The sequence below is a fragment of the Nesterenkonia aerolata genome, assembly GCF_031470965.1.
GTDB lineage: Bacteria > Actinomycetota > Actinomycetes > Actinomycetales > Micrococcaceae > Nesterenkonia > Nesterenkonia aerolata.
The window spans coordinates 230,685-288,355 of record NZ_JAVKGR010000002.1; the positions used below are offsets into that span (position 1 = coordinate 230,685).

A 57,671-nucleotide genomic window follows, 5' to 3' on the forward strand; every position below is an offset into this window, starting at 1 on the left:
GAGCGAGACGTGAGCACTGCACAGAGCAGCCGGACCACGCGGATCGAGATGCCCCGGTTGGGGTCGCTGTACCGCCGTGCGGCACTGACCGCAGCGGCGGCCCCGCTGCGGCGCAGCGGGGCGGTGTCGGCGCTGCCGGACCGCCGAGTGGTGGCCCGTCACCCGGGGGCCGCGCCGGCCGAGGTAGAGGCCTACCGTCGGCTCTTCGGCGGAGAGCCCTTCGACGGGGTCCATCGCCGAGCGCTGCCTTCGGTCTATGTCCATATCATGGGGTTCCCCGTACAGATGGGGCTGCTGGGCTCTGACGACTTTCCGCTTCCGCTGATGGGAATGGTCCACCTGAGCAATGTGGTGGATCATCACCGGCCGATCCAGATCGGCCAGGCGGTGCAGATCCGTGTGGCGGCGCAGCAGCTGCGTCCGCACCGACGGGGCGCGCAGTTCGATGTGGTGACCGAGGTCTTGGACGCCTCAGCAGATCCGGATTCGGAGGCCGCTGAGGTGCTCTGGCGGGGTGTGTCGACGTATATGTCACGCGCTGTGACGCTGCACGGCGCTGCGGCGGCACAGGAGGAGGCGGAACAGGACGAGGTGGCACAGGATGAGGTAACAAGTCAGGACGCGGCAGCCATCCCTTCGACCTCCGGCTTCGTCGCACCGGTGAAGACCGGCCTGTGGACACTCGGAGCCGATGCTGGCCGACAGTACGCCCGGGTCTCCGGGGACTACAACCCGATCCACCTCTCCGGCCTCACGGCCAAGGCTCTGGGGATGCCCAGCGCCATCGTCCACGGGATGTACTCGGCCGGGCGCATGCTCGAAGGCCGCGAACCCCAGCAGGCGGGGCACCGGTGGAGCATCAGCTTCGCCGCCCCGGTCAAGCTGCCCTCGAAGGTGGCGTTCTCAGCCCAGCACACCGGAGACGGCGTCACCGAGTTCGCCGGATGGTCCCCGAAATCCGCTAAGCCGCACTTCCTGGGGAGGCTCAGCCTCGGCGCTGACCGCTGACCCGTAGGATAGTGGCCATGGCGGCACACCGACAGCGGCAGACAGCTCAGCGAGGGCGCAGCAAGGCAGCGGTCGGAGAGGACTTCCGGACCGTCGAACCTGCCGCGCTGATGCTGCTCAAAGGCCCTGAGGACTATGTGGCAGCGCGGGCTATGGACAGGATCCGCGGCAGCCTGAGGGAGTCTGCTCCGGAGTTGGAATACACCCGGCTCGACGCCTCTCAGGCCGCCGCAGGGGAGCTGGGCACTCTGGCCTCGCCGTCGCTGTTCGGCGAGGACCGGCTGATCCTCGTCGAAGATCTGGCCCAGAGCACCGACGCCCTGATCTCCGATGCCCTGGCCCTCCTGGCAGAGCCCTCGGACGGGGCGACTGTGGTCTTCCGGCACACCGGGGGTAACCGTGGCAAGAAGCTGCTGGACGCGCTGAACTCCCAGGCCGTGGTCATCGACTGCTCGGCGGTGAAGAGCGATGCCGAGAAGATGGATTTCCTGCGCCGGGAGCTGCAGGCCTCGGGGCGTCAGATGCGCCCGGATGCGGCTCGTGCGCTGATCGCCGCCGCCGGGGGCACGCTCTCAGATCTCGGCTCAGCCCTGCGCCAGCTGCTGCGCGACGTCGCCGGAGAGATCACCGAAGAGCATGTCGACACCTACCACGGCGGCCGAGTGGAGGCCACGGCCTTCAAAGTCGCCGACGCCGCCTTCGATGGGCGCCGCGATGCCGCGACCCGGCTCTACCGGCACGCCGTGGCCACCGGGGTCTCCCCGATCGCGGTGACCGCGGCCTTGGCTCGTAAGGCACGGCAGGTAGCGGCCCTGGTGGACCACCGCGGCAGCCCCGATGCCCTGGCCTCGGCACTGGGCGCCCCGCCCTGGCAGCTGCGTCAGGCGGCGGAGACCGCGCGGCGCTGGCAGCCCCAGCGTGCCGCCGCCGCGTTGGAGGCGGTGGCGCGGGCAGATGCCGAGGCAAAAGGAGCCTCCCGCACCCCGGAGTTCGCCGTCGAACGTGCGCTCTGGGTCATCGCCGGTTCCACCGGACGCTGAGGAACACCTCCGGCCTCTGGTATCGTGGAGGGTCGTGCCCGTGGAGTGAACCTGCGGGCGCACGCGGCAGAGAGCTCTCTGCACGGCGTCCGGGCCCCCTCTGGCCAGACGGCGTCCGTGCATTCGCCATGGCAACCCCACGCCTCTGAAGTCTGTCTTCTGCCGCGCTCAGGGGAAACCCTGACCAGAGAAGTGACCGAGACCCAAGGAGTCCCCGTGGCAAACATCAAGTCCCAGAAGAAGCGCATCCTCACCAACGAGAAGGCGCGCCAGCGCAACCAGGCTGTGAAGTCTCAGCTGAAGACCGCCGTGAAGAAGGTCCGCAACGCCGTGGCCGCCGGTGACAAGGACGCGGCGGTGCAGGCCAACCGTGCCGCCGCCCGCATGCTCGACAAGGCCGTCTCCAAGGGCGTCATCCACAAGAACCAGGCCGCCAACCGCAAGTCCGGTCTGGCCGCCAAGGTCAACGCCCTCTGAGGCAGCGCAACGCCCTCTGAGCCAGCGCGCCGATAAGGCCCCGCCCCGTGAGACAACGGCGCGGGGCCTTCGTGCATCGGCGCCGGAACAGCTTTTGGGCCAGAGCCGTGGAAGAATGGATCTGCCCGTGAACCCCTGAGCGAAGGACGGTCCCTGCCCGTGTCACCCCAGGCCCGCACCCCTCTGGTGCCTGCCTCCACCGATCCCGCGGCGATCCGCAACTTCTGCATCATCGCCCATATCGACCACGGGAAGTCCACACTCGCTGACCGCATGCTCCAGCTCACCGGTGTGGTGGAGCCGCGGGAGATGAAGAACCAGTACCTCGATCGCATGGACATCGAGCGGGAGCGCGGCATCACCATCAAGTCCCAGGCAGTACGGATGCCCTGGGAATACGAGGGCGCCACCTACGCCTTCCACATGATCGACACGCCCGGCCACGTGGACTTCTCCTACGAGGTCTCCCGCTCCCTGGCCGCCTGCGAGGGGGCGCTGCTCCTGGTGGATGCGGCCCAGGGCATCGAGGCCCAGACCCTGGCGAACCTCTACCTGGCCATGGAGCATGATCTGGCGATCATCCCGGTGCTCAACAAGATCGACCTGCCCGCGGCGATGCCGGACAAATACGCCGCCGAGATCGCTCATCTCATCGGCGGTGACCCGGATGACGTGCTGCGCGTCTCCGGCAAGACCGGCGAGGGCGTCGAGCAGGTCCTCGATCGGATCGTCGAGGAGATCCCGGCGCCGGAGGGCGACGCCGACGCCGCACCGCGGGCGATGATCTTCGACTCGGTCTACGACACCTACCGCGGCGTGGTGACCTTCGTCCGCGTCATGGACGGCAGGCTGGGACATCGTGAGAAGATCCGCATGATGTCCACCGGGGCCCACCACGAACTGCTCGAGATCGGGGTCTCCTCCCCGGAGCCGGAGCCCACCGCCGGGCTCGGTGTGGGTGAGGTCGGCTACCTGATCACCGGGGTGAAAGATGTGCGCCAATCGAAGGTCGGCGATACCGTCACCCTGCTGAACCGCCCTGCCACGCAGGAGATCGGCGGCTACCAGGAGCCGCGTCCGATGGTGTATTCCGGGCTCTTCCCGATCGACGGCTCGGACTTCCCCGTGCTGCGTGAGGCCCTGGAGAAGCTGCAGCTCAACGACGCCGCGCTGAGCTTCGAACCGGAGACCTCGGCTGCCTTGGGCTTCGGGTTCCGCGTGGGCTTCCTGGGACTGCTGCACCTGGAGATCACCCGGCAGCGTCTGGAGGCCGAGTACAACCTCGACCTGATCTCCACTGCGCCGAATGTGATCTACCAGGTGACTGCGGAGGACGGCGAATCCCATACCGTCACCAACCCCAGCGAGTTCCCGGAGGGCAAGCTCACCGAGATCCGCGAGCCGATCGTGGATGCCACGATCATCGTCCCGGCGGAGTTCGTCGGTGCCGTCATGGAACTGTGCCAGTCCCGCCGGGGCGACATGCAGGGCATGGACTACCTCTCCGAGGAGCGGGTCGAGATCCGCTACCGGCTGCCGCTGGCTGAGATCGTCTTCGACTTCTTCGACAATCTGAAGTCCCGGACCAAGGGCTATGCCTCGCTGAACTGGCAGGGCACCGGTGATCAGGCAGCGGATCTGGTCAAAGTCGACATCCTGCTCCAAGGCGACAAAGTCGACGCCTTCTCTGCGATCACCCACCGCGACCACGCCTACTCCTACGGGGTGAAGATGGCCGGACGGCTCAAAGAGCTCATCCCGCGTCAGCAGTTCGAGGTCCCGGTCCAGGCGGCGATCGGTTCGCGCATCATCGCCCGTGAGACCATCCGTGCCATCCGCAAGGATGTGCTCTCGAAATGCTACGGCGGTGACATCAGCCGTAAGCGCAAACTGCTCGAGAAGCAGAAGGAGGGCAAGAAGCGGATGAAGATGGTCGGCACCGTCGAAGTGCCCCAGGAAGCCTTCATCGCCGCGCTGTCCTCGGACGAACCTGCCGGTGAGAAGGGGAAGAAGTAAGCAGGTGCCCTCTGCTCTGCCGCTCGGTGACCCGGTTCCGGCTGACGGCTCACTGCCTGCCGCGGTTCGTGACCGTCTGCCTCAGCGTGCCGAGACGCCGCTGGGGCTCTACGTCCACATCCCGTTCTGCTCGGTGCGCTGTGGCTACTGCGACTTCAACACCTACACGGCCGAGGACCTGGGCCCCGGGGCCTCCCGGGCGTCCTATCCGGACACGCTGCTGGCCGAACTGCAGCTGGCCCGAGGTGTGCTTGACGAGGCGGCAGATCCCGGCCGTCGGCTCTCCACCGTGTTCTTCGGCGGAGGCACCCCGACTCTGCTGCCCGCTGAGGAGCTGAGCCGCATCCTCCGCGGCGCCCGGGAGCTCTTCGGCCTGATGCCCGATGCCGAAGTCACTACGGAGGCGAACCCGGACACGCTCGATGCCGCGGCGGCGCGATGCCTGGCAGAGGCCGGGTTCACACGGGTGAGCATCGGTATGCAGTCATCGGTGCCGCATGTGCTGGCCACTTTGGACCGCACCCATGATCCGGCGAACGTGGCTCGCGCCGTGGCGGCCTGTCGGGCAGAAGGGCTGCAGGTCAGTCTCGACGTCATCTCCGGGACGCCGGGGGAGAGCCTGGGGGACTGGCGGCAGACGCTCGAAGAGGTCGTGGCATTGGCCCCGGACCACGTCTCGGCATACTCCCTGATCATCGAGGAGGGCACCGCCCTGGCGGCGAGGATCCGCCGCGGGGAGCTGCCCGACATCGATCCCGATGACCAGGCGGAGAAGTACCTGCTGGCTGAGGAACTGCTTACCGCGGCCGGGTACCAGTGGTACGAAGTCTCCAACTGGTCCACCTCGGCGCAGACCCGCTCCCGGCACAACCTGCATTATTGGTTGGACTCGGACTGGTGGGGTGCCGGGCCCGGGGCGCACTCCCATGTGGCAGGGGTGCGTTGGTGGAACGTCAAGCATCCGGCGCCCTACGCCCAGCGGCTCCAGGCAGGCACCAGTCCCGGCCACGGCCGGGAGCTTCCGGATGAGGAGGCCACCGCGCTGGAGCATCTGATGCTGCGTCTACGCATCGCCGAGGGGCTGGATCTGCGTGACTATCAGCGCCTGCCCGGAGCGACGCCGTTCGACGAGGCACTGCCGCAGCAGCTGGTGGAGGAGGGCCTCGCCGAGGCTGAGGCGCTGCGCCACGGCCGGGTGGTCCTCACGCTGCAGGGACGGCTTCTCGCCGATGCGGTGACCCGCCGACTGGCCGGCTTCTGAGTGCTTACGGACCAGCCGCGTTCAGCTGGCCCTCCGCATTCAGTGGATCAGCCGCAGGTTCAGGCGGTACCGGTAGGGGCGGCCTTTATTGCATTCGATGCCGGCGACCAGTCCGGAGATGGCCAGGCAGATCCAGATCAGTACGGCCGTCAGCCCGAAGATCCAGCCGATGGCAGGAATCAGCGCGAGGATGTAGCTGCCCACCAGCAGCACGGTCAACGGCAGTGTGAAGTTCAGCGCCTCTTTGGACTCCTGCGCGGTGAACGGGCCGCGGTCGCGGAAGATCAGGTAGATGACCAGCGAGGGCACACAGCCCATCAGGCCGCCGAAATGCGCCAAAGTGGCCCATCGGCGGTCTTCGGCCGGGGTGAGCGGCAGTGCCTCCGAGGAGGAGCCCTGCAGATGCTCGGCGCTGTTCTGCTCGGACCGCTCACGGTGTGACCTGCGTGCCGAGGGGTCTTCGGACTGCGCCACGGATCCTCCGCTCTGGCTGCTGGGCTGACATGACACCAAGGCGGCGAACACCCCGCGAGCGCGGCCACCTGCCTCAACTGTAGCGAACCACGCGGCTTCCGGGTCCCCGCTTGGCCTTGAGCATCGGGCGTGTCGGGCGTGGACGGGCTGCTGCGGCCCGGTTTGCCTCAGGCTCAGCCCGCGGTGACGAAGTCGATGAGCTCCTCCACGCGTCCCAGCAGCGAGGCCTCCAGATCTGCGTAGCTGCGGACGCTGCCCAGGATGCGGCGCCATCCCTGGGCGATATCGGCGCGGGTGCGATGCGGCCAGCCCAGCGCCTGCAGCGTGCCGACTTTGATGTCGGTGCCGCGAGGTACCTGAGGCCAGGCCTGAAGACCGAGACGCTCAGGGCGCACCGCCTGCCAGACATCGACGTAGGGATGACCCAGGATCAGCACATTGCCCCGGGCGCCGGGGGAGCGCATGGCCGCTTCAGCGATCTGGGACTCCTTGGAGCCGGGCACCAGATGATCCAGCAGCACTCCTACGCGACGCTGCGCCGAGGGCTCGAATTCGGCCAGGGCGCCGGTGAGGTCATCGGCACCGTGGAGCGGCTCGACGACGACACCTTCCAGGCTCAGGTCCTCTCCCCAGACCTTCTCGATCAGCTCGGCATCGTGGAGGCCCTCCACCCAGATCCGTGATGCCCGTGCAGTCCGGGCGCGAGCACCGTCGACGGCCAGCGAGCCGGAGGCGGTCCGTCGTCGGGCAGTCCCAGACCGAGCAGTCCCAGACCGAGCAGTCCCAGACCGAGCAGTCCCAGACTGGGCAGTTCCAGACCGAGTGGTCCCAGCCCCGGGCGTCGGGGCGATGAGCTCCACCGGTTCGCCCTCGCAGAGGAATCCGTGGCCGAGGGGGAAGCTGCGCGTACGTCCGTGGCGATCCTCGAGCCGCACCACATGCATGCCGCCGGCGGCTTCCACGCCGAGCACGGCACCCACCCAGCCGCTGGCGGTGTCCTCGACGACGAGCCCGGTCTCAGCCGGCCGCTTCGGGATCTCCCGGTATTGGGCGCGACGTCGTTCCTCCACAGAGCTGGGGCCCCAGGAGGACCAATCGGTCGGAAATGGTGAGGAGGTCGCAGCAGGCGTCACAGTCGGTGGATCCTAACAGCACCGTGATGTCCGCTCTGGGAGAACCGCCGCCGCGGCAGCGGGGAAACTCCGGGCCAGGTGCCCCGAGGACCCGCTAAACTTGGCACTTGTGCTCGGCGAGTGCTAACCGTGTGTGGGTGTCACCCGCGCCCGGCCGCTCTCATCCGAGCCGTCATCACGTGGGCCGCCGCCCAGCAGGATCCGTCAAGCAGGACCCGTCAAGCAGGAGAGGAGCGGAACGATGTCCGAGACACGTCGGCTGCAGGTGCTGCGTGCCATCGTCGAGGACTTCGTCCAGACCCGGGAACCGGTCGGCTCCAGAGCACTGGTGGAGCGGCACAACCTGGAGGTCTCTCCGGCCACGATCCGCAATGACATGGCTCAGTTGGAGGCCGAGGGGCTGATCGCGGCCCCGCACACCTCTGCCGGCCGGATTCCCACAGATCAGGGATACCGGCTCTTCGTCGATCGGATCAGCGACGTCCGCCCGCTCAGCCGGGCCGAGCGCCGGGCGATGGACGTACTGCTGGAGAACGCCGACGATCATGATGCCATGCTGGAGCAGACGGTGCGGCTGCTGGCGATGCTGACCAACCAGGTCGCGGTGCTGCAGCACCCCCAGCAGTCCCAGGCACGGATCCGCCACCTGGAGGTGCTGCAGATGTCCGCACACCGGGCACTGGTGGTGGTGATCCTCTCCTCCGGGAAGGTGGAGCAGCGGATGATCACCCTGCCCGAGCCGGTGGACGAGGACGCCCTGCATACAGTGGGGATGCGCCTGCTGGTGTCCTTGGCCAACCGCTCGGCCTCGGCCGTGCCGCTGCCGGTTGAAGACCTCTTGGAGACGGTGAGCCCGGATATGCGCCCGGCGGCCGCCCTGGTCGTGCATTCGGTGGAGTCCATCCTGGAGTCCGGGCGCGTGGATCGCATCATCATGGCCGGCACTGCTAACCTCGCCAGGTCTGGAGGCGACTTCGGACCGGCCATCGGACCGATCCTGGAGGCCCTCGAGGAGCAGGTCGTGCTGCTGCGGCTGCTCACCGAGATGCGCGAGGACCAGCGGGGACTCGCCGTGCTCATCGGCCGAGAACATCAGGACGACTCCCTGCTGGAGACCTCCGTCGTCGCCGCGGAATACGGCCCCCGCCACGGTGGCGAGGGCGCCAAGCTCGGCGTCGTTGGCCCCACGCGCATGGACTATACGACCTCGATGTCCGCGGTGCGTGCCATGGCGCGGTACCTCTCACGGATCCTCAGCGATGACTGATCCGGCCCCCTGACCACCTGCGATATGACCCGCCGATATGATCCGCTGATATGACCCGCTTCGAAGGATGAACGTGACTGACTACTATGAGGCCCTCGGCGTCAGCCGGGAGGCATCGGCCGAAGAGATCAAGAAGGCCTACCGGAAGCAGGCGCGACGTCTGCACCCGGACGTCAACCCCTCCGAGGAGGCCGCCGAACGCTTCAAAGTCTTGGGCCAGGCCTACGAGGTGCTCTCCGATCCGGAGAAGCGCCGCAACTACGACGCCACCGGGGACCCCAACGGCCGGGCCGGCGTCGGCGGGGCAGGCTTCGGGCAGGGCGGCTTCGGCGGCTTCTCCGACATCTTCGAGACCTTCTTCGGCGGCGGAGGCTCCGGCCCCGCCTCCCGGACGCGCCGCGGTCGGGACTCGCTGATCCGGGTCAAGATCGATCTGCGCGATGCCGTCTTCGGCACCACGAAGGAGATCGAGGTCGAAACCGCGGTCACCTGCACCGTGTGCGAGGGCACCTGCTCCCGGGAAGGCTCGACGCCCGCCACCTGCGGCGACTGCCACGGGCAGGGACATATCCAGCGGCCGATGCGTTCGATCCTCGGCACGGTGCTGCAGACCGAGACCTGCGCCCGATGCTCCGGCTTCGGCACCCTCATCGAGGATCCCTGCCAGGAGTGCGACGGCCAGGGACGGGTCCGCGAACGCCGCAGCCTGAAGGTGAAGATCCCCGCCGGGGTGGACAAGGGCAACCGCATCCATTTGGCCGGTGAGGGGGAGGCCGGTCCGGCCGGAGGCCCCCAGGGTGATCTCTACGTCGAAGTCGACGTGCGCTCCGACGAGGTCTTCACCCGCCGTGGCGATGACCTCCACGCCACAGTGACCCTGCCGATGACCGCGGCCGCATTGGGCACCACGGTCAGCCTGGAGACCTTCGACGGCACTGAGGAGCTCGTCGTCGAATCCGGTACCCAGTCCGGTGAGGTGCTCTCGGTCCGGGACCGTGGCGTGACGCATCTGCGCGGCGGCGGCCGCGGGGCGCTGAAGGTCCACTTCAAGGTGGAGACGCCCTCGAAGCTCACAGACGTCGAGCGGGATTTGCTCCAGCAGCTCGCCGAGGTCCGGGGCGAGGAGCACTTACCGGCGAAGACCGAGCACCGCGGCGTGTTCTCTCGGCTGCGCGAACGCTGGGACGCGTTGTGAGCGCGCCCAAGACGAGTGAGGGACGATGACGGCCCCGCTGTTCCACTTGGCTCCTGGCAGCCTGGATCTCGCCGCCGTGGGCGTCCGCCTCACCCTCGACGGCGCTGAGGGCCATCATGCCGCCACGGTGATGCGGCTCGGGCCGGGCGAGTCCATCGACCTCAGCGACACCGGGCGGATCCGAGTGGCCGGGGTGGTGGTCGCCGCAGCCGAGGGCGGCCTGGAGATCGAAGTGCGCACTGTGCAGGAACACCCGGCACCGCACCCTGAACTCGTGCTGGTGCAGGCTCTGGCCAAGGATCGGCGCGACCTGCAGGCGGTGGAGACGGCGGTGGAGCTCGGCGTCGACCGGATCGTGCCCTGGCAGGCTGAGCGTTCTGTGGCGCGGTGGAAGCCGGGGCGCGAGGCGAAGAAGCACCAGGAGTGGGTGCACACGGTGCGGGCCGCGGCCAAACAGTCTCGCCGCACCGGCGTCCCCGCCGTGGAAGCCCTGCAGAGCACTGCACAGCTGCTGGACAGTCTCATCGAAGATGCCGCCAGCACTCGCGCTGACAGCAACGATGCTGACAGCACCGGCGCTGCTGAGACTGCCGTCCTCGTCCTGCATGAGGAAGCGGAGGCCTCGCTGTGCGAAGCCTCGCGCCAGCTGGGGCTCATCCCGGAGCCGTGGCGAGGGCCGCGCCGTGTGCTGCTGGTGGTCGGTCCCGAGGGCGGCATCAGCCCGGAGGAGAGGCAGCGCCTGACAGAGGCCGGCGCCGTCAGCGCCGTTTTGGGCCCGCATGTGCTGCGGACCTCGACCGCCGGACCGGCGGCGCTCAGCGCCCTGCAGCTGCTGCTGGGCCGCTGGGACGCAGCTCCCGGGGACCACAGCACAGAGCCCACGGCGGTAGACTGACCGACTGAGATGACTCAGCCCCCGAATCACCACACTGCTCAGTCCCAGGCCGACCGTGCCGCCCCCGCAGATCGGCCCGCCGCATCCTCCGGCGGCGCCTCGGCAGGGGCGGCTGCCGCACGCCTGGGCAGCATCGAACGTCAGCTCAGCTTCGCCGACGCCGACGCGATGTTCCGCACTCTGGGACCGCAGGACCTCGCCGTGCGCATCATCCAGGGAGTATGGCCCGCGGTCTCTCTGGGGCTCCGCGACCAGCGCATCACCCTGGCCGGGGAGGAGGCCCAGGTGCGGCAGATCGTGGAGGTCATCGATCAGCTGAAGTCCCTGGCCGCATCAGGCACCACAGTCGACGAGGGACTCGTCGAGCAGGTGGTCTCCATGGTCCGCGCCGACCGCGCCGGAGCCTCGGCGAAGATGGTCACCACGAACATCCTCAGCCACCGGGGCCGGACGATCCGGCCGAAGACGGCGAACCAGCAGGAATACGTCGAGGCGATCGACGAATCCACGGTGGTCTTCGGCATCGGCCCCGCCGGCACCGGCAAGACCTACCTGGCCATGGCCAAGGCGGTCCAGGCGCTGCAGGCCAAAGAGGTCAACCGGATCATCCTCACTCGTCCGGCCGTCGAAGCCGGCGAACGGCTCGGCTTCCTGCCGGGGAGCCTGAACGAGAAGATCGACCCATACCTGCGGCCGCTCTACGACGCCCTCTACGACATGATCGACCCGGACTCGATCCCACGGCTCATGGATTCCGGGATCATCGAGGTCGCCCCGCTGGCCTATATGCGCGGGCGCACCCTCAACGACTCCTTCATCATCCTCGACGAGGCGCAGAACACCACGGCCGAGCAGATGAAGATGTTCCTCACCCGGCTGGGCTTCAGCTCGAAGATCGTGGTCACCGGGGACATCACCCAGGTGGACCTGCCCCGGGGGACAGACTCGGGGCTGCGGAACGTGCTGAGCATCCTCGAAGGTGTGGAGGACATCACGATCTCGAGGCTCAGCAGCCAGGACGTGGTCCGCCATGCCCTGGTCAGCCGGATCGTCGATGCCTATGAGGCGCACCAGCAGTCCGGTCAGAGGCCCGGGGCGGCCGACCGAGGGCACCGCTCATGATCACTGTGACGGACGACTCCGGGTCCTCTCAGGTGACCGATGCCGTGATCGACGAGCTCGAGAGCCTGGGCAGGTTCCTCTTCCAGCGTCTTCACCTGGGGCCGGCCGTGGAGCTGGGCATCACGCTCATCGATGATGAGGCGATGGACCAGCTGCATCGTGACTGGCTGGACCTGCCAGGCACCACAGATGTGATGAGCTTCCCCCTCGACGAGCTGCGCCCCGGCACTGCCGAGGAGCCGGTGGGTGAGGGGACCTTGGGTGATGTGGTCATCAGCCCGGAGGTCGCGGCACGTCAGGCCGCTGAGGCCGGGCACAGCTTCAGTGATGAGCTGGCGCTGCTCACCGTCCACGGCATGCTGCACCTGCTCGGCCATGACCACGCCGAGACACGGGAGCGTGAGGAGATGTTCGCCCTGCAGAAGGCTCTGCTGGAAGACCACTTGGGCCGCCCGGCCCCTCAGCCGACCGAGTCGACGCGCGCCGGTTCCCCGCTGAGTCAGGACGGAGCGGGTCGATGACGCTGACTCTGCTGCTCACCGGTGCGGTGTTGTGCGGTCTGGCGGCGGCCGGACTGTCTCTGGCGGAGGCCGCGTTCATGCGGTTGGGACGCCGCGAGGCCGAGGAGATCGCCGCCGAACGCGGGTCCACCGCCGTGACCGAGATCCTGCGTGATCCCGAACCGCATACCGTCGCCCTGCAGATCTGGCGGGCGCTGTGCACAGTGGCCGCGGTGATCCTGCTGACTCTGGCCGCCGTGCTGGGCTCCGCCGACTGGGGATCGGCGGGTCCGATCTGGGCCGGCTTGCTGGCCTTCGGTGTGCTGATGCTGCTCTGTCTGTCCCTGGCGGTGGTCTCGCCCCGGCGTCTGGGCCGGGCCCACTACGTGGTCGCGGCTCGGTCGACGGCCGCAGTGGTGCGGGGGCTGCGCATGGTGCTGGGACCGCTGCCGCGCTGGCTTCCCGCTCTGGGGCGGCGGCTGGCCCCGGGCGCCTCGGGCACGGCGCACCGCTTCTTCGACGACGAGGACGAATTCCGCGAGTTCGTCTCCCGAGCCTCGGAGACTGACATCATCGAGGATACTGAGGCCGAGCTCATCCAATCGGTCTTCGACCTCTCAGCCACCCGTGTGCGGGCGGTGATGGTTCCGCGGACCGATATGGTCACCGCAGAGCGTGGCGCCACGATGTCTGATGTCATGCAGCTGTTCCTGTGCTCGGGCTACTCCCGTGTGCCGGTGGTGGGGGACTCCGTGGATGATGTCACCGGGATGGTCTACCTCAAGGATGTGGCCTTCCTGGAGCACAGCCTCTACGCGCAGCGCGCCGCAGAGCCCTATCAGGGCCGGACCCCGGAGCAGATCACTGTGGAGGAGCTGCAGCGCGACGTCCGTTTCGTCCCGGAGTCGAAATCAGTCTCGGAGCTGCTCTCCGAGCTGCAGCGGGAATCGACCCATGTGGCCGTGGTGATCGACGAGTACGGCGGCACTGCCGGGCTGGTCACCCTGGAGGACCTGATCGAGGAGATCGTCGGGGAGATCGTGGACGAATACGACACTGAGGCCGCCGACGTCGAAGTCGTCGACGATCAGCGGCGCCGGATCTCGGCGCGGATGTCGGTGGACGACTTCGCCGAGATCTTCGGTCTGCGTCTGGACGACGAGGACGAGGTCGAGACCGTCGGCGGTCTGCTCGCCAAGGCGCTGGGCCGGGTGCCGATCGCCGGCTCCGAGGTGGAGATCCAAGGTGTGGTGCTGCGTGCCGACCGGCTGGAAGGCCGCCGCAATCGGGTCAGCCATATCCTGGCCTGGGAGGCGGAGGCTCATCGGGGCGCCCGTGCCGGCACTGAGGGCGACGGTATCGAGGGCGACGGCACTGAAGGCAGCGGCGCTGAGGGCGACGGCGGCGGAGCAGACAGCGCGGAGGCAGACGACGTCGGTCACGAGACGACCAGGGAGACCACCGGCGAGGCCACAAGTGAGGCTGCCGGTCATGACGCTGAGTCGTCGCAGAGCGATCGTCGGCAGCGGGCACGGCAGAACATCGGGGAGGCGCCGGGATGACCAGCAGGCAGGACCAGACGGGCCATGGACGGTCTCAGACACACGGGCGGTCTCAAACACACGGACAGTCTCAGGCGCCGGGGGAGAACGCTCCGGGTGCTCGCGCAGCTGAGGACTCGGCAGATCTCGAGGCCCGGATGGAGGCCGCCCTGGGACCGGCCCCGCGCTTCGTCGAGCATGGGGCGGACTTCCGTGCCGGTTTCGCCAGCTTCGTGGGGCGGCCCAACGCCGGGAAGTCCACACTGACCAATGCGCTGGTCGGCCATAAGGTCGCCATCACCTCCTCAAAGCCGCAGACCACACGGCACACCATCCGAGGTATCGTCCACCGGCAGGACGCGCAGCTGGTGCTGGTGGACACCCCCGGTCTCCACCGACCCCGGACGCTGCTGGGTCAACGGCTCAATGATCTCGTCATCGACACACTCTCCGAGGTCGACGTCGTCGGGTTCTGCCTCCCGGCGGACCAGAAGATCGGTCCGGGAGACCGTTTCATCGCCGCCCAGCTGCAGAAGCTGCCGCATCAGCCCGTCATCGCGCTGGTCACCAAGACAGACACTGTGCCGAAGGACCGGCTGGCCGAGCAGCTGCTCGCCGTGGACCAGCTCGGCCGTGAGCATCTGGCCGCGGAACGCGCCCAGGCCGAGGGCTTCGCCGCCATCATCCCGGTCTCGGCGGTCTCCGGGGAGCAGGTCGACGTCGTCGCCGAGGAACTGGTCTCCATGCTCCCGGTCTCCCCGCCGCTGTATCCCGAAGGTGAGCTCACCGATGAGCCTGAGGCGGTCATGGTGGCCGAACTGGTGCGCGAGGCCGCCCTGGAGGATGTGCGCGACGAGCTGCCCCACTCGATCGCCGTCACCGTGGACGAGATGGTCCCCCGTCAGGACCGCCCGGCAGAGAAGCCGCTGCTCGATGTCCACGTCAGCATCCATGTGGAGCGGGATTCGCAGAAGGCCATCATCATCGGACGGGGTGGTTCCCGGCTGCGTGCCATCGGTACCCAGGCGCGCCAGGGGATCTCGCGTCTGCTGGGGACGCCGGTGCACCTCGATGTGCACGTGAAGGTGAGCAAGGACTGGCAGCGTGATGCCAAGAAGCTCGGGCGGCTCGGATTCTGAGCGGCAGCTAAGGCGGCCCGGATGCTGAGACACCGCCGGTGTGCACCGACGTGGACCCGGCAGTCCGTGCTAGCGTGGCGATCGTGAGCGATCACCGACGCATCCAGCGACTACACCTACTTCTCCGCCGCAGCGGGGACGTGCAGGTGCGCACACGGACGGGCTGCTGAGCCCTCTCACATCCGTCAGCGTCACATCGCCTGCCGGGCCGGCACCCGTTGCGGAGCATCCCGGGACCCCTCCGCGGGGTCTCCTGCGGCCGAAGCCCCTTCACGGACCGATCTCATGAGGATGGCGATGATGCGCAACCACCAGAAACCCTCCGCGATGCCGTACCACCGGTATCTGCCCTTCCACGATCAGATCAACGTGTCCCTGCCGGACCGCAGCTGGCCGGACCAGGTGATCACTGAGGCCCCCCGCTGGTGCGCGGTGGACCTGCGCGACGGCAACCAGGCGCTGATCGATCCGATGTCGCCGGAGCGTAAGCACCGGATGTTCGACCTGCTCGTCTCGATGGGATACAAAGAGATCGAGGTGGGCTTCCCCTCGGCTTCACAGACCGACTTCGACTTCGTCCGTCAGCTCATCGACGGCGGACGCATCCCCGAGGACGTCTCCATCCAGGTGCTCACCCAGGCGCGCGAGCACCTGATCGAACGGACCTTCGAGGCCATCGAAGGCGCTCCTCGCGCCATCGTCCATCTCTACAACTCCACCTCGATCCTGCAGCGCGAAGTCGTCTTCGGCCAGGACCAGGACGGCATCGTCGACATCGCCACCCAGGGCGCCCGGCTCTGCCTGAAGTACCAGGAGCAGATGACCTCCTCGACTCCGATCGTCTACCAGTACTCCCCGGAGTCCTTCACCGGCACTGAGCTGGAGTTCGCCGCCCGGATCTGCGACGAGGTGATCGAGGTCTTCGGCGCCACTGCGGAGCAGAAGATGATCATTAACCTGCCGGCCACTGTGGAGATGGCCACCCCCAACGTCTACGCCGATTCGGTGGAATGGATGCACCGCAACCTGCGGAACCGGGATGCGGTGATCCTGTCCCTGCATCCGCATAATGACCGCGGCACCGGAGTGGCCGCGGCGGAGCTGGGCTATATGGCAGGTGCCGACCGCATCGAAGGCTGCCTGTTCGGAAACGGCGAGCGCACCGGCAACGTGGACCTGGTGACCCTGGGCATGAACCTGTTCAGCCAGGGCATCGACCCGCAGATCGACTTCCGGGATATGGCCGAGATCCGCCGGGTCGTGGAGTACTGCAACCAGATGCCGGTGCCGGAACGCTCACCCTACGGCGGTGACCTGGTTTTCACCGCGTTCTCCGGTTCCCACCAGGACGCGATCAACAAAGGTCTGGCCCATATCGAACGTCGTGCCGAAGCCGCCGGGGAGGCCGTGGAGGACACGATGTGGGCGGTGCCGTATCTGCCGATCGACCCCAAGGACGTGGGCCGCAGCTACGAGGCCGTCATTCGGGTGAACTCGCAGTCCGGCAAGGGCGGTGTGTCCTATCTGCTCAAGACTGAGCACGGTGTGGATCTGCCCCGCCGGGCCCAGGTCGAGTTCTCCGGAGTCATCCAGCGCCGCGCCGACGACGGCGGGGGAGAGGTCTCCGGGGAGGAGATCTGGAGGATGTTCACCGACGAATACCTGCCCGCCGCCGGTGAGCCGCAGTGGGGCCGGTTCCGGCTGGGCCGTGTGGAGACGACCACCACCGCTGAGGGACGGTTCTCGATGGACCTGGACCTCCAGGTCCAGGGCGAATGGGGTCGACGCAGCAGCGAGGGCAACGGACCGGTGGACGCGCTGGTCCAGCTGCTCAGCCGTGAAGGTGTCGACGTGCGGGTGCTGGACTATTCGGAGCACGCGATGAGTCAGGGTGGTGACGCCCAGGCGGCGGCCTTCGTCGAATGTGCCATCGGCGACCGGGTGCTCTGGGGTGTCGGCATCGATCACAACACCTCCACCGCCTCGCTGAAGGCCGTGGTCTCAGCGGCCAACCGGGCGCTGCGCACCGCCGAGGACTGAGCCGGAAGACCCCTGAGGACCTGTGGCAGGATCGACGTTCGCCTCACGCAGCTACCGTGATGCTGCCCTGGTGCTGCGTACCCATGACCTGGGGGAGGCCGACCGGATCATCACCGTGCTGACCCCCGGTCATGGGCTGGTCCGTGCCGTGGCGAAAGGCGTGCGCCGGACGACGTCGAAGTTCGGCGCCACCTTGGAGCCTTTCATGGCCGCTGACGTGCAGTTCGTCCATGGCCGGAGCCTGGACATCGTCACGCAGGCGATCTCCAAGGGCAGCTACGGTGCCGCCATCGTCGCTGACTATGAGAAGTATCTCGCTGCCCATGTGATGGCGCAGGCCGCTGAGCGTCTCTCCGAGACCGACGTCGATGACTCCCGGCAGCAGTTCACTCTGCTCCATGGGGGGCTCTCAGCCCTGGCTCGCGGGATCCATCCGCCGGATGCGGTGCAGAGCTCCTATCTGCTGCGTGCGCTGGCCCGGGCGGGTTGGGCGGTGTCCTGGGACGCGTGCGTGGCCTGCGGACGTCCGGGGGAGCAGCCCGGGTTCAGCCCCGCCTTGGGCGGCCCGACCTGCGAGGACTGCCGCCCGCCCGGAGCACGGCGTCTGGATCACGGCACAGTGGTGCTGCTGCGTGCTCTGCAGGAGGGCGACTGGACCCGGACTCGCGGGGCCACGGCGGCGGAACGCCACGAGGCCTCTGCCGTGGTGCATGGCTACGCCCAGCATCAGCTGGAACGGCGTCTGGGCACCGGCTGAGCTGCTCCGGTGCTCAGTCGGCACAGGTGACCGGACGGCACAGGTGATCCGGCGGCATGGGTGACCGGATGATGCACCGCCGGGCGGCATAATGGAGGCCATGCCGTCTGTTCGCACCCATTCTGGTGATTCGACCCCGTTCGCCGGACCACCGGTCCATCCCTCTGGTGCCACACCGCCGCCGCTGCCCACGGAGCTGGTCCCGCGGCACGTGGCGGTGGTCATGGACGGCAACGGCCGGTGGGCGAATCAGCGCGGACTGCCGCGGACCGAGGGGCATAAGGCCGGCGAGGACGCGCTGATGGAGGTCATCGCCGGGGCGATCGAGGCCGGTGTCGAGCACGTCAGCGCCTACGCCTTCTCCACGGAGAACTGGAAGCGCTCCCCAGAGGAGGTCCGCTTCATCATGAGCTACTCGCGGCGGGTGCTGCGGCGTCAGCGTGACGTCCTGCACTCGTGGGGGGTGCGCATCCGGTGGAACGGTCGGCGGCCCAGGCTCTGGGGTTCGGTGATCCGCGAGCTGGAGGCGGCTGAGGAGCTGACCCGGCACAATACCCGCTGCACGCTGACCATGTGCGTGAACTACGGAGGCCGGGCGGAGATCACCGACGCGGTGCGCCAGATCGCCCAGAAGGCCGCTGACGGGCAGCTGGATCCGTCCCGGATCCGCGAGACGACGATCGCGGCGCATCTCGACGAGCCTGATCTGCCCGATGTCGACCTTTTTCTGCGTAGCTCCGGGGAGCAGCGACTCTCGAATTTTCTGCTGTGGCAGTCGGCCTACGCCGAGTTCGTCTTCCTCGATGTGCTCTGGCCCGATGTCGACCGCAGAACCCTGTGGCGCGCCCTGGAGATCTACGCGCGCAGGGACCGCCGCTATGGCGGGGCCGTGGATCAGGTGTCGCAGTGACCTTCTGAACGGTCGGTCTGGGCCTCGGGGCCGTAGGCGTGCAGCCACCGGGTGATCCGGTGGAAGGCCTCGCGGCGGATCGGTTCCGCGGAGGCGAAGATGTCGTGCATGGCCCCGGTGAGCCGCTCCACGGTGACCGTCGGGCCGAGTTTCACCGCCCGGCGGGCCAGCAGGTCGACGTCGAGCACCGAGTCGCTGTGCTGCATCTCCTCCACCCAGTTCCGGCGGTAGACGGTCTTCTCCGAGAGCAGCACCAGCAGAGGCACGGAGATGTCCAGGCCCCGATAGACCGCGCTGTGCCCGGCGAGGACGGCGCGCAGCCAGCCCGGACGCATCGGAAAGGACTCGGGCGGGCGCCACAGCGGGTGGATGCGCCAGCTGCCGTGGGAGTCCTCAGACAGCGACATCCAATACGTCGAGACCGGTGGGACGTGCAGGGCTCGTTTGGGGTCCAAGCGGTTCAGCGGTGCGAGCAGCCCGTCGACGGCGGTGCGGGCGGCCACGTCTCCGGGCAGCTCCAACCAGGGCGCGTTGAGGATCAGGGCGCTGAGCCGGTCCGGGCGGTCCGCGGCCCACAGCGCGGCGGTGAGACCTCCGGTGGAGTGTGCGTGAACGATCGGGGCGGACGTCTCGGGGTGGGCTTCGGCGATGATCTCGACGGCGGCGTCGAGCTCCTCCTGGTAGGTGCGCAGGTCATCGATATAGCCCGGAGTCTGGTGCTCTCGCAGGCTGCGCCCGTATTTCCGCAGGTCCAGCGCATAGAAGGGCCGGCCGCTCGCGGCGAAGCCCCGGGCCATGGGGAGATTGAAGAAGTAGTCCGTCCACCCGTGGATGTGCAGCACTGGAGCAGGTGGTTTGCTGGCAGCGGGCCTCTGGCGTGGTGACGGTACGTCATCGAGGCGTACCAGCGTGGCTGAGACCGGGCCTTCCTCGTCCCGGCCCAGCGGCAGGGTCCGGCGTGAACATCCGGGCAGGATATCGGGCACCCACTGGCCGACGGCAGAGTCCTCGAGCAGCTGCGGCTCCGGCGTCGACTCCATGTCCCCATCCTATGCCTGCTGCTGAGGCTCAGTTCTCCGGTCGGCCCAGGCACTCGGCCTGGGGACTGGGCCTGGGGACTGGGCACCGGATATTGGATCATAGGATGGTGGCTATGACTGTCCCGTCCGAGCACGCTCAGAGCCCCCCGAGATCGACCGAGCCGCCGCAGGAGGGCCGGATCTACCGCGGGCTGTTCCGGGGAATCTTCTCCGGGATGGATCCGGAGACAGCGCACCGGTGGGTGGTCACCGGGCTGCGTGCGGCACATCGTATGGGCGTGCTGGCACCAGTGGAACGGCTGACCCGCCCTGCCCCGGAGCTCGCCGTGGAGGCGCTCGGGCGGCGGTGGCCCTCGCCGTTCGGTCTGGCCGCCGGGTTCGACAAAGGTGCAGTGGCCGTGCTGCCGCTGGCTGCCCTGGGCTTCGGGCACATCGAGATCGGCACGGTCACCGCGTCCCCGCAGCCGGGAAACGACCGTCCCCGGCTGATCCGGCTGATCGCTGACCGCGCCCTGATCAACCGGATGGGCTTCAACAACGACGGCGCCGAGGTCGTCGCGGCGCGTCTGCAGCGGCTGCGGGCCCGCATCGATCGTCGTCGGGCCGCAGGTCAGCATGCCCCCGTGCTGGGTGTGAACATCGGCAAGACCAAAGTGACCCCGCTGGAGGAGGCCACGGAGGACTATCTGGTCTCTACCCGGGCACTGGCGCCCTGGGCGGATTATCTGGTGGTCAACGTCTCGTCCCCGAACACGCCCGGTCTGCGGCAGCTCCAGGAGATCGACTCACTGCGTCCGCTGCTGGCCGCCGTACGAGAGGCCGCACACCAGGCAGCGGGACGAGCCGTGCCGCTGCTGGTGAAGATCGCCCCGGATCTGGCCGATGAGGACGTCGACGCCGTGGCGGATCTGGCGGCGGAGCTGCCTCTGGACGGGATCATCGCGACGAATACGACGACCACCCGGCACGGGCTGAAGACCTCAGCGGCGAAGATCACCAAGGCCGGCGCCGGTGGGCTCTCCGGCCCTGTGCTCGCCGCCCGGTCCATCCAGGTGCTGCAACGGCTGCGGGCCCGGCTCCCCGAGTCCACGGCGGTGATCTCCGTGGGCGGTGTGGAGACGGCCGAGGACGTCGTCGAACGGTTGGAGCTGGGGGCCGATCTGGTCCAGGGCTATACCGGGTTCATCTATGCCGGACCGCTGTGGGTCCGCCGGATCAATCGGGGGTTGATCCGGCGCCGTCGGCGGGTCTGAGCAGCGCCGGGTCTGAGCGGTGCAGGGGCCAGACCGGGTACTCGCCGTCAGACCGGGTACTCGCCGCGGGCCACCAGCGGCTTCGGCAGCCGGAGCCGACGTATCTGCAGAGAACGCATGGCCGAGTAGAAGCGCAGTCCGCGTTCCATCTCTCCGAACTTCGCCTCGGCCCGTTTGCGGACCGACCGGCCCACGTACCAGCCCTCGACGATGACCAGCAGCACCAGCACCCAGAGGGCCTGGCTCATCACCAGGCGCGCGTCTTCGGGGAGCAGCAGAGAGGTGAAGAGGAAGACCAGCACCAGCACCAGCATCCACTCGCCCAGCCCCGTGCGGGCGTCCACCCAGTCACGGGCGAAGCGTCGTTGCGGGCCGCGGTCCCGCGGGGGCAGATAGCGGTCATCGCCGGTCTCCAGGGCGATCCGCTGCTTCTGGCGGACCTCACGGATGTGCTCGCGCTGAGCCTCGCGGGCGGCGCGTCGATCATCGGGCACCAGGGGCCGCTTCCTCGCCGCCACCTGGTCCCGCTGCTTCGGGGTCGGCCGGCCCTTCGGCGCGGGGCCCCGTGAGGGGGCCGGAGTCTGCTGGGCCGACTGTGCGGCAGATCCTTCGGCGGGCGGAGCCGTCTCGTCTGTCTTCTTCTTACGTCCAAACACGACGCCCAGTCTATCGGTGTCACCGCGGGGTTCCCGCCCGGGGCACAGCCGATTCTCCCGGCTCTGCTTCTCCCGGCTCTGCGCAGAAGCCTGCCGGGTATGGTCCGGCAGCGCAGAGGGGAATGCGGCGCACTGTGCTGATGTTGTGGTGCTTGATACCGTCAGTGGCATCGGTTCTATTGATATCGATGGATATCGGTCGCATCGACGCCGTCGACGGGAATGAGCCCGACCCGAAAGAGGTGCACAGCGCATGACTACCCCCACTCAGGACGCCGCAGCCAGTACAGAGGCTGACCAGCTGAAGTCCCACCAGGTGGAGCTGACCGAGGCCGCTTCCTCGAAGGTGGCAGCCCTGCTGGAACAGGAGGGCCGTCAGGATCTGCGTCTGCGGGTCGCAGTCCAGCCCGGCGGATGTTCCGGGCTCATCTATCAGCTCTACTTCGATGAGCGGACCCTCGACGGCGACGCCGTCCGCGGATTCGGCGGGGTCGAGGTCATCGTCGACAAGATGTCGGTACCGTACCTCGACGGGGCCACCATCGACTTCGAGGACTCGATCTCGAAGCAGGGCTTCACGATCGACAACCCGAACGCCGGAGGATCCTGCGCCTGCGGTGACTCCTTCCACTGAGCCGTTGAACGGCGCGGCTGTGCGCTGGCCGTCATACTCACGACATCTTCCAAGTTCTTTTCACTCCGTGTCCTGCGTGGTGCTGGCTTGTGCCGGCTCGTATGGGCACTGAGGACCAGGCCGCCGTGGCACCCCGGATCACCGGGCCGCCACGGCGGCCTCGTCATGCCGTCACCGTTGTGCGCACCACAGCGCAGAGGCAACGCGCAGGATGCTCAGCAGGCGCTCGGCCGTGTCACAGCCTGTGTTCGGTCGGAGCGAACGTCTACAGTTGGTAGTAATCTTGTTCCCGACACGTGCCGGAGCCCCTACCGCTCCGCCGAGGTGCTGCCGAAGCGCTGCGGTGATGGCCCGGAGGTGTCGATCACATCGCACACCAAGAAGAGGAAGGGCCGTCTGTGAGTTCGGAGAAGCGAACCGTCAGCCGGGGCCGACGCGCAGCCCGAGGGATCACGGCCGCCGCGGCGGCGGCGCTGGTCCTGACCGGCTGCTCGGAGCAGGTCCAGCGGGGCTGGCTGCCCGGAAGCCGTGAGACCACCAGCAACACTGCCGAGCTGACTGACCTGTGGGTCAACTCGTGGATCGCGGCCTTGGGCGTCGGCCTGGTGACCTGGGGCCTGATGCTCTGGTGCATGGTGGCCTACCGCCGTCGCAAGGGTGAGACCGGCTACCCCCGCCAGCTGGCCTACAACGTGCCGCTGGAGATCATGTACACGATCGTTCCGATCATCATGGTCGGTGTGCTCTTCTACTTCACCGATCAGGTGCAGCGCTCCGTGGACGAGGAGACCGAGGACGCCGATCTCGTCGTCGACGTCCGCGGCAAGCAGTGGGCCTGGGACTTCAACTACCAGTACGACGGCGAGGAGCGGTACTACGCCGGTGTCCAGGCCCATCTGACCGGTGAGGAGGGCGTCGAAGAGACCCTGCCGACCCTCTACCTGCCGGTGGACGAGTCAGTGACCTTCGAGCTGAACTCCCGCGACGTCATCCACTCCTTCTGGATCCCCGCCTTCCTGCAGAAGCGCGACATGATCCCGGGCAAGACCACCCGCATCGACCTGACTCCGCAGGAGGAGGGCACCTTCCAGGGCAAATGCGCGGAGCTCTGCGGCGAGTACCACTCCGAGATGCTCTTCAACGTAGAGGTCGTCTCCGCCGAGGAGTTCGAGGAGTACCTGCAGACTCTGCCGGAGGGTCAGCTCGGTGACGAGTACGACCGCAACCCGAACCTGTATGACGACGTGACCGCGAACGAAGGGGACTGATCGTGGCTACCCTCGAATACACCACGGATGAGAGCGCGGTCGGCCCGCGCGTGGTTCCCCGCTCGAAGGGGAGCATCGTCGTCAGCTGGCTGACGACCACCGATCACAAGGTCATCGGGTACATGTACCTGATCACCTCCTTCATCTTCTTCTGCGTCGGCGGTGTGATGGCACTGCTGATCCGTGCCGAGCTCTGGGAGCCGGGCATGCAGCTGCTGCAGACGAAGGAGCAGTACAACCAGCTGTTCACCATGCACGGCACGGTGATGCTGCTGATGTTCGCCACCCCGCTGTTCGCTGGCTTCGCCAATGTGATGATGCCGCTGCAGATCGGTTCTCCGGATGTCGCTTTCCCACGTCTGAACGCGCTGGCCTTCTGGTTCTTCCTGTTCGGCTCACTGGTGGCGATGATCGGGTTCCTCACCCCGCAGGGTGCGGCCTCCTTCGGGTGGTTCGCCTATGCGCCGCTGTCTGACACCACCTATTCGCCGGGTGTCGGCGGTGACCTGTGGGTGTTCGGCCTCGGTCTGACCGGTTTCGGAACCATCATGGGTGGTGTCAACTTCATCACCACCATCATCTGCATGCGTGCCCCGGGTATGACGATGTGGCGGATGCCGATCTTCACCTGGAACACCCTGATCACCTCGATCCTCATCCTGATGGCCTTCCCGCCGCTGGCCGCCGCACTGTTCGGCCTCGGTATGGACCGTCGTCTCGGCGGGCACATCTTCGACCCGGAGGCAGGCGGTGCCATCTTGTGGCAGCACCTGTTCTGGTTCTTCGGCCACCCTGAGGTCTACATCATCGCGCTGCCGTTCTTCGGCATCATCTCGGAGATCCTTCCGGTCTTCAGCCGCAAGCCGATCTTCGGCTATAAGGGGCTGGTCTACGCGACCATCGCCATCGCCGCACTCTCGGTGACGGTCTGGGCTCACCACATGTACGTCACCGGTGCGGTGATGCTGCCGTTCTTCGCGCTGATGACCATGCTCATCGCCGTACCCACCGGGGTGAAGTTCTTCAACTGGATCGGCACGATGTGGCGAGGCTCGATCACCTTCGAGAACCCTATGCTCTGGAGCATCGGCTTCTTGGTGACCTTCCTCTTCGGCGGCCTGACCGGTGTCATCCTGGCCTCACCGCCGCTGGACTTCCACGTCTCCGACACCTACTTCGTCGTCGCCCACTTCCACTACGTGATCTTCGGCACCGTCGTGTTCGCGATGTTCGCCGGGTTCTTCTACTGGTGGCCGAAGTGGACCGGCAAGATGCTCAACGAGCGCCTGGGCAAGATCCAGTTCTGGATGCTGTTCACCGGGTTCCACGGCACGTTCATGATCCAGCACTGGCTCGGTGTGATGGGGATGCCTCGGCGTTATGCCGACTACCTCGTCGAGGACGGCTTCACCCAGATGAACCAGTTCTCCACCGTGTTCTCGATGCTGCTGGGCGCCTCGCTGATCCCGTTCTTCTGGAACGTGTGGGTCACCCACCGCAAGGGCCGCCGTGTGCTGGTGGACGACCCCTGGGGCTTCGGCGCCTCCCTGGAGTGGGCGACGTCCTGCCCGCCGCCGCGGCACAACTTCTACTCGCTGCCGCGCATCCGCTCGGAGCGTCCTGCACTGGACCTGCACCATCCGGAGCTGGCAGAGCGTCATACCCTGCAATCGGCGGCCGGTAAGGTCTTCGGACCTGCTGACCAGAAGGACAAGGGAGGAATCTGATGAGGACCAATATTGGAGTCTTCCTGGGTGTCGGAGCCTTCCTGCTCGTCATCGCGTTTATCTACGGGTTCGTCACCGGGTTCGACGAGCTGGCCGGGTTCCCCCTGCTGCTGCTCAGCGCCGGAGTCGGCTTCATGCTCTGGTTCTACCTGCGGATGACCGCGAAGAACAGCGAAGTCATGGATTCCGACCGCAGCGACGGCGAGATCCACGAGATGGCCGGAAACTACGGGGACTTCGCCCCGTGGAGCTGGTGGCCGCTCGGGTTGGGTGCGGCCTGCGCACTGCTGGTCTTCGGTGTGGCCTATGACTGGTGGGTCGTCGGGATCGCCCTGGTGCCCACGCTCTTCTTCACCGTGGGCTGGGTCATGGAATACAACCGGAAGCGCTACGCGCACTGATCGGGGACTGCCCGCCCCTCGACGACAGCGGTCGTCGAGGGGCGGGAGACCTCAGAACGTGGGGCCGTGATGAGCTGATGCTCGTCGCGGCCCCACGTCTGTGCTCGACGCCGCGTTCAGGCCTCGGAGGAGTTAGGATCGTGGACCATGACGATCCGCCCCATCACCATCTGCGGCGAGCCCGTCCTGCATCAGCGGGCCGCCGAGGTCGAGACCATCGACGACGAGATCCGTACTCTGATCGATGACATGTTCGCCACGATGGACGCCGCACACGGTGTCGGTCTCGCCGCCCCGCAGATCGGCGTGGGACGGCGGATCTTCACCTACCAGTACGCCGATTCCGGTGAGGTGCCCTCGCGGGGCGTGATCATCAACCCGCGTCTGCGGCTGATCGCCAAGCCCGCTCAGACGGCGCCCGACGCTGAAGAGCACACAGAAGGATGCCTCTCCGTTCCGGGGCTCGGCTTCCCGCTGCACCGCAGCGATCACGTCGAGGTCATGGGCATCGGCCTCGATGGAGCACCGATCCGGTTCGAGGCTCGCGGTTGGTTTGCCCGCATCATGCAACACGAGTACGACCACCTCGATGGGTTCCTCTACGTCGACCGCCTCAACCCGCAGTGGACACGCCGTTGGCGGCGCGCCCGCCGCCGTGAAGGTTGGGGTGTACCCGGCCTGAGCTGGATGCCGGGAGAAGATCCTGACCCGTTCGGCCATGATGAGGATTCTGCCGAGGAGCCGGGCACCGTCTCCGACGCTCAGCGATGAGGCAGCGCTCAGACAGTGACGTGACGGAGTGATGAAGTGACGCTGATCCGTTCTCCGGGCCGTGCTGCGCCGAGTCTCAGCGGCGACTGAACTCCACCCAGCGGTCCAGCACCGCGGCAGCGGCCCCGGAATCCACGGAGTCCTGCGCCAGCTGTAAGTTGGCCTGGAGCCGCTGGGGCAGATCATCAGCCAGTTCCGCGCCGATGCCGCCGGCGACGGTCCTCTCGGGCTGTGTCCCATCGGGACGCGGCGCCATCGCAGCATGTGCAGCGGACCAGGCGGTGAGCCCGGCAGCAGCGTTGAGCAGTGCGGCCTCGCGCACCGGCCCGCCTCTCCCATCGAGAACGCCACGGACGATGTCGGCATTATGCGCACCGTCACCGCCGCGTAGGGAATCGACCGTCACGCGGTCCAGCCCGAAGTCCTCCGGTGCGATGACATAGTGCTGCACTTCTCCGTGCCGGACCTCCCAGATGTCGGTCTCAGCAGAGGTGGTGATCTTGTCTCTGCCGTCGCGCCCCCGGAAGACCAGTCCGTGGATGCCGCGCAGCGCCATCACCCGTGCCATCTCAGGGGCCAGGCGCTCATGAGCGCATCCCAGCGCCTGGGCGGTCACCCCGGCCGGGTTGGACAGCGGGCCGAGGAAGTTGAAGACCGTGCGCACTCCCAGGCCTCGTCGCACCGGTGCCACATGACGCATCGACGGGTGGAACTGCTGGGCGAAGAGGAAGGTGATCCCGGTCTGCTCCGCACACTGGGCTAGGCGCTGCGTGCTCATCGCCAGATCCACACCGAGCGCTTCGATGACATCGGCAGCACCGGCGGTGGTGGAGGCGCCGCGGTTGCCATGCTTGACGACCCGCGCTCCAGCCCCGGCGGCGATCAGCGAGGACATCGTCGAGATATTGACCGTGCCCAGCCCGTCACCTCCGGTGCCCACGATGTCCAGGCTGGGGGAGGAGATGCGCACTGGCACCGCATGGTCCAGCATGGAGGTGCTCAGACCCAAAAGCTCCTCGGCGGTCTCGCCTTTGGCTCGCAATGCGGTGAGGAAACCGGCGATCTCGACGTCAGTGAGCTCCCCGGACATCAGCTGGCTCATCGCCCAGGAGGCAGTGTCGGCCGAGAGGTCCTCGCCGTGCAGCAGATGCTCGAGGATCTGCGGCCAGGTGCGTGGAGGAGGTGCCGCGGCTGCCGTGCTGTCTTTCGCACCACTGTTTCTCGCAGCGCTGTCTCTCGCAGCGCCGTCTCTGTCTTCGGTGTCGTGCTGGCTCATCGAAGTCACGGCTCCAGCCTAGCGGGACGGTGCCCGGCGGGAAGAGCGGGCACCACGGGGCTGAGGGCCGTGATGTGACAGCCTCGGCCCAGCAGGCCACCAGGAGAAATCCAGGTGGTGCAGGCATAGTGGATGTCAGACGGGCCGAGATGGTGTCTCAGGGATGGTGTCTCAGGTACGTCGTGGGCCAGGTACGTCGTCTGCACTGCGTGAAGGTCCTCCAGAGCTGCCCGTTGGCACGTCATATTCGGTCTATCTACTACGTTTCGTAGAAATTTCTGCGGCCCTTCCGAGGAGTTCACAGCTGGGCGGATGCTGAGAATTACGGGGCTGCAGGGCCATCAGCTTCATCAGAGGCGGCGCCACGCCGCAGTGCGTCGTTAGCGAACACGCTGACGTTCAGGTCATAATGAGTCCGTGACGTCTGCAACCCAAGCTCCCAACGTTCCGGCTCGCGCACTGCCGAATCGTCCGAACATGGTGTCCGTGGGCACTATGGTCTGGCTGACCAGCGAGCTGATGTTCTTCGCCGGCCTGTTCGCGATGTTCTTCACCTTGCGCTCCGCTGAGCCCGAGATGTGGGCAGAGAACAGCGCGCTGCTGGACATCCCGCTGGCCACCACCATCACCGTGATCCTGGTGTCCTCCTCGGTGACCGCGCAGTTCGGCGTCTTCGCCGCTGAGCGGCACCAGCCTCGGCGCACCGGATCGCTGATGAGCGTGCGCCACTGGGGAATGGTGGAGTGGTACATCGCCTCCTTCATCCTCGGTGCGGTGTTCATCGCCGGTCAGACCTACGAGTTCGCGGTCCTGGTGTCCGAGGGGGTCACCATCCCGGCGAACGCCTTCGGTTCGGCGTTCTACATCACCACCGGTTTCCACGGCCTCCACGTCGTGGCCGGCCTGGTCGCTTTCCTCTTCGTGATCGCACGCGCCTACTTCAGCGTGAAGTTCACCCATAAGGAGGCCAGCGCGGCTGTGGTGGTCTCCTACTACTGGCACTTCGTCGACGTCGTCTGGATCGCACTCTTCGGCGTCGTCTACATCCTCCCGTTCTTCGTCTAAACCCCCGCCCCCGGGGTGCACCGCAGACGTCTGAAGCGGACACGCTGACAATCGCACACCTCGCCCGACGCCGACGCGGCGGACAGGCGGACTACGCACCGAGAAGTTAGGACACGGCACGTGAAGGCACTTTCGCAGAGGCGCCGCCACCCCTTCGCCGGAGTGGCCCTGCTCCTTCTGGGACTGCTGATCACCGGCGGCCTCTATGCCGCCGCCACCACGATCAACGAGGCCCAGGCGAGCAACAATGAGGACGCCTACTCCAGCGCCGACGTCGATGAGGGCGAACGTCTCTTCGTCGCCAACTGCGCCACCTGCCACGGCATCAACGCTGAGGGCACTGACGCCGGTCCGTCGCTGGTCGGCGTGGGCGCGGCCTCCGTCGACTTCCAGGTCGGCACCGGGCGCATGCCGATGCAGATGCAGGGTCCGCAGGCTCAGCAGAAGCCGAAGCAGTTCAATGACGAGCAGACTATGCAGCTGGCTGCCTACGTAGCCTCCCTGGGCGCCGGTCCGGCAGTGCCGGAGGACCAGTACCTCGATGTGGACGAGGGCGACCCGGCCCGAGGCGGCGAGCTCTTCCGCATCAACTGCGCGATGTGCCACAACGCCGCCGCCGCCGGCGGCGCCCTGACCGAGGGCAAGTTCGCACCCAGCCTGCACGGAGTCGATGAGCGGCACATCTACGAGGCCATGACCACCGGCCCGCAGAACATGCCGGTCTTCAACGACGCGAACATCCCGCCGGAGGACAAGCGGGACATCGTCTCCTTCCTGAAGACCTACGAGGCGCAGGGCTCTCCGGGCGGATTCTCGTTGGGCTCGCTGGGACCGGTCTCCGAAGGCCTGTTCATCTGGACCGGAGGCATCGCCGTGATCATCGGCTCGATGGTCTGGCTGACCTCGCGCTCCTCCTGAGCACCCGCGGTGGGCATCAGCACCGCACACACGCACCCGCACAGCAATCACTCAAGCAAAGGACGAGAACCATATGGTCGAGCACGGTCACGGCGACCCGAAGCACCGGGGAGCCGTCATCAGAGCCGGTGAGGGGGAGTCCGGCGGCTATGCCATCGACGACCCGGGGCTGCCGCCGCACCGTCCGCGGCTGGCCGATGAGGACCCGAAGGCCGCCAAGCGCTCGGAGCGCCAGGTCTTCGTGATGTTCCTGCTCTCGATCATCGGTACCGTCATCTTCTTCGTCGGCTACTTCACGATCGAGCTCTCCGAAGACCTGCACATGCTGCGTCTGCAGAACACCCTGCTCGGTGTGGGCGTGGCCTTCGCGATGCTCGGCATCGGACTCGGCGTCGTGCACTGGGCCAAGACCCTCATGCCGGACCACGAGATGGTCGAGGACCGCAAGCCCCTGCGCAAAGAGGCCGAGCGTGCTGAGGCCGAGAAGATCGTCGGCGATGTGCTCGAAGAGTCCGGGATCAAGCGTCGCCCGCTGATCCGCAACACCCTCATCGGTGCCATGGTTCTCGCCCCGCTGCCCGGTGTGCTGGTGCTCCGTGATCTGGACCAGTCGGATGACTTCGGCGTCGAGCGGCTGCGCCACAGCCTCTGGGACGAGGGAGTCCGCCTGGTTCGTGACCCCACCGGCACGCCCATCCGTGCGGCAGACCTCACCGTCGGCTCGGCGATGCATGTGGTTCCGGAGAATCTGCGTGACGTCCCCGGCCACGGTGACCGACTCAGCGAGAAGGCCAAGGCCGTCGTGCTGCTGATGCGCATGAACCCGCAGGACTTCGAGACGGTCAGCCGCGGACGCGAGGACTGGACCTACGACGGCATCATCGCCTGCTCCAAGGTCTGTACCCACGTCGGCTGCCCGGTGGCGCTCTACGAGCGGCACACCCACCACCTGCTGTGCCCCTGCCACCAGTCGACCTTCGACGCCGCCAACGAGTTCAAGGTGGTCTTCGGCCCGGCCGGACGTCCTTTGCCGCAGCTGCCCATCACCGTCGATGACGAGGGCTACCTGGTCGCACGCAGCGACTTCACCGAACCTGTCGGCCCGACCTACTGGGAGCGAGGCGAGAAATGAGCACCCACGCACCGGAATCCGCAGCTGCTCCCACGCAGGAGTACCGCGCCTCAACCCGGACGGGACGAATCGCTGACTACGTCGACCAGCGGGTCGGCGGCACCAGCATCGTGCGCGAGTTCGGGCGGAAGATCTTCCCGGACCACTGGACCTTCATGTTCGGTGAGCTGGCCCTGTACAGCTTCATCATCCTGATCGTCTCGGGTACCTTCCTGACCTTCTGGTTCGACCCGTCGATGTCCTCGACCACCTACAACGGCTCCTATGCACCGTTGCAGGGCGTGGAGATGTCGACCGCCTACGCCACCGCCCTGGACCTGTCCTTCGACGTCCGCGGCGGTCTGTTCATGCGTCAGCTCCACCACTGGTCGGCGCTGCTGTTCGTCGCGGCGATGGCCATCCACATGCTGCGGGTGTTCTTCACCGGAGCATTCCGCAAGCCGCGCGAGCTGAACTGGGTCGTCGGCTGCTCGCTGCTCATCCTGGGCATGGGCGCCGGCTTCACCGGCTACTCGCTGCCGGACGAGGTCCTCTCCGGCAACGGTCTGCGCATCATCGACGGCATGATCAAGGCCCTGCCGGTGGTCGGCAGCTACATCTCCTTCTTCCTCTTCGGTGGGGAGTTCCCCGGTGACGAGGTCATCCCGCGGCTCTACGCGCTGCACATCATGGTGATCCCGGCGCTGATCCTGGTGCTGATCGCCGTGCACCTGTTCATGGTGGTCATCCACAAGCACACCCAGTACCCGGGCCCGGGACGCACGGAGACCAACGTGGTCGGCTACCCGGTCGGTCCGGTCTACGCCGCCAAGGCCGGTGGATTCTTCTTCATCGTCTTCGGCATCCTGGCCGGGATCTCCGGGACCTTCCAGATCAACGCGCTGTGGAACTACGGTCCCTACGACCCCTCACCGGTACAGGCCGGAGCCCAGCCCGACTGGTACATCGGTCCCTTCGAAGGTGTCCTGCGTCTGATGCCCGGTTATCTCGGGGACACCTCGCTGGAGCTGCTCCTGCCGATGCCGTGGGGTGCGAACAACCTGGCACTGCCGGTGCTCATCCCCATGATCCCAGTGGCTCTGATGTTCCTGGGTCTGTTCATCTGGCCATGGGTCGAGGCCTGGATCACCGGTGACAAGCGGGAGCACCACGTGCTGGACCGTCCGCGCAACGTGCCGACCCGCACCGCCGTGGGCGTGGCCGTGGCGACGTTCTACTGCATCATGTGGGGCATGGGATCCAACGACCTCATCGCCACGCATTTCCAGCTCTCGCTGAACGACATCACCTACTGGTCGCGCGTGCTGATCTTCGTCGGTCCGGTGATCGCGTTCATCATCACCAAGCGCATCTGCTTGGCGCTGCAGCGCAAGGACCGTGAGATCGTGCTCCACGGCAATGAGGCGGGCGTGATCGAGGTGCTGCCTCACGGTGAGTTCCGTGAGAAGCACAGCCGCCTCGACGACTACGAGCTCTACACGCTCGTGGCCTTCGAATCGCCGGAGCCCAGTGGTCCGGTGCCAAACGCGAAGGGCAAGGTCACGCGCACGGAGAAGATGCGTGCCGGCCTTAACCGCTGGTTCTTCGAGGACCGGGTGGCTCCGGTGACCCGTGAGGAGTACCAGGAGGCGCTGTCTCACGATCACCACGAGGCTACGGAGCCCGGCATCGAGGCTTCGGCCTCGCAGGGCCAGATCGGTTCGCAGCACCACTGAGTCGAACTCTGCTGACTCCCATGTGTTGACGCAGAGATGACGAGGGCGGGCCCTGAGAGGATGACTCTCAGGGCCCGCCCTCGTTGGTCACGGACAGGTGTGCTCCTCGACGCCTCAGCGCCTTCAAGGCTCGTCTCAGGGACCGTCGGTCAGCCACCGCGGACGATGCCGCGCAGGCGCTGCAGCCGCTCCGCCACGGCCCTCTCCATCCCGTTGCCGGTGGGGCGGTAATAGTCGACACCCACCAGCTCATCGGGCGGATACTGCTGGGTGACGACATGATGCTCGGCGTCGTGGGCGTAGCGATAGCCCTTCCCGTGGCCCAAGCGCTCGGCACCGGCATAGTGGGCGTCACGCAGATGGGCCGGCACAGCGCCCGAGCGGCCGGCACGCACATCAGCGATGGCCGCATCCAGGGCCTGATAGGAGGCGTTCGACTTCGGGGCGGTGGCGATATGCACCGTCGCCTCGGCCAGCAGGATCCGTGCCTCGGGCATGCCGATCAGCTGCACCGACTGGGCCGCGGCGACTGCCGTCTGCAGCGCGGTGGGATCCGCCATACCGACCTCCTCACCGGCGGCGATGACCAGACGGCGGGCGATGAACCGTGGGTCCTCGCCGGCCACGATCATCCGTGCCAGGTAGTGCAGGGCCGCATCGGGATCAGAGCCGCGCAGCGACTTGATGAACGCAGAGATGATGTCATAGTGCTGGTCGCCGTCCCTGTCATAGCGCTGCACCGCGTGGTCCATCGCCTGCTCGGCATCCTCCGCCGTGACGCTCACCGGGGCCTGCGCGTCGGCGCCTGCGCGGCCCGAGGCTACGGCCGCAGCGGCTTCCAACGTGGTGAGGACTCGGCGGGCGTCTCCTCCGGCCATACGCAGAATATGGCCTCGAGCCGCCTCCTCCAGCACGAACGCCCCATCGAGTCCGCGGTTGTCCTCCAGCGCGCGGTCCACCAGTCCGGAGAGGTCGGTTTCGGTCAGTGAGCGCAGCGTGACCAGCAGCGATCGGGAGAGCAGCGGGGCGATCACGGAGAAGGAGGGATTCTCTGTGGTCGCAGCGACGAGGATGACCCACCCGTTCTCCACTCCCGGCAGCAGCGCGTCCTGCTGGGCCTTATTGAACCGGTGGATCTCATCGAGGAAGAGCACAGTGGTCAGTCCACGCAGATCACGGTCTTCTAAAGCCTGGTCCATCACTGTGCGGACGTCCTTGACTCCGGCACGGATCGCGGAGAGCTCTACGAAGCGCCGGTCAGGGGCGCGGGCGATGACATGGGCCAGTGTGGTCTTCCCGGTGCCTGGCGGACCGTAGAGCAGCACGGAGGAGGCCCCGGCCGGGCCTTGAGCCCCTTCGGCGAGCACTCGTAAGGGCGAACCATCCTCGAGCAGATGCTGCTGGCCGAGGACCTCGTCCACTGAGCGTGGGCGCATGCGCACAGCCAGGGGAGTGTGACGCCGTGGACGCCGCGCCCCAGCGGCGTCTGCAGAGCCCCCGGACCCCGAAGGCCCGACCCTGGCCGGGGTCGGGGCAGGGTCGTCCGAGGAGAACAGATCACCGGCCATCACAGACTCCTTCCCGCCGCGCCCGTCCACTCTATCGCCGAGCACTGACAGACCTGTTTCTGCAAGACTGACCCCTATGCGTGCAGTCATCCAACGGGTCAGCCGAGCAGAAGTCCGGATCCTCGATGAGGGACCGGGCGGCGAGCCCCCCCCCGAGGGGGACCACACCCGGGAGAGCAGCCGGGTGCTCCGGCGCAGCGGATTCGACGGTGAGGGGCTCGTCGTGCTGCTGGGTGTGACCCATGACGACGGAGAGGCCGAGGCGGTGCTGCTGGCGGAGAAGATCTGGACCCAGCGGATCCTCGCCGGGGAGCGCTCCTGCGAGCAGGCAGGTGCCCCGCTGCTGGTGGTCAGCCAGTTCACCCTCTACGGCGACGTCCGCAAGGGGCGCCGTCCCTCCTGGAGCGCCGCCGCTGCCGGGCCGGTCAGCGCACCTCTCTACACACGGTTCGTCGAGATTCTCCGCGAGCGCGGAGCCACGGTCCACACCGGCGACTTCGGCGCGGCGATGGAGGTCGATCTGATCAACGACGGCCCGGTGACGCTCATCATCGACACTGAGGACCTCCGCCGACCGCGTCGGCAGTCGTGAGTCTCGACCGCGTCGGCAGTCGTGAGTCTCGACCGCACAGCGCGCACCGCCCAAGCCTTCTTGGACGGTGCGCGCCGTGCCGTGCGAGCTGTGCGGTGCTGTGCGTGCCGTGTGGTGGAGATCAGCTCTTGGGCTGGGGCTTCGCGTCGACCCCGGCCTCCTTGCGCTGCTGGGCGGTGATCGGTGCAGGGGCCGCGGTGAGCGGGTCGTATCCGCCGCCGGTCTTGGGGAAGGCGATGACTTCGCGGATGGATTCCTCACCGGCCAGCAGTGCGACCACACGGTCCCACCCGAAGGCGATGCCGCCGTGCGGGGGAGCGCCGTAGCGGAAGCCCTCCAGCAGGAACCCGAACTTCTCTGCGGCCTCGGCCTGGCTGATCCCCATGACCTCGAAGATCCGTTCCTGGACATCGCGCCGGTGGACACGCAGGGAGCCTCCGGCGATCTCGTTGCCGTTGCAGACCAGGTCGTAGGCGTCAGCTAAGGCTGCACCAGGATCGGTGTCGAAGGTCTCGGCGAACTCCGCCTTCGGTGCGGTGAAGGCGTGGTGGACCGCGGTCCAGGCGCCTGACCCGACGGCCACATCTCCGGCGGCGGTGGCCTGAGCGGCCGGCTCGAACATCGGGGCGTCCACCACCCAGACGAAGGACCACTGCTGCGGGTCGATCAGCCCGGTGCGTTCGGCGATCTCCACTCGGGCCGCTCCCAGCAGCGCCCGGGACGCGGCCGTCTCACCGGCGGCGAAGAAGACACAGTCACCGGGGGAGGCACCCACGGCGGAGGCCAGGCCGGCGCACTCGGCCTCCGAGAGGTTCTTCGCCACGGGGCCGCCGAGCTCACCGTCTTCCCCGACGAGCACATAGGCCAGGCCCTTGGCCCCGCGCTGCTTCGCCCATTCCTGCCAGGCGTCCAAGGTCCGTCGCGGCTGAGAGGCACCACCGGGCATCACCACAGCACCGACGTACTCGGCCTGGAAGACACGGAACGGCGTCTGGGCGAAGTACTGCGTGAGTTCGGTCAGCTCCAGGCCGAACCGCAGGTCCGGCTTATCGGTGCCGTAGCGGCGCATCGCCTCCCAGTAGGTGATCCGCGGGAACTGCGGGGCGAGCTCGACGTCGATCAGTGACCAGAGCCGACGCACCAGCTCCTCGGACCAGGAGATGACGTCTTCCTGGTCCACGAAGCTGGCCTCGACGTCGAGCTGGGTGAACTCCGGCTGCCGGTCGGCGCGGAAGTCCTCGTCCCGGTAGCAGCGGGCGATCTGGTAGTAGCGTTCGAAAGCACCGACCTGCAGCAGCTGCTTGAACAGCTGCGGAGACTGCGGCAGGGCATACCAGGAGCCGGGCGCCAGGCGCGCCGGGACCAGGAAGTCCCGGGCGCCTTCGGGCGTCGAGCGGGTCAGCGTCGGAGTCTCGATCTCAGTGAAGCTCTCACCGTGCAGGTACTCGCGGGCCACACGGTTGGCCTCGGAACGCAGCCGCAGAGCCCGCTGCGGGCCCTCACGGCGCAGATCCAGATAACGGTGACGCAGCCGGGCCTCCTCACCGACCTCGACGTGCTCGTCGAGCTGGAACGGCAGGGCCTCGGCAGTGCTGAGCACTGTCACCGATTCCGCTTCGACCTCGACCTCGCCGGAGGCCAGCTGGGCGTTCTCATTGCCGGCGGGCCGCCGACGCACCTCGCCGGTGACCTGCAGGACGAACTCATTGCGCAGCGGGCCGAACACCTCTTCGTCGTGGACGACGACCTGGGCCAGCCCGGAGGCGTCGCGCAGATCCAGGAACGCCACACCGCCGTGGTCGCGGCGACGGGCCACCCAGCCTGCCAGAGTGACGGTCTCTCCGATATGCGCAGCAGTCAGTGCGCCGGTCTCCAAAGTACGTAGCACGGTGTTCTTCCTCTTCCTCCGCTGATCAGCGGGGCCGTATGGGGTGATCTGCTAGTGCGTCGAGTGTGTGGTCTGCTCGGGGCGGTTCGCCAGAGACGGTTCGCTAAAGACGATTCGCCAGGATGGTCGGCCAGGATGGTTCGTGGAGTCCTCAGTCGGCTGACGGCTCGGCGGAGGCTGGCCCATCGGCGATGATCGCCGGGGCCAGATCCTCGGTAGGCGGCTGCCAGGTGTGCGGATCAGCGGGCACCTGCTCCCCGGAACGGATGTCCTTGACCTCATGGGCCCCGGAGGCGTCGGTGAACCAGACGAAGGGAATGCCGCGGCGATCGGCGTGCCGGATCTGCTTGCCGAGCTTCTCGGCGGTCAAGGCGACCTCCGCGCTGATGCCGCGGGCCCGTAGGATCTCAGCGACGTCCTGGGCCTGGGGCCAGGACTCCTCATCGCGCAGGGCCAGGTAGACGACGGTCGGCACGGACCGGTCGGCTCGGAGCTGCTGGACGGCCAGCAGACGGGAGACCAGACGTGTGACACCGATGGACAGGCCCACGCCGGGGAAGGTCCGGGAACCCTTCGAGGCCAGAGATTCGTAGCGCCCGCCCGAGCAGATCGATCCCAGATCCTCATGGCCGATGAGCACGGTCTCATAGACCGTGCCGGTGTAGTAGTCGAGGCCGCGGGCGATGGAGAGATCCGCCTGGGCGCGTCCGGGCACGCGACGTTCCATCTGCTCCATGACTTCGCTGAGCTCACTGAGCCCCTCCTCGAAGAGGGCGGAGTTGCCGTCGAGGTCAGCGGCCAGCGCCCGCGCCTGGTGGAGGAACTCGGTGCCTGCGGTCCGGATCTCGGCCAGGGCCAAGGCCCGGCGCGCCTGTTCGACATCGGCACCGGCCTGGGTCTGCAGCTCCTCGGTGACCTTCTGCGGGCCGATCTTCTCCAGTTTGTCGATGGCGCGCATCACCGCGGCGGAGTCGTCCAGCCCCAGGAGTCGGTAGAACCCCTCGGAGAGTTTGCGGTTGTTGATCCGCATCCGGAAGTCACCGATCCGCAGCGCCTCCAGGGCCGTCGCCATGACCACCGCCAGCTCGACGTCGGCGCGGAAGGGCAGCGCGCCGTCGCCGACGATGTCCACATCGGCCTGGGTGAATTCCCGATAGCGCCCGTCCTGGGGCCGCTCGCCGCGCCAGACCTTCTGGATCTGGTACCGCCGGAAGGGGAAGCGCAGGTAGCCGGCATTGTCCACCACATAGCGCGCGAAGGGCACGGTGAGGTCGAAATGCAGGGCCAGCCGGGCGTCCCGGGCCGAGGCCTGGTCATCCTGCATCCGGGAGATCGCATAGATCTCCTTGTCGATCTCACCCTTCTGGAGCAGGGTCTCCACCGTCTCGACGGCGCGGGACTCCAAGGAGGCGAAGCCGTGCCGCTCGAAGACCTCCCGGAGGGTGTCGAGGAGATGCAGCTCGACCAGCCGCTCCTCGGGCAGCCATTCCGTGAAGCCGGAGAGTGAACTCGTACGTGCCATAGGGGAGGAGGGGCTCCTGTGTCGGGGTGTGGGTCCGGGTGCCTGCGGTCTGTGTGCCCGAAGGCCATAATCCGCACGACGCCGGATGACGCCGGACGGCAAACCGGACGACGTCGCCGGAGGGCGGCTCACAGACGCACAGCAGAGCATTCGCAGGCGCAAGGTCCTGACCATCATAGCGATCTGCACGCCCCCGCGTGGTCATAACATCGGTGGCGAGCAGCGGCGGCGATCAGCGGGCATCGGCGGGTGCGCCGACAGGCGCATCAGCGCGGGCGTCAGCAGGGGCATCGGCAGGGGTATCAGCAAGGGGATCGGTATGGTGGTCCCATGAGCTCTGCAGTCAGACCAGGACATCATGTCACGACCCCTGAGCAGGCCCGCCAGGCCGCCGTCGTCGACGCCGAAGGTCACGTGTACGCCCGCGATGCCCAGCAGACCTATATCGGCCAGTATCCCGGAGTCTCCGAAGAGGAGACCCTGGGCTACTTCAGCAGGAAGTTCGACGAACTGGCCAACCGTGTCCTGCTGCTGAAGGCCCGGGTGCGCGCAGGTGCTGATTCCGCCGACTCCCTGCAGCAGAGCCGAGCGGCGCTGCAGACCGAGCTGGAGGCCCAGGCGTGGGTCGGTGATGTCCAGATGCTGCACACTGTGCTCGGTGAGATCGAAGGGCAGGTCGAGGCGCTGCGTGATCAGGAGCGCCGGGCCAGTGAGGAGGCCACCGCCGAGCACCTGGCCCGGCGGGAGGAGATCGTCGCCGAAGCCGAGTCGATCGCTGCCCAGGACCCCGCCTCGATCCACTGGAAGAACTCACAGACCCGGCTCGAGGAGCTCTTCGACCAGTGGAAGGCTGAGCAGAAGCGGCCGCCGCGGCTGAGCAAGGCCCAAGAGGACCCGTACTGGAAGCGATTCCGTGCGGCACGCACGACCTTCGACAAGGGCCGCCGGGAGTTCTTCGGGCGCCGTGATGAGCAGCACGCCCAGGTGCGGCGGACCAAAGAGGAGCTGATCACCCGGGCGGAGCAGCTGCAGCACAGCACCGACTTCGGACCGACGACGAAGGCCTATCACCGTCTGATGGATGAGTGGAAGGCTGCCGGCCGCGGCTCACGGCGCAGCGACGATGCCCAGTGGACACGTTTCCGCGCCGCCCAGGACGTCTTCTTCGCGGCTCGCGATGCCGCCAATGCGGAGACTGACCGGCAGTACGGCCAGAACCTGGAGGCCAAAGAAGCCGTGCTCGCCCAGCTTGAGGCGCTCATGCCCTTCGAGGACCCCGATGCCGTGCGTGAGAGATATCACGCGCTGCTGGAGCAGTGGGATGCCGCCGGACGGGTGCCGCGCGGCGACGTCCGCCGTATGGAGGATGCGCTGGCCCGTGTCCAGGACGCCTTCCGACAGGCTGAGCAGCAGCGCTGGCAGCGCAGCGACCCCGAGACGCAGGCCCGGCAGGACTCCGTGCTCGCGCAGATCGACGCCTCGGTCCACGAGCTGGAAGAGGAGCTGCGCCGTGCTCAGCACGCCGGAGATGAACGGGCCCGTCAGCAGGCCGAAGAGGCGCTCGAGGCCCGACGGGCCTGGCGGGAGATCGTCGCACGCAGTTCCTAAACCTCGGCACGGCCGTGGCTATCGGATCTCCACGTATGCGGATCACAGATACATTACAATCGACCTCGACGTCCGATGAGGGAGTTCGACAGAACGGACGTCGTGGAGCGAGGGTCTGCGGGCCTGAGCTTTCCGTCCGGCAGTCGAGCACCAGTGAGGATCCGCGTGAGCGATGAGAAGCACCCGGAGGCGCAGCCCGGCTCCGGCGACCGATGGCATGAGGGCGATGAGTCCCCCCATGCCTCGGACCCAGCTCATCCGGTGGAGTCCGCCGGTCCCCTCGAGGAGGAGGCCGGTGTGGATGACCTCCTCTACGAGGACCATCCCGCCCACGATGAGGACTACATCGAGCACGATGAGGACGGCGCGGCGCTGCTGATCTCCTCCTCCACATACGGCCGGGGCTATCAGACGGTCACGCCCATGGAGGGCGGGGCCACTCGGGCGATCCTGCACCGCAGGCGTCGCCGTCGACGTCGCCGCACGCTCGGTGTGGCTGCTGTGCTCGGCGGCCTGGCGCTGATGCTGGTCATCCTCGTCGTGGTGGTGAACTCCCTCTTCGGCGGGATGTTCGGCGGTCCCGAGGACTACGACACCCAGGCCGGTGATGATGTGACCTTCACCGTCGAGGGCGGCGAGGGCTGGGACGCGGTGGCCTCGCGCCTGGAGGATCAGGGCATCATCGCCAGCTCCGAGGCGTTCATCAACGCCATTCAGGAGTCTGAGGACTTGGGAACTCTGCAGTCCGGGGAGTATCAGCTGCGCGAGGAGATGCCGGCCGAGGACGCCCTGGCCGCGATCGTGCCGGACCGTGAGGCCCAGCACTATGTGGCGATCAACGTCGGCAGTCGGCTCGACGCCGCCCTGGAGAACATCTCCGAGGCCACCGGCATCGATCAGCAGGAGCTCGACGACGCCGCCGAGGACCCCACCCAGTACGGTCTGCCCGAGGAGGCACTGAGCCTGGAGGGCTTCCTCGCCGCCGGTGAGTACCGCTTCGATCTCGAGGCCGAGCCTGAGGACATCCTCCAAGAGATGGTGGATCGGACCTTCGAGCGCCTCGAGGACGACGGCGTGACGGAGACTGACGAGCAGTTCGAGCGGATCATCATCGCCTCGCTGCTCACCGCCGAGGCGCTGCCGGACGACTACCGGACCGTCGCCGGGATCATTGAGAACCGGCTGAACCCGGAGAACGACGAGACCGACGGGCTGCTGCAGATCGACGCGACCGTGATCTACGGGCTGGGCCAGCAGAGCCTGCAGTTCACCGAGGAAGAGCGTCAGGACGCGGATAACGAGTTCAACACCTACGTCCACGCCGGGCTGCCTCCCGGTCCTATCGAGGCGCCGGCCTCCGAGGCGATCGACGCGGCGGCTGACCCCGAGGACAACGACTACTACTACTGGCTCACCGTGAACATCGAGACCGGTGAGACGAAGTTCGCCGAGGACTACGCCGAACACCAGGTCTACTGGCAGGAGTTCCGCGACTACTGCGCCGACAACCCGGACATCTGCTCCGGAGACGCCGCAGATCAGGCTCCCGACGTCGGTGAGGATGAAGAAGGCGGAGAGGACGAGAGCGAGGAATGAGCCGCCCGGACCTTCGGGCGGCGGTGTGGGGCAGTCCCATCGGCCACTCCCGTTCTCCTCAGCTGCACCGTGCGGCCTATGAGTTTCTCGGCCTTGAAGTCGACTATCGCCGGTACGAGGCGCAGCCTCAGGACATCGACGCAGTGCTCAGCGCACTCGATGCTGAACCGGGGCGATGGCTCGGCTTCTCCGTGACCATGCCGTTGAAGGCGGAGTTCGCCCGGAGGGTGGCGCGACCTTCAGATCGTGTCCAGCGGCTCGGAGCGCTCAACACCGTCGTCTTCGACGCCGAAGGCCGCCCCGACCCTGCCGCGGCAGCCGGGGAGAACACCGACGTCGAGGGCATCATCCGCGCCCTCCGGGAGGCAGATGACCTCTCAGCTCCGCACCGGATGGGGCTGATCGGTGCCGGGGCCACAGCGGCCGCCGGCCTTGAGGCCGCCCGCCAGATGGGCTGCGCCGCCGTCACGGTCTACGCCCGCACGGCCTCCCGCGCGGCACCTCTGCAGGATCTCGCCCGTACCTCAGGCATCGAGCTGGAGGTCCGTGACCTCACTGAGGTCACCACGGACCTGGGGCATCACCGTCTGGACGCCGTAGTCTCCACCCTTCCTCCCGGAGCTGCCGACGGGGTGGCCGCACAGATCCATGAGCTCGCCGCTGGTCTGCCGCTGCTCGATGTGGCCTACGACCCCTGGCCCTCTGCTCTGGCTCTGTCCTGGGAAGAGGCAGGGGGGCAGGTGGTGAACGGGCTGACCATGCTGCTGCACCAGGCGGTGGAGCAGGTGCGCCTGTTCACCCGGTCCACCGAACGCCCGGCAGAGTCTCTCAGCGAGGACGAGCACACCGCGATGGTGGATGCCATGCGTGCTGCCATCGGGCTGTCGCGCTGCTAAGCGGGAGCCTGATGGAGTCCGAGCTGGAGCCCGAGTGAGGTCCTGTGTGAGAGCCTGAGCGCTGAGGCTTCGAAGCGCGTGTGCTGTGCCCTGCGTGGCATGATGGTAGCCATGTTGCGCTGGCTCACCTCCGGAGAATCCCACGGCCGCAGTCTCGTCGGCATCCTCGAAGGCCTCCCTGCGGGGGTTCCGCTGACCACTGCGGCGGTCCAGTCGCGGTTGGCGCGGCGTCGTCTCGGCTATGGCCGCGGGGCCCGGATGAAGTTCGAGCAGGACCAGGTGACCCTGATCGGTGGTGTGCGTCACGGCCGGACCATCGGTGCTCCGCTGGCAGTGGAGATCGGCAACACCGAATGGCCGAAGTGGGAGAAGGTCATGTCACCGGACCCGGTGGACCCGGCAGAGTTGGAGGGACTGGCCCGCAACGCGCCGCTGACCCGGCCTCGGCCGGGCCACGCCGACTACACCGGGATGCAGAAGTACTGCTTCTCCGAAGCGCGTCCCGTGCTGGAACGCGCCTCGGCCCGAGAGACGGCGACCCGGGTGGCGTTGGGGACGGCGGCTCAGGCCTTCTTGGACGAACTGGGCATCGGCACGGTCTCGCATACCGTGGCCGTGGGCACCGTGGCGGTGCCCGACACCGCTGCTGTGCCGGGTGTCGAGGAGATCGACCGGCTCGATGCTGACCCGCTGCGCTGTGCTGATGTGCAGACCTCGGAGAGGATGCGCGCGGCCGTCGATGAGGCCCATAAGGCAGGGGAGACCCTGGGCGGCGTCGTCGAAGTCGTCGTCGAGGGCCTGCCCCCGGGGTTGGGCTCCTACGTCCACTGGGACCGACGGCTGGACTCTCGGCTGGCCGGGGCGCTGATGGGGATCCAGGCGATCAAAGGCGTCGAGGTCGGCGATGGGTTCCGCACCGCCGGTCGGCCCGGCTCTGAGGCCCATGATGAGATCGTCCGCGACGGCGACGGTATCCGCCGCGTGACCGATCGCGCCGGTGGGATCGAAGGCGGGATGAGCATCGGCTCCGTGCTGAGGGTCCGGGCTGCGATGAAGCCCATCGCCACGGTGCCCCGTGCGCTGCGCACTGTGGACACCTCCACCGGGGAGGAGACCACTGCGCATCATCAGCGCTCCGACGTCTGTGCGGTGCCAGCGGCAGGAGTGGTGGCTGAGGCGATGGTCTCGTTGGTGATCGCCGATGCCGTGCTCGAGAAGTTCGGCGGAGACAGTGTGGATCAGGTGCGCCGACACCTCGAGGTCTACCGGGCCGGACTGCCGGCACTCGGTGCGGCACAGGGACCGGCCGGTGGAGACGGCGATCCTGTGCAGGCACCGGCCGGTTTCGACTCCTGAGCCCAGGTGTTCGCGACGTTGAGCCAGACGTGAGCAAGATTTGGGCCAGACGCGAGCCGGACGTGAGCAAGACTTGGGCCAGACCACGGAAGGACTGACCATGGACGAGGAAGCCAGACGCATCGACGCGGTACCGGGGCCCGAACACGAGGCCGACGACGACGGCTTCGAAGGTCGCAACATCGTGCTCATCGGCCCGATGGGCTCGGGGAAATCCACGGTGGGATCAGCGCTGGCCCGCCGTTTGGGCCGTCCTCACGTCGACAGCGACCAGTTCTTCGTCGCCCGGCACGGCGCCATCCCGGAGTATTTCCTTGCCCACGGGGAGGCGGCCTTCCGAGCCGAGGAGGAACGCGTCGTCGCCGATCTCCTCGACTCTCCGCGCCCCTCTGTGGTGAGTCTCGGCGGTGGGGCGGTGCTCTCTGCGGCGACTCGTGGGCTGCTGCGCGGGCACCTGGTGGTGATGTTGGACATGTCTTTGGAGCAGGCGCATCGTCGGATCGGCGACGGCAGCACCCGCCCGGTGCTCGGGGAGCATCCCATGCAGCGTTGGGCCGAGGTCTATGCCGAGCGCGAGCCTCTCTACCGCGGTGCCGCCGACGTCGTCATCGACTCTGCCGATGCGACCGTGCCGCAGCGAGCAGTTACCATCGTGGAGGCGCTGCGTGTGCACCTGCGCACGGCGACGCCTCCGACCAGACCCCATCAGGAAGCATCAGAGCTATGAGCCATCAGGCGGCAGAAGAACCTTCCCCCGAGGGGGCGCCGACTCCATCGAGTCAGCAGGCGGCCGCGGTTTCGGAGCCGACCCGTCTCACCGTGGGCACCGGCACCGGCGAAGGCGGCGAACAGCTGGGCTATGACGTGCTGGTGGGCAACGGCCTGCTGGCCCGCCTGCCGGAGATGATCGGCCCCCGCGCGGAACGTGTCCTGGTGATCCACCCCCGGGCGCTGCGGGCCACCGGTGACGTGGTGCGCGAAGACCTCGAAAATGCCGGCTACCGTGCGGTGGTCGCTGAGATCCCGGACGCCGAAGAGGGCAAGCACATCCAGGTGGCGGCCTTCTGCTGGCAGGTGTTGGGGCAGAACGGCTTCACCCGCAGTGACGCAGTGGTCTCCGTTGGCGGCGGTGCGGTCACCGACGCCGCCGGCTTCGTCGCCGCCACCTGGCTGCGCGGAGTGCGTGTGGTGCATATGCCCACCACGCTGCTGGGCATGGTCGATGCCGCGGTCGGCGGGAAGACGGGGATCAACACCGCCGAAGGCAAGAACCTCGTCGGGGCCTTCCATCAGCCTACCGGTGTGCTGGCCGATCTGGACACGCTGCTCACTCTGCCGCGCAATGAGCTGGTCGCCGGACTTGCCGAAGTCGTGAAATGCGGGTTCATCGCCGATGAGCGCATCCTGGAGATCATCGAGGAGGCGCCGGACCAGGCCCAGAACCCGCATTCACCGCGGCTGCGCGAACTCATCGAGCGGGCCATCGCGGTGAAGGCTCGGGTCGTCAGCGGTGATCCGCAGGAATCGGGTGCCCGGGAGGCGCTGAACTACGGCCATACCCTGGCCCACGCCATCGAATTGGCCGAACGCTACCAGTGGCGCCACGGCGCAGCCGTCTCCGTGGGGATGGTATTCGCCGCCGAACTGGCACGCAGCATGGGCCGCCTCGACGACGCGACCGCGGACCGCCACCTGATGATCCTCTCGGCGCTCGGGTTGCCGACCACCTACCGCGACGACCGCTGGAACCAGCTCTTGGAGGGCATCCGCCGGGATAAGAAGAACCGCGGGGATCAGCTGCGCTTCGTCCTGCTCTCCGGTCTCGGGCAGCCCACCACAGTGGAGATCCCCGACGCCTCGATCCTCTATGCCACCTACCAGGAGATCGCGGCGGCACCGGAGACCGGCGCCATCCAGCTCTGAGTCCGCTGGCCCCGCAGAGCCGGTGTTGCGCAGAGCCGGTGCCGCAGAGAGCTGGTGCCGTACAGAGCTGGTACCGTGCAGAGCTTGTGCCGCACAGACGGTAGACTAGGCCGTCGGCGCGGGGCCTGAGGCACCCGCATCACCGCATTGAGACCGCACGACGAAGGACGCAGCCTGTGGCCACCTCGAACGACATCAAGAACGGATCGGTCCTGAAACTGGAGGGCCAGCTCTGGAACACCCTGGAGTTCCAGCACGTCAAGCCCGGTAAGGGCGGAGCGTTCATCCGCACCAAGCTGCGCAATCTGACCTCCGGCAAGGTGGTCGACAAGACCTTCAATGCCGGGGCGAAGGTGGAGCTGGCCACTGTGGACCGTTCCAACTACCAGTTCCTCTACACCGACGGCGACGACTTCGTCTTCATGGACCTGCGCGACTACGACCAGATCACCGTGCCCGGCGCCGTCGTCGGCGATGCCGCGAACTTCCTGCTGGAGAGCAACGAGGTCTCCATCGCGCTGCATGAGGGTACCCCGCTGTACTTGGAGATGCAGCCGTCAGTGGTGCTGGAGATCACCTACACAGAGCCCGGCCTGCAGGGCGACCGGTCATCGGCCGGGACCAAGCCCGCTACGCTGGAGACCGGCCATGAGATCCAGGTGCCGCTGTTCGTCGAGCAGGGCACCAAAGTCAAGGTGGACACCCGCTCCTCTGAGTATCTCGGCCGCGTCACCGACTGAGCTGGGAGAGACGAGAACACGTGGCCAGACTCAGCAAAGCACGCGGCCGTGCCCTGGAGATCCTCTTCGAGGCCGAGCAGCGTGACGCCGACCCTCTCGACGTGCTTCGGCTGCGGCGTGAACGCGCCGAACTCGTCGTCGACGACTATGTCCTCGACATCCTGCGCGGTGTGACGGCGCACCGCGAGGAGATCGACGAGCTGCTGGAGACTTACGCGCGCGGGTGGACCCTGGCCCGGATGCCGCGGGTGGATCTGATGGCGCTGCGGATCGGCGCCTGGGAGCTGCTGCACAACGATGACGTCCCCGACGCCGTCGCCGTCGCCGAGGCGGTGGCCCTGGTGCGCCGGATGTCCACGGAGGAGTCCCCGGTCTTCGTCAACGGTCTGCTGGGGCGGCTCCAGAAGCTCAAGCCCACGCTGACCGACTGAGATGGTTAGGCTGAGGCCGCTAAACTGAGACGTCTAGACTGAGACCGCTAAACTCAGGGTGGCGGATGCTCAGCCCTGCCGAGGCCATCTTCGGCTCATGGCATCGCGCTTGTTCATACGTTCTCCTTTTAACATCGTCCTGTGAGGCGAGGAAGGGGGCCCGATGGCGACAGGATCGCCTCAGACCTCGACGGTCATGTCAGCTGCTGATATAGACCGTGCGCTCACGCGCATCGCCCATGAGCTCGTCGAGGCTCAGCGCGGCGTCGATGAACTCATCCTGCTGGGCATCCCCAGCCGCGGGGTACCCCTCGCCCAGGCCCTCAGCGAACGGCTCAGCCGCATCGACCCCGCCTTCGACCCCGACTCCTGCCTGGGCTCGCTGGACATCACGATGTACCGGGACGATCTGGGCAGCCGCGCCGCCCGAGTGCCGGAGCCCACGCGGGTGCCGGCACGCGGCGTGGACGACGCCGTCGTGGTGCTCGTCGATGACGTCCTGTACTCCGGGCGGACAGTGCGTGCCGCCCTCGACGCCCTCTCCGACCTCGGACGTCCCCGGGCGGTGCGCTTGGCCGTCTTGGTCGACCGCGGCCACCGCGAGCTGCCGATTCGCGCCGATCACGTGGGGAAGAACCTGCCCACCTCGCGCAGCGAACGCGTCACAGTGCGGCTGAGCGCCGTCGACGGCGTCGCCGAGGCGGAACAGTCCGTGGTCATCGATCGGGCTGCGGCTGCGGAGGAGGACTCATGAGGCACCTGCTCTCCACTGCGGAGCTCTCCCGCAGCGAGGCCTTACAGATCCTCGACACCGCAGAAGAGATGTCCGCAGTCTCCGGCCGCCAGGTCAAGAAGCTGCCCACCCTGCGCGGACGCACGGTGGTCAACCTGTTCTACGAGGACTCCACCCGCACCCGCATCTCCTTCGAAGCCGCGGCCAAGCGACTCTCGGCCGATGTGATGAACTTTGCCGCCAAGGGCTCCTCCGTCTCCAAGGGCGAATCGCTGAAGGACACTGTGCAGACCTTGGAGGCCATCGGCGCCGATGCGGTGGTCATGCGGCACTGGGCCTCCGGTGCCGCCTCCCGGCTCGCCGCCTCCGGGTGGACCGACTGCGCAGTGATCAACGCCGGCGACGGCACCCATGAACACCCCACTCAGGCGCTGCTCGATGCCCTCACCCTGCGCCGGTCTGTGGCGCAGCGCGAGGGACGCGATGCCCGCGGACTGGATCTGACCGGCCTGCGGCTGCTCATCGTCGGTGACATCCTGCATTCGAGGGTGGCCCGCTCCAATGTGTGGCTGCTGACCGCTCTCGGCGCGCAGGTCGGCCTCGTCGCCCCGCCGACGCTGCTGCCGCACACTGTCGAGACCTGGCCGGTCCAGGTCCATTACGACTTCGATGAGGCCCTGGCCACCGGTCCCGATGCGGTGATGATGCTGCGGGTGCAGGCTGAACGCATGGGCGGGGCGTTCTTCCCCTCCGCGGCCGAGTACACCCGCCGCTGGGGGCTCACCGATGAGCGGCTGGCCAGCTATCTGCGGCAGGTCGGTGCACCGACGATCCTGCACCCCGGGCCGATGAACCGCGGAGTGGAGATCTCCTCGGCTGCGGCCGATTCGCCGCACACCCGCGCCTTGGATCAGGTGGCCCACGGTGTGTCGGTCAGGATGGCGGTGCTGCACCTGCTGCTCAGCGGCGCACCCGATTCGCCGCCGCACCATCTGCGTGATTCTGCATCGACTGAGGGGAGTCCCCGATGACACGTCAGCCCATTCTCATCACCGGTGCCGCGCCCTACGGGGAAGAGACGCAGGACGTGCTCCTCGCCGAGGGACGGGTCCTTGCCGTCGGTGAGGAGGCCGCCGGCCGTGCCGAGCAGTATGAGGCGGCCAGAGAAGATCCTCTGCGCATCGACGGCACCGGCTGTGTGCTGCTGCCGGGCCTGGTGGATATGCACACCCACCTGCGCGAGCCCGGGCGCGAGGATGCTGAGACGGTGGAGACCGGCAGCAGGGCCGCCGCCCGTGGCGGATTCACCGCTGTCCACGCGATGGCAAACTCCTCGCCGACGGCTGATTCGGCCGGAGTCGTCGAGCAGGTCCACCGGCTGGGCCTGGAGTCCGGGTGGACCGAGGTCTACCCCGTCGGTGCGGTGACCGTCGGGCTGGCCGGAGAAGAGCTCGCCGAGTTGGGCGCGATGGCGGAGTCCTCCGCGCAGGTGCGGATGTTCTCCGATGACGGGATGTGCGTACACAACCCGGTGCTGATGCGCCGGGCCCTGGAGTATGTCAAAGCCTTCGACGGGATCGTCGCCCAGCACGCGCAGGAGCCCCTGCTCACTGAGGGCGCACAGATGAACGAAGGCGCGGTCTCCGCGGTGCTCGGTCTCCCGGGATGGCCAGCGGTGGCCGAGGAGGCGATCATCGCCCGTGATGTCCTGCTCGCTGAGCACGTCGGCTCGCGGCTGCACATCTGTCACGTCTCCACCCGGGGATCGGTGGACATCATCCGCTGGGCCAAGCAGCGCGGCGTCGAGGTCACCGCCGAAGTCACACCGCACCACCTGCTGCTCACCGATGAGCTGGTGCGCAGCTACGATCCGGTCTATAAGGTCAACCCGCCGCTGCGCACCGATCAGGACGTCCATGCCCTGCGTGAGGCGTTGGCCGACGGCACGATCGACGTGATCGGCACTGACCATGCACCCCACCCTGTGGAGGCCAAAGAGTGCGAGTGGTCGCGCGCGGCGATGGGGATGACCGGACTGGAGACCGCATTGTCAGTGGTCCAGCACACGATGGTCGAGACCGGTCTGATCGACTGGCGACGGGTGGCGGAGGTCACCTCTGAGCGCCCGGCAGAGATCTGCCGGCATCATCACCAGGGACGGCCCATCGCCGCGGGCGAACCCGCTCACCTGGTGCTGGTGGACCCGCAGGTGCGCCGCATCGTCGACCCCGATACCCACGCTTCCAAAGGTCGCAATTCCCCGTTCGCCGGCACAGAGCTGCCCGGCGCGGTGCGGGCCACCATCCTCGATGGCCAGGCCGTCGTCCTCGATGGAGAGCTGCGTGAATCGCTGACCGGCAGAACGGCGGTGCGATGACAGAACAGACCCAGACGTATCTGACCTACCTGTGGGTGGCCCTGGCGATCATCCTGCTGGCCGGGCTGCTGCTGTGGTGGGGGTGGCGCGGACGCCGCCGTCGGCAGTCCGCGATCCCGGCGCCGCAAGAGATCCCCGCACCGCTGCTGGATCAGGAACCGCTCGTCGGGGCGGAGGGGATGGTCGTCGGCACAGTGCACGCCGGTGATCACCTGGATCGGGTGGCCGTCCACGGGCTCGGGCTGCGCAGCCACGGGCGCCTGGAAGTGCACACGCAGGGGGTGGCGGTGCTGCGCGCCGGTGCGGAGAACTACCTCATTCCTGTTCAGAGCCTGACCCACGTGCGCACCGACCGCGGTGTGGTGGGCAAATTCGTGGAGTCTGACGGTGTGGTCATCATCGGATGGCGCCTCGGTCAGACCGAGGTGGAGACCGCGTTCAGGCCCCGCTACGCCCGTTCTCATCAGCCGCTGCTGGAGCAGCTGGAGACTCTCATCGACCAGGAGGCGAGTACGCCGTGAAGGAGACTGTGATCAGTCCGGAGAAGCCCAGTGCAGACACGACCACCCCAGAGAGCCCGGCCCTGCTGATCCTCGAGGACGGCACCGTCCATGAGGGGCTGGCCTATGGCGCGCTCGGCGCGCGGCTGGGGGAGGCTGTCTTCTCCACCGGGATGACCGGATACCAGGAGACCCTGACCGACCCCTCCTACGCCCGGCAGATCGTGGTGCAGACGGCACCGCATATCGGCAACACCGGCGTCAACGACGACGACCCGGAGTCCCGGCGGATCTGGGTGGCCGGCTACGTGGTCCGCGATGCCGCCCGCCGCCCCTCGAACTGGCGCGCGGTCCGCAGCCTGGATGAGGAGCTCATCGCCCAGGACATCGTCGGCATCCGGGAGGTCGACACCCGTGCGATCACCCGGGCCCTGCGCACCGGCGGGTCCATGAAGGCCGGGATCTTCTCGGGAGCCGAGGCTCAACGCCCGCTCGCGGAGCTGGTGGCAGAAGTCCGCCAGCAGCCCTCGATGAAGGGAGCGAGTCTGGCTGAGGAGGTCAGCACTACAGAGCCCTATGTCATCGAGCCGGGCGATCACGGCTGGCACGCCGCCCCGGTGGGGGAGATCGCCGCCATCGACCTCGGGATCAAGACGATGACGCCGGTGCGGATGGCCGAACGGGGTCTGCGAGTCCATGTGCTGCCCGCCAGCACAGGCTTCGAAGAGATCCGTCGACTCGCCCCGGACGGGGTGTTCCTCTCCAACGGTCCCGGTGACCCGGCGACCGCCGCCTCTCAGGTCGCTCTGCTGCGCGAGGTCCTCGACACCGGCATACCGTTCTTCGGCATCTGCTTCGGCAACCAGATCCTCGGCCGCGCCCTGGGCTTCGACACGTATAAGCTGCCCTTCGGCCACCGGGGGATCAACCAGCCGGTGATGGACCATGCCACCGGCACGGTGGAGATCACCTCACAGAACCACGGGTTCGCCGTCGACGCTCCGGTGGGGGAGACGGTGACCGCACCTGAGTCGCGCTTCGGACGGGTCCAGGTCAGCCACTCCAGCCTCAACGACGGTGTCGTCGAGGGTCTGCGGTGCCTCGATATTCCGGCCTTCTCCGTGCAATACCACCCGGAGGCCGCCGCCGGACCTCACGATTCCGCGTATCTCTTCGACCGTTTCGTCGATATGATCACGGCCGGCTCCGCACCGGCCGAGACCACCACAGGAGGGACCACCACCGATGCCTAAGCGTTCCGACATCGACTCCGTGCTGGTGATCGGCTCCGGTCCGATCGTCATCGGGCAGGCCGCCGAGTTCGACTACTCCGGCACCCAGGCGCTGCGCGTGCTCAAAGAAGAGGGCATCCGCGTGATCCTGGTCAACTCCAATCCGGCCACGATCATGACCGATCCCGAGTTCGCCGACGCCACCTACGTCGAACCGATCAGCCCCGAGGTGGTGGCGAAGATCATCGAGGCTGAGCGCCCCGATGCCGTGCTGCCCACCCTCGGCGGGCAGACCGCGCTGAACACCGCCATCGCCCTGGACAAGGCCGGGGTGCTGGAGGAGTACGGCGTCGAGCTGATCGGCGCCAACATCGCCGCCATCGAGCTCGGCGAGGACCGGGAGAAGTTCAAAGGGGTGGTGGAACGCTCGGGTGCGGAGTCCGCCCGCTCGCGCATCGTGCACTCGATGGACGAGGCGCTCGAGGCCGCCGAGGATCTGGGGTACCCGCTGGTGGTCCGGCCCTCCTACACCATGGGCGGCCTGGGTTCCGGTATGGCCTATGACGAGGCGGACCTGCACCGGATCGCCGGCGCCGGGCTGCAGTACAGCCCGACCACTGAGGTGCTCCTCGAGGAGTCGATCCTCGGCTGGAAGGAGTACGAACTGGAGATGATGCGCGACGCCAACGACAACGTCGTCGTCGTCTGCTCCATCGAGAACCTGGACCCAGTCGGGGTTCACACCGGTGATTCCATCACCGTGGCACCGGCGCTGACCCTCACCGACCGCGAGTATCAGCGGCTGCGTGACATCTCCATCAACGTGATCCGTGAAGTGGGTGTGGACACCGGTGGCTGCAACATCCAGTTCGCGGTTGACCCGCAGAGCGGCCGTGTGGTGGTCATCGAGATGAACCCGCGGGTCTCGCGGTCCTCGGCGCTGGCCTCGAAGGCCACCGGTTTCGCCATCGCCAAGATCGCCACCAAGCTGGCCGTGGGCTACACCCTGGACGAGATTCCCAACGATATCACCCGGAAGACCCCGGCCAGCTTCGAGCCGACTCTGGACTACGTCGTCGTCAAAGTGCCGCGCTTCGCCTTCGAGAAGTTCCCGGCGGCCGACCCCACGCTGACCACCACGATGAAGTCCGTGGGAGAGGCCATGGCCATCGGACGCAGCTTCACCGAGGCGCTGCAGAAGGCCCAACGCTCCCTGGAACAGCGCGGCAGCGAGTTCTCCTTCGACGTCGCCGACGACGGCGAGCTCAGCGAACTGCTCGAGGCGATGGCCACCCCCACCACTGAGCGGATCCACCAGGTGCAGCGTGCCCTGCTCTCCGGCGCGGACCCGGAGCAGATCTACGCCATCACCGGGATCGACCCGTGGTTCCTCGATCAGATCCAGCTGATCAATGACATCGCCACGGCGGTGCGTGACGCCCCGGAGCTGAGCGTTCCGGTGCTGCGGCGGGCCAAGCGGCACGGCTTCTCCGATGAGCAGATCGGCTCGCTGCGGCATATGTCTGCCGACGTCGTCCGCGGAGTGCGCCACGCCCTGGGCGTGCGGCCGGTGTATAAGACCGTGGACACCTGTGCTGCGGAGTTCGAGGCCTATACGCCGTACCACTACTCGGCCTATGATCGGGAGGATGAGATCGCCGCCCATGACCGGCCCTCGGTGATCATCCTCGGTTCCGGGCCCAACCGGATCGGTCAGGGCATCGAGTTCGACTACTCCTGCGTCCACGCGACTATGGCGCTGCGGGCGGCCGGTTATGACACGGTCATGATCAACTGCAACCCGGAGACGGTCTCCACCGACTACGACATCTCCACCCGGTTGTACTTCGAACCGCTGACTCTCGAAGACGTGCTGGAGGTCATCGCCGCCGAGCAGCGCACCGGGGGAGTCCACGGCGTCTTCGTCCAGCTCGGCGGGCAGACTCCGCTGAAGCTGGCCCAGCAGTTGGCCGATGCCGGTGTACCCATCCTGGGCACCTCGCCGGAGGCGATCGATCACGCCGAGCACCGCGGAGCCTTCGACCAGGTGCTGCGCCGCTCAGGACTCATCGCCCCGAAGAACGGCACTGCGGTGAGCTTCGAGGAGGCCCAGCGGGTGGCCGAGTCCATCGGCTTCCCCGTGCTGGTCCGCCCGTCCTACGTCTTGGGCGGCCGGGGCATGGAGATCGTCTATGACCTCGACGGTCTGCGCCGGTATATCGCCAACGCCACCGAAGTCACCCCTGAGCATCCGGTGCTGGTCGACCGATTCCTCGAAGATGCGATCGAGGTCGACGTCGATGCCCTGTATGACGGCGAGCAGCTCTACATGGGCGGGATCATGGAGCACATCGAGGAGGCCGGGATCCATTCCGGTGACTCGGCCTGCGTGCTGCCGCCGATCACTCTGGGCCCCGATGTGGTCGAGCGCGTCCGTGAGGCCACGGCCGCCATCGCCGAAGGCGTCGGAGTGCGCGGACTGATCAATATCCAGTTCGCTGTGGCCTCCGATGTCCTCTATGTCATCGAGGCGAATCCGCGGGCTTCGCGGACTGTGCCTTTCGTGTCCAAGGCCACCGGTGTCCAATTGGCCAAGGCCGCGGCACTGATCGGCACCGGCGCCTCGATCGCTGCGCTGCGCGCCGGCTCCGGCCATGAGCTCGCCGGAGTTCTGCCGGCCGCCGGCGACGGCTCCCACCTCTCCGCCGAGGCTCCCGTGGCGGTGAAGGAGGCGGTGCTGCCGTTCAGCCGGTTCCGGACGCCTCAGGGCCGTGTGGTCGACTCGCTGCTGGGCCCGGAGATGCGTTCCACCGGTGAGGTGATGGGCATCGACCGGCATTTCGACACCGCCTTCGCGAAGTCTCAGCTGGCCGGCAGCAACCCGCTGCCCACCTCGGGCCGGGTATTCGTCTCCGTGGCGAACCGGGATAAGCGGGCGATCATCATGCCGGTGAAGCGTCTGGCTGACCTCGGCTTCGAGATCATCTCCACCGGCGGGACCGCTGATGTGCTGCGCCGCAATGATGTCGAGACCTCTGTGGTGAGTAAGATCGCCGAGGCTCCGGGGCAGGGGGAGACCATCCTCGACTACGTCGAGTCCGGGCGGATCGATCTGATCATCAACACCCCCTCCGGCGGAGACGCCCGCAGTGACGGCTACGAGATCCGCGCGGCGGCGACGTCGATGGGCACCCCGGTGATCACCACAGTGGCTGAGTTCAATGTGGCGGTGCAGGCCATCGACGCGCTGCGGCAGTTCAGCTGGTCGGTCACCCCGCTGCAGCGCCACGCCCAGCGGCTGGCCTGAGAGTCTGAGAGGTCATGATGTCCCCCCACACGACTGCCACGGTGAGTCCCCGTGTCCATCCCTTCGGTGTCCGTCCCTTCGGCGAGCGTCTGGAGGAGGCGTTGGACCGCCGTGGTCCGCTCTGCGTAGGCATCGACCCCCATCCTCAGCTGCTGCGGAGCTGGGGGCTGCCGCTCGATGAGCGGGGCCTGCTGGAGTTCGGACGGCGCGTGATCGACGCGGCCGCGGGGCGCGTCGCAGTGATCAAACCACAGGTGGCCTTCTTCGAGCAGTACGGCCCCGGTGGCCTGGAATCGCTGGCGGAGATCATCAGCCTCGCCCGGGCCTCGGAGCTGCTGGTGATCGCCGATGCCAAGCGCGGAGATATCGGCACGACGATGGCCGGATACGCCGACGCGTGGTTGGGCGCGGATGCGCCGTGGCCTGCGGACGCACTGACGGTCAGCCCCTATCTGGGGTTCGGTGCGCTGCAGCCGGCCGTCGAGACGGCGCAGGCCCGGGGTGCCGGATTGTTCGTCCTCGCACTGACGTCGAACCCTGAAGGGGCTCAGGTGCAGCTCGCCGAGACCCAGGCCGGTGGCAGGGTGGCGGAGGAGATCGTCCGCGCCGCCGCCACCGCCCTGCCCAGTGCCACCGGTGCGTTGGGTTCGGTGGGGCTGGTGGTCGGTGCGACCACTGCCGCGCTGGCAGCGGAGCACGGCATCGACCTCACAGTCGGGCGAGTACCGCTGCTGGCTCCGGGGTTCGGTGCCCAGGGGGCCTCCTCGCAGGATCTGCGGCAGGGGTTCGGTCCGGCGAGCCGTCAGGTGCTGGTGAACTCCTCCCGGCAGATCCTCCAGGTGGGTCCTGAGGTTACGGAGCTGAGTGAGGCCATCGAATCGACACGCCGAGATCTCGCCTCTTTCAGGTGATGTGCGGCTGCTGAAAAACAAGCTCCCAGCATGTGACCTGGAGATATCCGGAAGCCTGGGAGCATGCGGCGCAGACTGTGGTGACACTATGTGAGATGCGCATTACCGATGATTGCGCGCCGGGTTTCAACGGGCTATCTTTTGGCACAGAGAAGTCGATTGGAGGGCGGGCGCGCCGGAACGACGGATTTCGGAGGCGTGAAGCCCGTATGAGGAGGATTCCGTGGCATTGCGGGAGCTGAGCAAGGAAGAACGCGACACTGCACGCCAGAAGGCTCTTGCCGCACGCCTTGAACGCGCCAGCGTGAAAGAGGAGTTCGGTGCGGGCCGATTGAGCTTTGAAGATGTCCTGAGCCGGGCTGAGACCTCAGAGGCTGTGGCCCGCCTGCGCACTGTGGAGCTGCTCGAGGCCCTGCCCGGTGTCGGCAAGGTCACCGCGGCCAAGACGCTGGAGTCGCTGGGGATCTCAGAGAGCCGACGCATCGGGGGCCTGGGGATCAAACAGCGCGCGGCGCTGGGTGAGCACCTGCGTCACGGCTGAGCTCAGGCGGCAGAAGACACAGCAGCGGTGCCGTTCATCAGTAGGATGGACGGCACCGCTGCTGTGTCGGACGCCGTCGGATACCGTCGGACGCTGTCGCGTCATAGCAGGAGGAACGGCGTGAGGAACGGGCAGAGCAGGTGACCAGCAGGAGGATTGATGACGCACACTGAACCGGACCGGCCGCGGGTGACAGTGCTGGCCGGGCCCACCTCAGTGGGGAAATCCACGTTGAGCCGGCACATCCGCCAGCACTATCCCGAGGTGTTCTTCTCGGTCTCCGCGACCACCCGCGATCCCCGCCCCGGAGAAGCCGACGGGGCCGACTACCACTTCCTCACCCCGGAGCAGTTCGACCGGCTCATCGAGGACCAGGCCTTTCTGGAGTGGGCGACGGTCCACGGCCGGCATCGTTATGGGACCTTGCGCTCCACCGTCCTCGATGCGGTGGAGGCCGGGCGCCGAGTGCTGCTGGAGATCGACCTGCAGGGTGCTCGGCAGGTCCGGGAGACGATGCCGGAGGCTCAGTTCGTGTTTCTGGCGCCGCCGTCCTGGGATGAACTCGTCGGACGGCTGATCGGTCGCGGGACGGAGTCGGCCGAGGAACAGCACTGTCGGCTCGAAACAGCTAAGATGGAACTCGCGGCAGAATCCGAGTTCGACGTCACCGTGGTGAACGACGAGCTGGAACGTGCCGCATATGAACTTGTTGCTCTCATCGGGGCGGAACCCGCCGGAGAGTGACGTCCCGGGCGAGGATGGTCATCCCGACGGCCCGGGAGAGATGACATGACACCCAGCTGACGCCCAGGGCGTCGAGTAAGGACGGATCTTCCGTGACCGACCAGCACGCAGGCATCATCGACCCGCCCATCGACGAGCTGATGGACAAGAGCGACTCCAAGTACGCCATGGTCCTCTTCGCCGCAAAGCGCGCCCGCCAGATCAATGCCTACTACGCCCAGCTGCACGAGGGCCTCTTCGAGTATGTCGGCCCCCTGGTGGACACCAAGCTCAATGAGAAGCCGCTGTCCATCGCGCTGCGTGAGATCAACGATGACCTGCTGGTGAACCACCCGGCAGAGAACCCGGCCTCCTGAGCCGGTCCGGGCACGGACACCGCAAGATGCGCATCGTCCTGGGAGTCAGCGGCGGGATCGCCGCCTATAAGGCGGTCCATCTGCTGCGGCTGCTGCGCGAGCAGGGCCATCAGGTTGATGTGGTGCCCACGGCGGCCTCCTTGGAGTTCGTCGGAGCCGCCACCTGGGAAGCGATCAGCTCCCGTCCCGTCACCACCGGAGTGTTCTCCCGGGTGGATG

53 protein-coding genes (1 of these 53 only partly in view) are annotated in these 57,671 nt (G+C 67.4%); 45 read left to right on the top strand and 8 right to left on the bottom strand.

Annotated elements, in window-relative coordinates:
- The first annotated feature begins 9 nt into the window (after positions 1–9).
- The 5 genes from RIL96_RS03565 to hemW all read left to right on the top strand — a co-directional run bounded on the left by RIL96_RS03565 (position 10) and on the right by hemW (position 5,802).
- The gene (locus RIL96_RS03565; RefSeq protein ID WP_310547623.1) at positions 10–1,008 is read left to right on the top strand and encodes a MaoC/PaaZ C-terminal domain-containing protein; all 999 of its coding nucleotides are present in this window, start codon (positions 10–12) and stop codon (positions 1,006–1,008) included.
- A 17-nt stretch (positions 1,009–1,025) separates the two neighbouring features.
- Positions 1,026–2,048: a DNA polymerase III subunit delta gene (gene holA, locus RIL96_RS03570; protein ID WP_310547624.1), complete on the top strand. Its 1,023-nt coding sequence runs from the start codon at positions 1,026–1,028 to the stop codon at positions 2,046–2,048.
- Between the two features lie 216 nt (positions 2,049–2,264).
- Entirely contained in the window at positions 2,265–2,525 is a 261-nt protein-coding gene (gene rpsT, locus RIL96_RS03575) for a 30S ribosomal protein S20 (protein WP_310547625.1), read from the top strand.
- A gap of 159 nt (positions 2,526–2,684) precedes the next feature.
- Positions 2,685–4,541 carry a translation elongation factor 4 gene (gene lepA, locus RIL96_RS03580; RefSeq protein WP_310547626.1) on the top strand — a complete coding sequence of 619 codons (1,857 nt, stop codon included), beginning with the start codon at positions 2,685–2,687 and terminating at the stop codon, positions 4,539–4,541.
- A gap of 4 nt (positions 4,542–4,545) precedes the next feature.
- Positions 4,546–5,802 (top strand): radical SAM family heme chaperone HemW, encoded by a 1,257-nt coding sequence (gene hemW, locus RIL96_RS03585; protein WP_310547627.1) that lies wholly within the window; start codon positions 4,546–4,548, stop codon positions 5,800–5,802.
- 39 nt (positions 5,803–5,841) lie between these two features.
- Here hemW and RIL96_RS03590 read toward each other — a convergent pair whose 3' ends face one another.
- Both RIL96_RS03590 and RIL96_RS03595 read right to left on the bottom strand, forming a co-directional pair.
- The gene (locus RIL96_RS03590) at positions 5,842–6,276 is read right to left on the bottom strand and encodes a DUF4870 domain-containing protein (RefSeq protein WP_374761835.1); all 435 of its coding nucleotides are present in this window, start codon (positions 6,274–6,276) and stop codon (positions 5,842–5,844) included.
- A 173-nt stretch (positions 6,277–6,449) separates the two neighbouring features.
- Positions 6,450–7,409 carry a DUF3097 family protein gene (locus RIL96_RS03595; RefSeq protein WP_374761836.1) on the bottom strand — a complete coding sequence of 320 codons (960 nt, stop codon included), beginning with the start codon at positions 7,407–7,409 and terminating at the stop codon, positions 6,450–6,452.
- Between the two features lie 241 nt (positions 7,410–7,650).
- On the opposite strand from RIL96_RS03595, the gene hrcA reads away from it, so the two are divergent.
- The 10 genes from hrcA (at position 7,651) to RIL96_RS03645 (ending at position 18,775) form a co-directional block, all read left to right on the top strand.
- Positions 7,651–8,676 carry a heat-inducible transcriptional repressor HrcA gene (gene hrcA, locus RIL96_RS03600; RefSeq protein ID WP_310547628.1) on the top strand — a complete coding sequence of 342 codons (1,026 nt, stop codon included), beginning with the start codon at positions 7,651–7,653 and terminating at the stop codon, positions 8,674–8,676.
- A 73-nt stretch (positions 8,677–8,749) separates the two neighbouring features.
- Positions 8,750–9,871 carry a molecular chaperone DnaJ gene (gene dnaJ / locus RIL96_RS03605; protein WP_310547629.1) on the top strand — a complete coding sequence of 374 codons (1,122 nt, stop codon included), beginning with the start codon at positions 8,750–8,752 and terminating at the stop codon, positions 9,869–9,871.
- A 25-nt stretch (positions 9,872–9,896) separates the two neighbouring features.
- The gene (locus tag RIL96_RS03610; protein ID WP_310547630.1) at positions 9,897–10,766 is read left to right on the top strand and encodes a 16S rRNA (uracil(1498)-N(3))-methyltransferase; all 870 of its coding nucleotides are present in this window, start codon (positions 9,897–9,899) and stop codon (positions 10,764–10,766) included.
- 9 nt (positions 10,767–10,775) lie between these two features.
- Positions 10,776–11,888, top strand: a complete 1,113-nt coding sequence (locus tag RIL96_RS03615) for a PhoH family protein (RefSeq protein ID WP_310547631.1) — start codon at positions 10,776–10,778, stop codon at positions 11,886–11,888.
- Positions 11,885–12,409: an rRNA maturation RNase YbeY gene (gene ybeY, locus RIL96_RS03620; RefSeq protein WP_310547632.1), complete on the top strand. Its 525-nt coding sequence runs from the start codon at positions 11,885–11,887 to the stop codon at positions 12,407–12,409. The genes RIL96_RS03615 and ybeY overlap by 4 nt, the downstream gene beginning before the upstream one ends.
- Positions 12,406–13,950: a hemolysin family protein gene (locus RIL96_RS03625; RefSeq protein WP_310547633.1), complete on the top strand. Its 1,545-nt coding sequence runs from the start codon at positions 12,406–12,408 to the stop codon at positions 13,948–13,950. The genes ybeY and RIL96_RS03625 overlap by 4 nt, the downstream gene beginning before the upstream one ends.
- Before the next feature lie 137 nt (positions 13,951–14,087).
- Positions 14,088–15,068 carry a GTPase Era gene (gene era, locus RIL96_RS03630; RefSeq protein ID WP_310547718.1) on the top strand — a complete coding sequence of 327 codons (981 nt, stop codon included), beginning with the start codon at positions 14,088–14,090 and terminating at the stop codon, positions 15,066–15,068.
- 300 nt (positions 15,069–15,368) lie between these two features.
- Positions 15,369–17,108, top strand: a complete 1,740-nt coding sequence (gene leuA / locus RIL96_RS03635) for a 2-isopropylmalate synthase (RefSeq protein ID WP_310547634.1) — start codon at positions 15,369–15,371, stop codon at positions 17,106–17,108.
- Between the two features lie 22 nt (positions 17,109–17,130).
- Positions 17,131–17,865, top strand: a complete 735-nt coding sequence (gene recO, locus RIL96_RS03640; protein WP_310547635.1) for a DNA repair protein RecO — start codon at positions 17,131–17,133, stop codon at positions 17,863–17,865.
- A gap of 100 nt (positions 17,866–17,965) precedes the next feature.
- Positions 17,966–18,775 (top strand): isoprenyl transferase, encoded by an 810-nt coding sequence (locus RIL96_RS03645; RefSeq protein WP_310547636.1) that lies wholly within the window; start codon positions 17,966–17,968, stop codon positions 18,773–18,775.
- On the opposite strand, the gene RIL96_RS03650 is transcribed toward RIL96_RS03645, so the two are convergent.
- Positions 18,760–19,815 (bottom strand): alpha/beta hydrolase, encoded by a 1,056-nt coding sequence (locus tag RIL96_RS03650; protein ID WP_310547637.1) that lies wholly within the window; start codon positions 19,813–19,815, stop codon positions 18,760–18,762. The genes RIL96_RS03645 and RIL96_RS03650 overlap by 16 nt on opposite strands.
- Before the next feature lie 113 nt (positions 19,816–19,928).
- Between RIL96_RS03650 and RIL96_RS03655 the strand changes: the two genes are divergently transcribed.
- The gene (locus tag RIL96_RS03655) at positions 19,929–21,068 is read left to right on the top strand and encodes a quinone-dependent dihydroorotate dehydrogenase (protein ID WP_310547638.1); all 1,140 of its coding nucleotides are present in this window, start codon (positions 19,929–19,931) and stop codon (positions 21,066–21,068) included.
- A gap of 47 nt (positions 21,069–21,115) precedes the next feature.
- Here the strand turns inward: RIL96_RS03655 and RIL96_RS03660 are convergent, their stop codons facing one another.
- Entirely contained in the window at positions 21,116–21,724 is a 609-nt protein-coding gene (locus RIL96_RS03660; RefSeq protein WP_310547639.1) for a DUF3043 domain-containing protein, read from the bottom strand.
- A gap of 253 nt (positions 21,725–21,977) precedes the next feature.
- Here RIL96_RS03660 and RIL96_RS03665 point away from each other — a divergent pair, with 253 nt between their 5' ends.
- The 5 genes from RIL96_RS03665 to def all read left to right on the top strand — a co-directional run bounded on the left by RIL96_RS03665 (position 21,978) and on the right by def (position 26,525).
- On the top strand, positions 21,978–22,358 hold the full coding sequence (locus RIL96_RS03665; RefSeq protein WP_310547640.1) for a HesB/IscA family protein: 381 nt from the start codon (positions 21,978–21,980) through the stop codon (positions 22,356–22,358).
- 398 nt (positions 22,359–22,756) lie between these two features.
- Positions 22,757–23,626 (top strand): aa3-type cytochrome oxidase subunit II, encoded by an 870-nt coding sequence (gene ctaC, locus RIL96_RS03670; protein WP_310547641.1) that lies wholly within the window; start codon positions 22,757–22,759, stop codon positions 23,624–23,626.
- 2 nt (positions 23,627–23,628) lie between these two features.
- On the top strand, positions 23,629–25,353 hold the full coding sequence (gene ctaD / locus RIL96_RS03675; protein ID WP_310547642.1) for an aa3-type cytochrome oxidase subunit I: 1,725 nt from the start codon (positions 23,629–23,631) through the stop codon (positions 25,351–25,353).
- Complete coding sequence (locus RIL96_RS03680; RefSeq protein ID WP_310547643.1) at positions 25,353–25,754, top strand: cytochrome c oxidase subunit 4; 402 nt, start codon at positions 25,353–25,355, stop codon at positions 25,752–25,754. Before ctaD ends, RIL96_RS03680 begins: the two co-directional genes overlap by 1 nt.
- 147 nt (positions 25,755–25,901) lie before the next feature.
- Positions 25,902–26,525 (top strand): peptide deformylase, encoded by a 624-nt coding sequence (gene def, locus RIL96_RS03685; RefSeq protein ID WP_310547644.1) that lies wholly within the window; start codon positions 25,902–25,904, stop codon positions 26,523–26,525.
- Between the two features lie 76 nt (positions 26,526–26,601).
- On the opposite strand, the gene trpD is transcribed toward def, so the two are convergent.
- On the bottom strand, positions 26,602–27,810 hold the full coding sequence (trpD, locus tag RIL96_RS03690) for an anthranilate phosphoribosyltransferase (RefSeq protein WP_310547645.1): 1,209 nt from the start codon (positions 27,808–27,810) through the stop codon (positions 26,602–26,604).
- A gap of 408 nt (positions 27,811–28,218) precedes the next feature.
- On the opposite strand from trpD, the gene ctaE reads away from it, so the two are divergent.
- The 4 genes from ctaE to qcrB all read left to right on the top strand — a co-directional run bounded on the left by ctaE (position 28,219) and on the right by qcrB (position 32,631).
- A complete protein-coding gene (ctaE, locus tag RIL96_RS03695; RefSeq protein WP_374761837.1) occupies positions 28,219–28,866 on the top strand; it encodes an aa3-type cytochrome oxidase subunit III in 648 nt (215 codons plus the stop codon).
- A 120-nt stretch (positions 28,867–28,986) separates the two neighbouring features.
- The gene (gene qcrC, locus RIL96_RS03700; protein WP_310547646.1) at positions 28,987–29,784 is read left to right on the top strand and encodes a cytochrome bc1 complex diheme cytochrome c subunit; all 798 of its coding nucleotides are present in this window, start codon (positions 28,987–28,989) and stop codon (positions 29,782–29,784) included.
- 73 nt (positions 29,785–29,857) lie between these two features.
- Complete coding sequence (qcrA, locus tag RIL96_RS03705) at positions 29,858–30,916, top strand: cytochrome bc1 complex Rieske iron-sulfur subunit (protein WP_310547647.1); 1,059 nt, start codon at positions 29,858–29,860, stop codon at positions 30,914–30,916.
- Complete coding sequence (qcrB, locus tag RIL96_RS03710) at positions 30,913–32,631, top strand: cytochrome bc1 complex cytochrome b subunit (protein ID WP_310547648.1); 1,719 nt, start codon at positions 30,913–30,915, stop codon at positions 32,629–32,631. Before qcrA ends, qcrB begins: the two co-directional genes overlap by 4 nt.
- Positions 32,632–32,780: 149 nt before the next feature.
- On the opposite strand, the gene RIL96_RS03715 is transcribed toward qcrB, so the two are convergent.
- Complete coding sequence (locus RIL96_RS03715; RefSeq protein ID WP_310547649.1) at positions 32,781–34,199, bottom strand: replication-associated recombination protein A; 1,419 nt, start codon at positions 34,197–34,199, stop codon at positions 32,781–32,783.
- Between the two features lie 76 nt (positions 34,200–34,275).
- Here RIL96_RS03715 and dtd point away from each other — a divergent pair, with 76 nt between their 5' ends.
- Complete coding sequence (gene dtd, locus RIL96_RS03720; protein WP_310547650.1) at positions 34,276–34,791, top strand: D-aminoacyl-tRNA deacylase; 516 nt, start codon at positions 34,276–34,278, stop codon at positions 34,789–34,791.
- 121 nt (positions 34,792–34,912) lie between these two features.
- On the opposite strand, the gene aspS is transcribed toward dtd, so the two are convergent.
- Together aspS and hisS are read right to left on the bottom strand one after the other, a co-directional pair.
- Positions 34,913–36,679 carry an aspartate--tRNA ligase gene (gene aspS, locus RIL96_RS03725; protein WP_310547651.1) on the bottom strand — a complete coding sequence of 589 codons (1,767 nt, stop codon included), beginning with the start codon at positions 36,677–36,679 and terminating at the stop codon, positions 34,913–34,915.
- Positions 36,680–36,830: 151 nt separating this feature from the next.
- Positions 36,831–38,201: a histidine--tRNA ligase gene (gene hisS / locus RIL96_RS03730; protein ID WP_310547652.1), complete on the bottom strand. Its 1,371-nt coding sequence runs from the start codon at positions 38,199–38,201 to the stop codon at positions 36,831–36,833.
- 330 nt (positions 38,202–38,531) lie between these two features.
- On the opposite strand from hisS, the gene RIL96_RS03735 reads away from it, so the two are divergent.
- The 19 genes from RIL96_RS03735 to coaBC all read left to right on the top strand — a co-directional run.
- The gene (locus RIL96_RS03735) at positions 38,532–39,809 is read left to right on the top strand and encodes a DUF349 domain-containing protein (RefSeq protein WP_310547653.1); all 1,278 of its coding nucleotides are present in this window, start codon (positions 38,532–38,534) and stop codon (positions 39,807–39,809) included.
- 165 nt (positions 39,810–39,974) lie between these two features.
- The gene (gene mltG, locus RIL96_RS03740; protein WP_310547654.1) at positions 39,975–41,405 is read left to right on the top strand and encodes an endolytic transglycosylase MltG; all 1,431 of its coding nucleotides are present in this window, start codon (positions 39,975–39,977) and stop codon (positions 41,403–41,405) included.
- A complete protein-coding gene (locus tag RIL96_RS03745; protein WP_310547655.1) occupies positions 41,402–42,301 on the top strand; it encodes a shikimate dehydrogenase in 900 nt (299 codons plus the stop codon). The genes mltG and RIL96_RS03745 overlap by 4 nt, the downstream gene beginning before the upstream one ends.
- 111 nt (positions 42,302–42,412) lie before the next feature.
- Entirely contained in the window at positions 42,413–43,657 is a 1,245-nt protein-coding gene (aroC, locus tag RIL96_RS03750) for a chorismate synthase (protein ID WP_310547720.1), read from the top strand.
- A gap of 100 nt (positions 43,658–43,757) precedes the next feature.
- Positions 43,758–44,384 carry a shikimate kinase gene (locus tag RIL96_RS03755; RefSeq protein ID WP_310547656.1) on the top strand — a complete coding sequence of 209 codons (627 nt, stop codon included), beginning with the start codon at positions 43,758–43,760 and terminating at the stop codon, positions 44,382–44,384.
- On the top strand, positions 44,381–45,580 hold the full coding sequence (gene aroB / locus RIL96_RS03760; RefSeq protein ID WP_310547657.1) for a 3-dehydroquinate synthase: 1,200 nt from the start codon (positions 44,381–44,383) through the stop codon (positions 45,578–45,580). Before RIL96_RS03755 ends, aroB begins: the two co-directional genes overlap by 4 nt.
- Before the next feature lie 176 nt (positions 45,581–45,756).
- Entirely contained in the window at positions 45,757–46,320 is a 564-nt protein-coding gene (gene efp, locus RIL96_RS03765) for an elongation factor P (protein ID WP_310547658.1), read from the top strand.
- A 20-nt stretch (positions 46,321–46,340) separates the two neighbouring features.
- The gene (gene nusB / locus RIL96_RS03770) at positions 46,341–46,751 is read left to right on the top strand and encodes a transcription antitermination factor NusB (RefSeq protein WP_310547659.1); all 411 of its coding nucleotides are present in this window, start codon (positions 46,341–46,343) and stop codon (positions 46,749–46,751) included.
- Between the two features lie 163 nt (positions 46,752–46,914).
- Positions 46,915–47,505, top strand: coding sequence for a bifunctional pyr operon transcriptional regulator/uracil phosphoribosyltransferase PyrR (pyrR, locus tag RIL96_RS03775; RefSeq protein ID WP_310547660.1), 591 nt, complete (start codon positions 46,915–46,917; stop codon positions 47,503–47,505).
- Positions 47,502–48,515, top strand: coding sequence for an aspartate carbamoyltransferase catalytic subunit (locus RIL96_RS03780; RefSeq protein ID WP_310547661.1), 1,014 nt, complete (start codon positions 47,502–47,504; stop codon positions 48,513–48,515). The genes pyrR and RIL96_RS03780 overlap by 4 nt, the downstream gene beginning before the upstream one ends.
- Positions 48,512–49,861, top strand: coding sequence for a dihydroorotase (locus tag RIL96_RS03785; protein WP_310547662.1), 1,350 nt, complete (start codon positions 48,512–48,514; stop codon positions 49,859–49,861). The genes RIL96_RS03780 and RIL96_RS03785 overlap by 4 nt, the downstream gene beginning before the upstream one ends.
- The gene (locus tag RIL96_RS03790) at positions 49,858–50,382 is read left to right on the top strand and encodes a PH-like domain-containing protein (RefSeq protein ID WP_310547663.1); all 525 of its coding nucleotides are present in this window, start codon (positions 49,858–49,860) and stop codon (positions 50,380–50,382) included. Before RIL96_RS03785 ends, RIL96_RS03790 begins: the two co-directional genes overlap by 4 nt.
- An 11-nt stretch (positions 50,383–50,393) precedes the next feature.
- Entirely contained in the window at positions 50,394–51,614 is a 1,221-nt protein-coding gene (gene carA, locus RIL96_RS03795; RefSeq protein WP_310547721.1) for a glutamine-hydrolyzing carbamoyl-phosphate synthase small subunit, read from the top strand.
- Entirely contained in the window at positions 51,607–54,900 is a 3,294-nt protein-coding gene (carB, locus tag RIL96_RS03800) for a carbamoyl-phosphate synthase large subunit (RefSeq protein ID WP_310547664.1), read from the top strand. The genes carA and carB overlap by 8 nt, the downstream gene beginning before the upstream one ends.
- 14 nt (positions 54,901–54,914) lie before the next feature.
- Positions 54,915–55,811: an orotidine-5'-phosphate decarboxylase gene (gene pyrF / locus RIL96_RS03805; protein ID WP_310547665.1), complete on the top strand. Its 897-nt coding sequence runs from the start codon at positions 54,915–54,917 to the stop codon at positions 55,809–55,811.
- Between the two features lie 223 nt (positions 55,812–56,034).
- The gene (mihF, locus tag RIL96_RS03810; RefSeq protein ID WP_310547666.1) at positions 56,035–56,352 is read left to right on the top strand and encodes an integration host factor, actinobacterial type; all 318 of its coding nucleotides are present in this window, start codon (positions 56,035–56,037) and stop codon (positions 56,350–56,352) included.
- 159 nt (positions 56,353–56,511) lie between these two features.
- Positions 56,512–57,096, top strand: coding sequence for a guanylate kinase (gmk, locus tag RIL96_RS03815; RefSeq protein ID WP_310547667.1), 585 nt, complete (start codon positions 56,512–56,514; stop codon positions 57,094–57,096).
- A 140-nt stretch (positions 57,097–57,236) separates the two neighbouring features.
- Complete coding sequence (gene rpoZ, locus RIL96_RS03820) at positions 57,237–57,452, top strand: DNA-directed RNA polymerase subunit omega (protein WP_374761844.1); 216 nt, start codon at positions 57,237–57,239, stop codon at positions 57,450–57,452.
- A gap of 26 nt (positions 57,453–57,478) precedes the next feature.
- Positions 57,479–57,671: the start of a bifunctional phosphopantothenoylcysteine decarboxylase/phosphopantothenate--cysteine ligase CoaBC gene (gene coaBC, locus RIL96_RS03825; protein ID WP_310547669.1), read on the top strand. Its footprint extends 1,091 nt past the window's final position; only the first 193 of its 1,284 coding nucleotides appear in the window; the start codon lies at positions 57,479–57,481; the stop codon falls past the right edge of the window.

Bases quoted from the DNA above. Each gene is read 5' to 3' on its own strand.
- holA (WP_310547624.1), top strand. From the start codon at position 1,026: ATGGCGGCACACCGACAGCGGCAGACAGCTCAGCGAGGGCGCAGCAAG.
- hrcA (WP_310547628.1), top strand. From the start codon at position 7,651: ATGTCCGAGACACGTCGGCTGCAGGTGCTGCGTGCCATCGTCGAGGAC.
- RIL96_RS03610 (WP_310547630.1), top strand. From the start codon at position 9,897: ATGACGGCCCCGCTGTTCCACTTGGCTCCTGGCAGCCTGGATCTCGCC.
- RIL96_RS03615 (WP_310547631.1), top strand. From the start codon at position 10,776: ATGACTCAGCCCCCGAATCACCACACTGCTCAGTCCCAGGCCGACCGT.
- ybeY (WP_310547632.1), top strand. From the start codon at position 11,885: ATGATCACTGTGACGGACGACTCCGGGTCCTCTCAGGTGACCGATGCC.
- RIL96_RS03625 (WP_310547633.1), top strand. From the start codon at position 12,406: ATGACGCTGACTCTGCTGCTCACCGGTGCGGTGTTGTGCGGTCTGGCG.
- era (WP_310547718.1), top strand. From the start codon at position 14,088: ATGGAGGCCGCCCTGGGACCGGCCCCGCGCTTCGTCGAGCATGGGGCG.
- leuA (WP_310547634.1), top strand. From the start codon at position 15,369: ATGCGCAACCACCAGAAACCCTCCGCGATGCCGTACCACCGGTATCTG.
- RIL96_RS03645 (WP_310547636.1), top strand. From the start codon at position 17,966: ATGCCGTCTGTTCGCACCCATTCTGGTGATTCGACCCCGTTCGCCGGA.
- RIL96_RS03650 (WP_310547637.1), bottom strand. From the start codon at position 19,815: ATGGAGTCGACGCCGGAGCCGCAGCTGCTCGAGGACTCTGCCGTCGGC.
- RIL96_RS03655 (WP_310547638.1), top strand. From the start codon at position 19,929: ATGACTGTCCCGTCCGAGCACGCTCAGAGCCCCCCGAGATCGACCGAG.
- RIL96_RS03665 (WP_310547640.1), top strand. From the start codon at position 21,978: ATGACTACCCCCACTCAGGACGCCGCAGCCAGTACAGAGGCTGACCAG.
- RIL96_RS03680 (WP_310547643.1), top strand. From the start codon at position 25,353: ATGAGGACCAATATTGGAGTCTTCCTGGGTGTCGGAGCCTTCCTGCTC.
- def (WP_310547644.1), top strand. From the start codon at position 25,902: ATGACGATCCGCCCCATCACCATCTGCGGCGAGCCCGTCCTGCATCAG.
- qcrA (WP_310547647.1), top strand. From the start codon at position 29,858: ATGGTCGAGCACGGTCACGGCGACCCGAAGCACCGGGGAGCCGTCATC.
- qcrB (WP_310547648.1), top strand. From the start codon at position 30,913: ATGAGCACCCACGCACCGGAATCCGCAGCTGCTCCCACGCAGGAGTAC.
- RIL96_RS03715 (WP_310547649.1), bottom strand. From the start codon at position 34,199: ATGGCCGGTGATCTGTTCTCCTCGGACGACCCTGCCCCGACCCCGGCC.
- dtd (WP_310547650.1), top strand. From the start codon at position 34,276: ATGCGTGCAGTCATCCAACGGGTCAGCCGAGCAGAAGTCCGGATCCTC.
- hisS (WP_310547652.1), bottom strand. From the start codon at position 38,201: ATGGCACGTACGAGTTCACTCTCCGGCTTCACGGAATGGCTGCCCGAG.
- RIL96_RS03735 (WP_310547653.1), top strand. From the start codon at position 38,532: ATGAGCTCTGCAGTCAGACCAGGACATCATGTCACGACCCCTGAGCAG.
- RIL96_RS03745 (WP_310547655.1), top strand. From the start codon at position 41,402: ATGAGCCGCCCGGACCTTCGGGCGGCGGTGTGGGGCAGTCCCATCGGC.
- aroC (WP_310547720.1), top strand. From the start codon at position 42,413: ATGTTGCGCTGGCTCACCTCCGGAGAATCCCACGGCCGCAGTCTCGTC.
- RIL96_RS03755 (WP_310547656.1), top strand. From the start codon at position 43,758: ATGGACGAGGAAGCCAGACGCATCGACGCGGTACCGGGGCCCGAACAC.
- aroB (WP_310547657.1), top strand. From the start codon at position 44,381: ATGAGCCATCAGGCGGCAGAAGAACCTTCCCCCGAGGGGGCGCCGACT.
- pyrR (WP_310547660.1), top strand. From the start codon at position 46,915: ATGGCGACAGGATCGCCTCAGACCTCGACGGTCATGTCAGCTGCTGAT.
- RIL96_RS03780 (WP_310547661.1), top strand. From the start codon at position 47,502: ATGAGGCACCTGCTCTCCACTGCGGAGCTCTCCCGCAGCGAGGCCTTA.
- RIL96_RS03785 (WP_310547662.1), top strand. From the start codon at position 48,512: ATGACACGTCAGCCCATTCTCATCACCGGTGCCGCGCCCTACGGGGAA.
- RIL96_RS03790 (WP_310547663.1), top strand. From the start codon at position 49,858: ATGACAGAACAGACCCAGACGTATCTGACCTACCTGTGGGTGGCCCTG.
- carB (WP_310547664.1), top strand. From the start codon at position 51,607: ATGCCTAAGCGTTCCGACATCGACTCCGTGCTGGTGATCGGCTCCGGT.
- pyrF (WP_310547665.1), top strand. From the start codon at position 54,915: ATGATGTCCCCCCACACGACTGCCACGGTGAGTCCCCGTGTCCATCCC.
- gmk (WP_310547667.1), top strand. From the start codon at position 56,512: ATGACGCACACTGAACCGGACCGGCCGCGGGTGACAGTGCTGGCCGGG.
- rpoZ (WP_374761844.1), top strand. From the start codon at position 57,237: ATGGACAAGAGCGACTCCAAGTACGCCATGGTCCTCTTCGCCGCAAAG.